This window comes from Bacillus fonticola (genome assembly GCF_012955605.1).
Lineage (GTDB): Bacteria > Bacillota > Bacilli > Bacillales > JC228 > Bacillus_CG > Bacillus_CG fonticola.
Map to the genome: position 1 here is coordinate 1,010,515 of NZ_CP052135.1, position 57,671 is coordinate 1,068,185.

Sequence of the window (57,671 nt, forward strand, 5' to 3'; positions counted from 1 at the left end):
AATGACGCTGTCGACGCCATTACATAAAGGCGAGCAAGTGACCTTTGCTTTTGTCGATATTGAAAAATGGATCGAAACGTCCGTTGTTCAACTTGAAACCCTCTCAGAAGGACATGTGGAATCGATTTTCATTTACAATTGTTTAGCACGTAGAAGGTATGTAAAAGAAATTACGTCTCAAGATGTTGCACATTTTCAACGGATTGCGCCAACAACCGGTTTCTTTGGGAACGGTCAGATTGTTAGTTTGTCAGGAGGAAAGCCAAAAGTATACGTTCATGCTCTAGCATACGTCACGATGGCGGAGGGACAAACTATACCGAGTAAAAAAGAAGCGCTAAAGGTTTCCTATCAAATCCCCCCTCAAGTCCGAACGATGATGCTCTTTACGCAACTAATGGAAGCGGCAGTATCCAATGCAGCCGAATTAGCCCAATCCGTTCAACGTTCGCAAGAAATCTACAAATCTTTGTTCGAGAACAATAGTGAACTCATTTATTCTACTGATTTAACAGGGAAGTTTACGAGTATTAATCCATCTTTTGAACAAGCGTTTAATGTGAAAAAGGAGGATTTGATCGGAAAAAGTGCGATTCCGTTTCTACAAAAGAAAGATGTCATTCGTGTGAAACGTCATTTTCTAAAATCATTGATCGGGCGTGAAGAGTTATTTCGTATTAATATTGAAACGAATGGTACGTGGAAGACGTTTGAAATGAAGCATGTGCCCATTATGGTGCAAGGCGAACGGATTGGTTTGTACGGCCTCGGACGTGACATCACAGACAAAATCCAAACAGAAGATCGTATTACACAATTAGCTTACTACGATCATGAAACACAGCTACCAAACCGTATTAAGTTTGCTGAGATCGTCAAGGGGATGCTGGACAAAGTGAAATCCAGTGATCAATCGATAGCCGTCATGTTTCTCGACATCGACCGGTTTAAGATTATTAATGATAGTCTCGGTCACGTTATTGGAGATCTATTACTGAAGCAAATCGCGTACAGAATAGAAAAAGTGTTACCCGCAGGTGCCTACATAGGGAGATTTGGCGGGGATAAATTTACGATTGCCTGTGCGCGCAATGTCTCTTATAAACAAGTAGAGTCCGTTGCCCAAATGATTTTAGATGAGGTCAAACAACCTCTTTTTCACGATGGACATGAGTTTTTCTTAACAGCTAGTATCGGTGTCAGTTTTTCCCCTCAGGACGGCGATCAGGTGGAAACGCTATTGCGCAATGCAGATGCTGCGATGAACCGTGCGAAACAAGTGGGTGGGGGAGCCTATATGAGTTTCTCTCACCATATGAACGACGATGCTTTATATCGACTAGAGCTTGAGCGCTTTTTACACAAAGCCATTGAAAAAGATGAATTGTTCTTAGCGTACCAACCGATTTTAGAGCTCTCAACTGGAAAGTGTACCGGATACGAGGCGCTCGTCCGTTGGCGGCACCCACACCAAGGCATTATACCGCCGACCCAATTCATTCCCATTGCAGAAGAAACAGGTCTTATTTTAGAGATCGGGAATTGGGTACTACAGGAAGCGTGTCAAAAAGCGGTCGAATGGCGTGAACAACTTCAACCAGACTTGAAAGTATCTGTAAATGTGTCAGCACCTCAATTTGCGCATCCGAAATTTGCCCAGTTTGTTCAGAAAGCGTGTGAGCAAGCAGGATTGCCTCCTGAAGCGCTTCACCTCGAGCTGACCGAGTCCATTATGGTCGGGAACATGGGGCATTGCATTGACGTGATGTACAATTTAAAGGATATTGGTGTCAATATATCCATTGATGATTTTGGAACAGGGTATTCATCATTTCAATATTTGCGTGAGCTGCCAATCGATACGTTGAAAATTGATCGGAGCTTCATTCATTCCTTGGAAAACACACCGAAGGAATTCGCTATTGTCCAAGCGCTCGTTACGATGGGAACAGGTCTTGGAATTCGTGTGATCGCTGAGGGTGTCGAAACGAAGGAGCAGCTTGATTTGCTACAACAAATTGGTTTGAACTATGCACAAGGGTTTTATTTTTCAAAACCGTTGGAGGAACAAGCTTTTCAGCGCGCTTTAGAAAAAAACACATTTGCCATTGAGATGGGATAGCATGTGGAAAACCCACTGTTTGTAACAGAACAAACAGTGGGTTTTTGCATTTTTGTCATTTTAGGAGATCCGTTCAATAACTAATCGCTTCCCTGTCGTACAAGTGAATTCAAAGCGATCCGTCATTTTTCGAAAGTAGCCAAAATGGTGCTGTACTCCGCAAATTTGTTCTCCGTTATCGAATATGAGCATGTTTACGCCGTGTGGACTTCGCTGCGACGACAAAAAGGACAAATGATTATGGCAATAGATACAATCATAAAGAGAGAAGCCAAGTGAGTTGAGCGTAGTCAAAAACTGTATAAACGCATCCTCATGAATGTCATCCAATAAGTGATCTAAGGAATGAATAAGCGGTTTGCGTATCCGCACTTTTTCCTCGCTAGATAAGGAAATGAGTGTGGATTGAAGGTTGAGCACCCCATCTTCTTGCACAATACCGGTACGCCATTTCCTTCCATCAAACCATTGTGCCTCTACACCAATCCATTCGTCTAATAAATGAGCATCCTCTGTTTCCTCATCAAAAAACACCCACTGGCCGTTCAAAAATTCTACAGTCCCTTCATTGAACGCACGAAGTTGGCTATTGAAAAGTTTTGCTCGATTTTGATTCAATGAAAAAACCTCCAGCCTAGCGTATGAAACGTCGTTTTGTTTTATCTCCGAAGAATCGAAAGCTCGTCTTTCTTTCGGTCTCGAGCATCGTTCGCATTCTACCCATTGTTAGCTTATTAGAGAGACGATGAAAAGGTGTATCTTTCTTTTTCACCATTTCCATGAAAGGGCACTAATAAACGTCATATACATGGTAAAAGCGCACACCTGTCTAGGCGACACATAAACTACATGTGAATTTGCTTTAACTCGGATGAAAGCGTCAAGTGGATTGAAGATTGACACTAAGGAGTGAAAGTCTATGTGTGGTATTACCGGATGGAGTCACTTTCAAAAAGATCTATCAGTAGAACAAAGTGTAGTCAATGAGATGGCGAACACCCTCTCGCGAAGGGGACCAGATGAAACGAATACATTTGTGCATCCTCGAGTGTTGTTTGGACATAAACGGTTGATCGTTGTCGATCCGAGTGGTGGACGACAGCCCATGACACGAACAAGTGAAGGCAAAGCGTTTACACTCTGCTACAACGGTGAATTGTACAATACGGAAGATTTGCGAGCTGAATTAAAAAGAAAAGGCTATACATTTCAAGGGCACTCGGACACCGAGGTTCTCTTAAACGCATACGTAGAATGGCGAGAGCAAGTAGTGGAGTTTCTAAATGGGATCTTTGCGTTTGCAATTTGGGATCCTGACAAAGAGCACGTATTTGTTGCGAGAGATCGTCTCGGTGTGAAACCACTTTTTTATGCGGAGAAAGAGGGGTTTGTGTTTGGATCTGAATTAAAGGCGCTCTTAAAGCATCCTTCTCTTCCGGCGAGGGTGGGTCATGACGGTCTTCGTGAGGTACTCGGGTTAGGGCCATCACGTACACCGGGTCACGGAATATTTGAAGATATTCACGAATTACGCCCAGCGCATGCTTGCACGTATTCAAAGGATGGGCTGAAAATTTGGCGTTACTGGGATGTGAAAAGTGCGCCACACGAAGATTCACTAGAGGAAACAGCAACGAACGTACGCACTCTCTTCGTCGACGCGGTAGAAAGACAACTAGTGAGTGACGTGCCCCTTTGTACATTTTTATCTGGAGGAGTCGATTCGAGTGCCATCACTGCTATTGCCTCCAATTACTATAAAAAACACGGTAAAGGAAGCCTTCATACGTACTCCATCGATTATGAAGAAAACGACCAATATTTCACAGCGAGTAAGTTTCAACCGAACGACGATGCCCCTTGGGTAAGGAAAATGGCGGAAGCGTTCGAAACGAATCATCACAACAGCATCATCACGCAAGAAACACTTGCAGAATACTTAACGGAAGCAGTGCACGTTCGGGATACACCTGGTATGGCCGATGTAGATTCTTCACTGCTCTGGTTCTGTAAGCAAATAAAGAAAGACTTTGTTGTCGGGTTGAGCGGAGAGTGTGCAGATGAGATCTTCGGCGGTTATCCTTGGTTCCATAACCCTGATGATCGAGATCGAAAACACTTTCCATGGATGCGCTCCACAGAGGCAAGACAGCAGTTGCTCCAATCGAAATGGCGCGATCGACTAGATTTAGAGACTTACGTACAAGAGCAATACGAAAAAACGATGAACGAAACCCCTTTACTAGATGGGGAAAACCAACTGGAAACGAAGCGCCGGCAAATGTTTTACTTGAATATGCACTGGTTTATGACCAATTTACTCGATCGTAAAGACCGCATGAGTATGGGCGCAAGTCTTGAGGTGCGCGTTCCGTTTGCAGATCATCGTCTCGTGGAATACGTTTGGAACATTCCATGGGAAATGAAAATGACTGGGAACCGCGAAAAGGGGATCTTACGGAAGGCACTCGAAGGGATCTTGCCAGACGAGGTTTTGTATCGAAAGAAGAGCCCGTACCCGAAAACTCATCATCCAGCGTACACAAAAGCCGTACAGGATTGGGTGAAAACACTCGTTGTCAAAGAAGACAGCATCCTTTTTGAACTCTTTGATAAGAAACAACTGAACGACCTGATCGAAACCGGAGGAGCAAGTTTTGACGTTCCGTGGTACGGTCAACTAATGAGTGGCCCACAATTGTTAGCCCATTTAGGCCAAATTCACGTTTGGTTCCGGGACTATCATATTGATTTAGTAGAGTCTTAGGCTAAATGTAGCTTCTATAAACTTTGGATGATAAGAAAACGTTGAATGGCTTGTGAGCAGGAGGCTATTCGGGCGTGAAACCAGATTAAACGAGCGTGAATCCAGACTAATGATGGTCCGTGCTAGCTCCTCACAAAACACAGAAAGCCACTCCTTTAGTAGAGTGGCTTTGTGTTGCTATGATGCGGTACTTTTCGTTTCGGAGTCTTTCTTTTTAACAAACACTTTCGACATCCATACTCGCGATCGCCAGCGTAGGAGCATGAGGATTCCGCGCAACCATTCGTCAGCAATGAAGGCGATCCAAATGCCGACGAGACCGAGACCGAATACAATGCCGAGAACGTACGAAAGCGTGACGCTCACACCCCACATCGACAAAATCCCCATATAAACAGGGAAACGGACGTCGCCAGCGGCCCGCAGCGCATTGATGACGATTAAATTAAAAGAGCGTCCAGGCTCTAGGATGACGGTCAGCCAAATTAGAACTGTACCCAACGCTATGATCTCTGGATTGTCTGTGAAAATTCCGAGTAATGATTTAGAAAAAATGGAGAAGAGTAGTGCCATTCCAAGAGATACGGCGATGGCAATTTTTAAGCTTCGCAAGCATCGCTTATAGGCTTCCTCCATTTGTCCGGCGCCGATTTTATGTCCGATTAAAATTTGCGTTCCTTGTGCAATCGCGATGGCGAATAGGAAGATGAACATCATCAAGTTTTGCGTGTACACTTTCGTCGTTAAAGCGAGAGTACCCATTTCAGATATGAAGCGCGTAATCACAACTTGCGATCCGTTATAAGCCAAATTCTCTCCAGCAGACGGAATACCGATTTTAAGCAAATTTTGCAGATGTTCTTTTGGCAACCGGAACAAGAATGCCCATGGAAGTGGAGTGGGCATTCGTTTCATGAGCACCACAACAGCCACCACCACCCCGATAGCGCGCGAGATGGTAGTCGAAAATGCGACGCCTTCTACACCAAGTACCGGGAAGCCAAACGGGCCAAATATCGCGAAATAGTTACCTATAACATTTAAGATATTCATACCGATCGTTATATACATGGCATCTTTTGTATATCCGTAACTCCGTAATATGGCACCGACTGTCATAATGAGAGCTTGCACAAAGGCAAATCCACCGACAATTCTTAAATAAGCATCGGCCTCTAAATATAAACCGTCAGGCAACCCCATCATTCCGAGGATGCCGTTTGTAAATACGAGCATCAGTACGCTTAAAATGAGACCAAAGATGAGGTTTGCCCCTAGAGAAACGACGGCAATTTCCTTCGCGGTTTGCTCGTTTTTAGCCCCTAGATTTTGAGCGATTAAAATAGTAGTACCTGTTGCGACAAAACCGAACATCACAATGATGAGCGAAACAATTTGGTTAGACACACCAACTGCAGCTACAGAGTTATCTGAGTAGAGACTTAGCATCAGTGTGTCTGCATTTCCCATTAGCATGTACAGCATCACTTCAATAAAAATCGGCCAAGTAAGGGCAAACAGCGTCATTTTCTTTTGGGAATCAATTTGATTTTTCATGGTAGTCACCTGTAATGAAGATGAGAGGCAGGATGGCTGCCTCTCATCTTCATTCCGTTCTTTCTAATTTAGCGTGAAACAAGCCGAAGCTCTTTGCAGGACAAATCAGTGTCCCTTGCGCAAGTGTCATCCCACCGTCTGGTCCTACCGCTGTGTAAGCGTCGTCTGGAAGCGTGAGTTCAAAAGAAGATGCTCCCGGATTGACAGCAACAAGTACAGACTGTGTCGCATTTGATTTCGTGAAGGCTACTATATTGCTGTCATACAACCAACGCAGTTCACCTTCGTTTGCGAAGAGAGGTTGTGAGTGTCGTAGTTGAATGAGTTGCTGAATGAGCGCTTTTAGTTCTGTATCTTGCTCCGCGTCATCCCAGGGCATACACTTGCGGCATCCTGGATCCATGCCACCGGTTAAGCCGATCTCGTCTCCATAATACAAACACGGTGAACCAGGAGACGTCAAGAGTAATGTGAAGATTGCCTTCACCATGTCTTTGTCCTCGTTACATTCCGTCAAAATACGTGGTGTATCGTGGCTACCGACAAGGTTGAAGAGCACATCGTTTACCGGTTGCGGGTAGTCTTTCCACACGCTCGTCATTTTCTCTTGGAACGTAAGTGGCGATAGACGTTTTCTACTAAATAAATCGAGCAAATTCGTTTGGAACGGGTAATTCATCACAGCGTCAAATTGTTCGCCACGTAACCAATTGATAGAGTTGTGCCAAATCTCTCCTAAAATATAAACATCTGGTTTAATAGATTTTACTTCGTTTCTGAATTCCCGCCAAAACGCATGATCCACTTCGTTAGCCACATCTAACCGCCATCCATCAATATCAAACTCTCGCACCCAGTAGCGACCGACTTCTAATAAGTACTCTTTCACCTCGGGATGTTCTGTGTTCAATTTCGGCATGTTAGGTGTAAAGGCGAACACGTCATAATTAGGACGTGGCTCAAATTGCAATGGAAACTCATGCACATAGAACCAATCTTTATAGCGGGAGCTTTCGCCATTTTCGACGACGTCTTGCCACTGTGGGAAATAGAAACCGCTATGATTAAATACGGCATCTAACATGACACGAATGCCACGCTTGTGACACGCTTTTACGAGATGCCGAAACGTTTCTTTATCGCCGAACTGCGGGTCGATATCCAAATAATCAATCGTGTCGTACTTATGATTGGACGTAGCAGTGAAAAGCGGTGTGAAATACAGACCGTTAATACCTAACTCTGCTAAGTAATCAAGATGGTCGATCACACCTTGCAGGTCACCACCGAAAAAGTTAGCAGGTGTTGGATCTGTACTGTTCCATTCAAGTGTATGTTTCGGATTTAAAGAATGGTCACCATTTGCAAAGCGTTCAGGAAATATTTGGTACCAAACAGTGTCCTTTACCCAAGCTGGAACGTTATACGAATCTACTGGATTTAAAAATGGAAAGCAGAAGAAGTAGCCGTTATCATCTAACACTTCATCGTAAAATCCTTTTTCGCAATAGAAAAGACTTTCAGTAGCGTCTTCCAGTAGAAAAGCATATCGCATTCGACGGAAGGGTGGAGCCACTTCTATGAGCCAATAATCAAATAAATCATCGTGTCCCACTTTACTCATCGCTTTTGTTGTAGATTGCCACCGCTCCTCTTGCCAATCGTACGGGTCACCGAAATGAAGGGTAACGGAAGTAACATCCTCCTTTTTTGTGCGCAAACGGATGTGCAATAATTCCTTGGTGCAAGCGTATGCATCAGGTTGTGTCGGATTGTGTAAAATTGCCTCTTTAAGCATAACGAACCCCCCTGTTAAATTAGTTCAAGCCTATGAAAAATGAAGGAGAAAGTCAATGAGAGATCTACAAAACGGGAAAACTAGTTCAATATGAAAAAAAGGTTGTCAAAACGAAATATCACGCTATAATGAAGTTGTGCAATCGTTTTCATTGAGGAAACGGTTTTTCTTACAGTGAATTTGTAAGGGCTACCAATAGTCGTGTTAACGTTTGCGAGGGAATTACAGAAAATTCATTTGGAGGGGTCAAAATGAAGAAATTTTTCTCGCTTTTTTTTATGATGATGCTTGTGGTTGTCGTCTTGGCGGCGTGTGGACCTAGCCGTGAAGAGGTTCAAGAAGAAGGCGGTACCGAAGAAGAAAACGAAAATGAAGGACTGGCTGAAGGGGAAGAACCTGAAAAGCCAGAGAGCTTAACTGTTTGGGTGAACGATCAAGATGTACAATTAGAAGCGCTCGGACAAATTTTTGACAAGTATGAAGAAGAAACTGGTATTACTATTGAAGAAACACCAATGAGTATGCTAGATCAAGTAGACGCGATTTCGTTAGACGGACCGAACGGCAATGGACCTGATTTATTCTACCAACCACATGACCGCATTGGTGATATTGTACAAAGAGGACTCGCAGCACCAGTTGATTTAAGTGATGTGGAAGATCAATATACGAGTGCAGCACTTGAAGCAATGCAAGTAGACGGAGAATACATGGGAATTCCAATGGTTGTTGAAACTTATGCAACGTTTTATAACAAAGATCTTGTCAGTGAAGCACCTGAAACGATGGAAGAGGTTATGACAATCGCTGCAGAACAGACGAGCGGTGAAAACTACGGGTTTTTAATGGAAGCAGCAAACTTTTATTACACATACCCGTTCTTAGCTAGCAACGGCGGTTACGTCTTCGGAGGCGAAGCAGGTAGCTACGATATAGAGGACATTGGATTAAATAACGAAGGCTCAGTTGCTGGTGCAGAAATGATTCAGTCTTGGTATGAAAATGGATACATCCCGACTGACCTCACAGCTGATATTTTGAACGGCTTGTTCCAAGAGGGCCAAGTAGGTGTCGTCATTAACGGACCTTGGATGGTGCGTGATTACAGTGCTGCTCTTGGAGATAGTTTAGGAACAACCATCTTGCCAGCACTTGATAATGGTGAAACACCAAAATCATTAGTCGGTGTAAAGGCTTGGTTAGTGTCTGACTACGCTGAAGAAAATCGTCAATATTGGGCAGCAGATTTAGCGAAATTTGTTTCAAACGAAGAGAACTCTCTCCTTTACTTTGATATTGCAGGAGAACTTCCAGCGAACAGCGTAGCACTTGAAAGTGAAGCGGTAACTAGTGACGAATTAATTAGTGCGTTTGCCGAACAAATTCAATATGGCGAACCAATGCCAAACAACCCTGAAGTACAACAAATTTGGGAACCGATTAATAACGCTTTGTCGTTCATTGCACAAGGTGAACCAGTAGAAGACGTATTAAACGAAGCTGTCGAGATCATAAAAACAAATATTGAGATTGCCAATCAGTAAGAAGTTTACGCTATTCAGAGTAGTTTTTTGCTAATGCGACTAGGTGGAGGGGAGCACTGTTTCCCTCCACCTCACTCTTTCGTAAAGGGGGATTTCCAATGCCAAGGGATCTAACAAAGAAAAAGAAGCTGACAGGATCCGTACTCACTGCAACCATTTTATCTGTCCTATTCGCAGGACTTGGTCAATTGTACAACCGTCGCTACATTAAAGGGGTCTTATTCATTATTCTTGAACTTTCCTTTCTTATCACGCTAGGAAACTTCATTACTACAGGACTATGGGGAATTCGTACATTAGGGGTGTATGCAGGAGAAGATCATTCGATTCTCTTACTCATTGAAGGGATCATTGCCCTCCTTATTCTGGTGTTTGCACTCGTCTTATACGTGTATAACATAGTAGACGCGAAGAAAAACGCCGAACGTCGAGTGGCTGGGGAACCGAACCCGTCTATTCGTAAATCTTTAAAGGATGGCTGGGACCTAGGCTTTCCGTATATTTTTGTGACACCGGGTCTCATTATGTTGACGTTTATCGTGATCTTGCCCATTCTGTTTACGTTAGCTCTTGCTTTTACTGATTATACGTTCAATAACCAACCCCCTCGTAACTTGCTCAGCTGGGTTGGGTTTGATAACTTTGCTAAATTGTTTGAACAAGACGGTATTTGGCGTAACACGTTTATTAGTGTGTTTGCATGGACAATTGTCTGGACTGTTGTCGCGACGACGTTACAAGTGGGACTCGGATTGTTCCTCGCTATTTTAGTCAACGATCCGCGCGTGAAATTTAAACGCCTTATTCGTACTATTCTTATTCTTCCGTGGGCAGTCCCAGCGTTCGTAACGATTCTCGTGTTTACGGCGATGTTTAACGGAAACTTTGGCGCCATTAACCAAGATATTATGGAACCGTTGTTCGGAGTCACAGTTCCATGGTTAGAAGATCCGTTGTACGCAAGAATGGCACTTATTATGATCCAAACTTGGTTGGGATTCCCGTTTGTATTTGCGTTATTTACGGGTGTTTTGCAAAGTATTTCAAAGGATTGGTACGAAGCTGCGGACGTCGATGGGGGATCACGGTGGCAAAAGTTCCGGTTTATTACGTTGCCGCACGTATTGTTCGCGACAGCACCGCTTCTTATTATGCAGTACGCAGGGAATTTTAATAACTTTAATATTATTTACCTCTTTAATGCAGGAGGACCACCTGTTCGAGGGCAAAATGCGGGTGGGACAGATATTTTAATTTCATGGGTATACAACTTAACGTTTGAATTGAATCAATACAACATGGCAGCAGCCATCTCGATTATTCTCGGTTTGCTAGTAAGTATCTTTGCATTCTTCCAATTTAGAAAAACACGCGCGTTCAAAGAGGAGGGTGAAATGTAATGACCAGGAAGCAAAAGTCAGCTATTGAAGTGACGATCATCTACCTCATTTTGGCACTGATGGCGATCATTATTGGTTACCCTCTTCTATGGACAGTTGGGGTTTCTTTAAATGAAGGAACAAGTATGTTTAGTGCAAGTGTGATTCCAGATAATCCTTCATTAGAGCACTACTTGTGGCTATTCACCGATCCGTCATCAGATTATTTGATCTGGTATAAAAACTCACTGATTGTCGCCGTTGTGAACTCTGTCGTGTCCGTTGCACTGACAGCATTTGTTGCGTATGCGTTTAGTCGGTATCGATTTGTTGGGCGCAAGTATGGTTTATATGCGTTTTTGCTCCTACAAATGTTTCCGTCACTAATGGCAATGGTCGCGATCTACGTGTTGTTGAATATGATCGGTTTGTTTGACTCATTGATCGGGCTTATGCTCGTTTATATCGGCGGGCAAATTCCCTTCAATGCGTGGCTCGTAAAAGGATATTTTGACACATTACCACGAGAATTAGACGAAGCTGCAAAAATGGATGGCGCAGGACACTTTGGAATCTTTTTCCGAATCATCTTACCATTGGCAAAACCTATTTTAGCGGTAGTTGCTCTATTTAACTTCATGGCACCGTTTATGGATTTCTTGCTACCACGAATTATATTACGAGACCCAGAAAATTTCACACTAGCTCTAGGTCTGTTTAATTTTATTAACCAACAATTTGGAAGTAATTTCACTCGATTCGCAGCCGGTGCCATTCTGATCGCCCTCCCAATCGCCTTAGTGTTCTTATTTCTTCAAAAATGGCTCATTGGAGGACTGACAGCAGGGGGGACAAAGGGGTAAGATGGAGAAGATGAAATGAAAAGGAGGGAAGCAGAGTGACTAAAAAAACCTTAGCTCTGTTTCTCATCTTGTGTCTCCTAATCCCTACAACGACATCGTATGTAGCTGCTGAAGAGGATCGACAATGGCAAGATGAGATGATTTATTTTTTAATGGTGGACCGCTTTGCAAATGGGGACCGTTCTAATGACTATGAAGCTGATGTAGGTGATCTGACGACTTACCAAGGTGGGGATTTTCAAGGAATCATTGATAATTTAGATCAAATCCAGTCAATGGGATTTACGACGATTTGGTTAACACCGGTAGTAAACAACGAAAAAGGTGGCTACCACGGCTATTGGACGGAAGACTTTTATGAAACGGAAGAAAACTTTGGAACGATGGAAGAGTTCAAAACGCTTGTCCAGGAAGCGCACGACCGAGGAATGAAAGTTATTTTGGATTTTGTTGTGAACCATACGGGACCGAATAACCCGTGGGTAAACGATCCTGAGAAAGCGGACTGGTTTAACGAAGATCAGCCTATTTATGATGAAGACGACATCGAACAGCGTGAAAATGGTTGGCTGTTCGGTTTGCCGGATTTGGCACAGGAAAATCCGGAAGTCGCGCAATATTTAATCGATGCCGCCAAGTTTTGGATTGAAGAAACAGACATTGACGGCATGCGGTTAGACACGGTGAAATATGTACCAAAGGATTTTTGGCGCCAATTTTCTAAAGAAGTGAAGTCTGTCAAAGAGGATTTCTATTTGCTCGGGGAAGTATGGGATCCAGATCCGCGTGGAATTGAGGAATATACAGGACTCGGTATCGATGGGTTTGTCAACTTTCCTTTAAACGATGATTTACGCCAAACGTTTGTTGAGCCAGACTATCCGATGAAACGATTACTCAACAATTGGGAGTTAGCGCAGGAATATTACGAAAATCCGTACCTCATGGGGAACTTTATCGACAACCATGATATGACTCGCTTTACGAGAGAAGTGGTGGAAAAAAAGCAATACCCTCCGACGCGATGGAAGCAGGCATTAGCATACATGTATAGCATTCCAGGTATTCCCATTGTGTATTATGGCAGTGAAATAGCACTCGATGGAGGAGAGGATCCTGACAATCGTCGTATGATGATGTTTGGTGGAGAAAACGAGGAACTCATCCAGTATATTGAAAAACTAGCTGAATTACGGACAGATCTCCCTTCTCTACGTCGGGGTGATATGAAGGTGCTGTATGAAGACGGCGGACTCGTCGCTTTTCAGCGGCAATACGAAGATGAAACAGTAGTGGTCGTTTCTAATAATACATCGGAAACGCAAAAAATAACGTTTCCAGTTGATCAATTTGAAGCAGGAAAAGAACTAAGTGGCTTGTTAATCGGCGATATTGTTCGGGAAAAAAACGGGGAATTTAATATCGTGTTGGATCGTGAAGAAACAGAAATTTATGCGTTGCGAGACGAGACAGGACTAAACCTACCATATATTTTATCTCTAGGAGCTGTCTACGCTTCGTTCATCACGTTTATCGTCCTAGCATGGAGACGCTCGAAGAAGAAAAAAACTTCGTAAGCATGGGGTTCGTTTAGACCCGTCTGACATTATCGCTGAAGGGGAGGTCTTTAAAACGTGGCAGTTACAATAAAAGACGTGGCAAAACTGGCTAACGTTGCACCGTCTACCGTTTCCCGTGTGATTGCCAATCATCCTCGTATTAGTGAGGCGACAAAGCAAAAAGTGCGAGAGGCGATGAAAGATCTAGGCTATCATCCCAATATGATTGCGCGAAGTCTAGCCAATCAATCGACAAAATCCATCGGGCTTGTGATGCCGTCATCAACTGATGTTGTGTTCCAAAATCCGTTTTTTCCGACGTTACTTCGCGGTCTGTCAGAAGGGGCACACGAGAAGCAATACGCACTCCATATGACGACAGGAAAAACGGAAGAGGAAATTTTTCAAGGTGTCGTCAATATGGTGCAAGGGCGCCAAGTCGACGGTGTCATTTTGTTATATTCTCGTATAGAGGATCGCGTTCTTACTTATTTGCAAGAGCAGCAGTTTCCATTCGTGGTGATTGGTAAGCCCTTCAAACAAGTAGAGGAAATTACGCATGTTGACAACGATAATTTCCGAGCGATGAAGGAAGTAACAGAATATCTGCTTTCTCTAGGGCATCAGCATATCGGTTTTGTCGGCGGGGATTTACATCTTGTTGTGACGATTGAGCGCTTGCTAGGTTACGAAAAAGCACTGCGAGACGCTGGGCTAGATCTTGTCGACGATTATGTAATACACGAAGAGTTTTTGCGCGAAGGTGGGCAAGAAGCTGTACTGGAATTAATGCAGCTTGACGTTCGACCGACAGCACTCGTTGTCGCAGATGATTTAATGGCGTTAGGTGTACTGAACACTGTTGAGGAATACGGATTACGTATTCCTGAGGATCTTTCTATTATCAGCTTTAATAACGTGCTATTTTCAGAAATGTCGCATCCACCGCTAACAACCGTGGATATTAATACGTTTGACCTTGGGTTTGAGGCAGCTAAAAGCTTAATATTGAAACTGGAATACCCGAAGGAGCCAATAAAGAGAATTATTGTACCGCACGTCCTTGTCAAGCGTTGTACGGAAAAAAGGATTGAGGTGTAAATATGTAAAGTGCAGAACTCATCGTACATAGTTCTGCACTTTTTCTTATAAGTGATCCGTTTTTTTCGAGTAAGTATTTTCCGGTTTCTTCGCTTGCTTTTGGGCGAGTTCCCGTTTTTGTTCCTGCTTTGCTTGGTTATCAAAAGGTTTTTTGTCGTTATCTGATGTTTTCATACTAGGAAGGCACCTCCTAGTGGGTAGCGTACCTCAAAATGAGAGGGTTATACTTTTCACGGCAACGAATCGCAACGAATCGTCCAACCAGTTCGCAGCTTTCTCCATTTAAACCATACTTTTCATTCAGCAAGTAGAGACGGTTTGTATTCATTTAAAAAGAAGACAGCTAGCGTGCCTGGGCCAGCGTGCGCGCCGATTGCTCCTCCAACCAGAGAAGTGACGAATGTTTTGCACCCGAACTGTGCCTGAATTGATTCTTTCATTTCTAGGGCAAGTTCTTCATGATCTCCGTGACTGATTCCAATCACTTGATCCTGCAACCTATCCCCACGCTCTGCCATTAACTCTAACATACGCTTTTTCCACTTTTTGTTACCACGAGTTTTTTCCAACGGGACGAGTGCTCCGTTTTCTACGTGCAACAATGGCTTTATATTGAGAAGTCCTCCTACAAACGCAGAAGCTTTAGAAACACGTCCACCTCTCATGAGTGTTTCTAATGAATCCACTGTGAATAAATGTTCCATGTGTGCCATGCGAAAGCGAATGTCATCTGCTGTTTCAGCGAGGGACGAACCGTTTTTAGCCCGAGCAACGGCTTCTTGGACGAGGATTCCGTAACCGAGTGATGCGCACTTCGTATCAATGAGCTCACAACGGAAGTCAGGATACTCATCCAGTACTTCTTGTAGCGCCAGTTGTGCAGATTGATGTGTGCCTGATAGTACAGATGACAAGGTTAAGCAAAGTACCTCTTCCTTCTTTAAGGCAGCTTTTCTAAAAGCCTCTGCAAATGTTGTCGGAGAAGGTTGGGATGTGCGCACAACTGCCCCTTGTCGTAGAGCATCATAAATTTCCTTCGGTTGAATATCGACTAAATCGGTGTAGCTTGCGTCATTGAACTCAATTTGTAACGGGATGAGCGTGACTCCTTCTTTTTGGAAGAAGTCTTGTGGAAGATCACAAGCACTATCGGAAAAAATAGAGAACATCCGTATATACCCCTTTTCTTAGATTATGTCAAGTGTATCGCAAACGGTTTGTAGATACTAGATACAAAATAGGCAAAACTCTTATTGACTTTCGTAGACGCGTGCATGACAATAGCCAGTGGTGTTTCCGTAACGGAGAAGTGAAAATGAAGGAAGGTGCCGGCACATGGTGTTAATGGAATCGAAAAAAATCATTGTCGTCCTCATCGGGGCATTTTTAAATGCTCTCTCGATGAACTATTTTTTAATTCCAGCAGACGTTTTTGCAAGTGGGTTTACTGGACTGGCTCAATTACTATCAAGTGTATTCGACCAATACACAAACTTTGCTATATCGACAGGAATTTTGTTGTTCCTGTTAAACATTCCGGTGATTATTTTAGGGTGGAAAAAGGTCGGAAAATCTTTCACGTTATATAGCTTAATATCTGTTGCCCTCACGACGTTTTTTTTAGAAATTATCCCCGTACAAGCGCAATCGACGGATATTTTATTAAATGCTGTTTTTGGTGGGGTCATCGCTGCGATCGGAGTTGGTTTTACGCTAAAATGGGGGGCCTCGACTGGAGGAATGGACATCATTGCCATGGTTCTTTCCAGAATGAAGGATAAACCTGTAGGGACGTACTTCTTCGCATTGAACGGATTAATTATTTTGTCTGCAGGTTTAGTGTTTGATGCGGAAAAGGCGTTGTATACGTTAGTGACGTTGTATGTGTCTACACGCGTTATAGATGCGATTCATACACGGCATGAAAAGCTAACCGCCTATATTATTACGAAGAAATCAGAGGAAATGAAACAAGCGATCCATGGAAAACTTGTACGCGGTATTACGACGATTCCTGCTAAAGGTGCCTTTACAAATGAACAAAAAGAAATGATGATGATCGTGATCACACGCTACGAGCTGTACGACCTTGAGCACATTATTAAAGAAGTCGATCCAAGTGCCTTTACGAACATTGTGCAAACTACAGGGATTTTTGGATTTTTCCGTAGAGAATAAAATGAATTTGAACGAATTGAACATACTAAGCATACGACACGCAACATGTGAGGAGTGAGGGCAACATGAAATACCTCTTCTGTGCGCTATTCGTATGCTTTTCTTTTATGCTACCAATCGAAACGTTAGCTTATCAGGATGAAGCAAAAGGAAACGAAACGTTGCAGTGGGACGTCTTTGTTGAAGCGAGACAGGAAGAAGCCATCTTCGAATTGCGTTTGTATAATGCTGGAGAAGAACGAGAGGAAATCAAATTTGAAACCGAGCAACTGTATGAATTACAAGTGTATACAAACTCTGGTGAATCTATTTATACATGCTCCGCGGATAAGCAATTCTCGGATAAACCAATGACAAAGACAGTAAAGCCTCTAGAAACACTCACCTTTAAAGAGGTATGGACCTATCCATCGGAAAAGGAGTTACAACCCGGCACGTATAAAGTAAAGGTCACCTTGTTAGCGAGTGAGCTGAATGGAGAAAAACTTGAGAAAAGCGTATGGATAGATGAAGAAAAATGGGAGTTACCCGAACGAAATGAATCTTTCCGTCGTATAAGAACGTATGGGGAGGAAGGGCATTATGTAGTCAAAGGGGAAGCCAACGTTAATTCTGGCGTGTTTTATTTTACAGTAGACGATGGTCATACCATGCTTGTAGATGAGAAAGTGCTCACCGTGCAAAAGAAAGAAGGATGGGTACCGTTTCGCGTAGAGATTACAGTTCCTCCATCATCCCTTCCCGATAATGGAGCAGTGTTAGCTACATTTTATGAGCGAAGCATAGATGACAATACGATTATTCATGCTTACCCGATCGTGTTAGAGACGTTTTATGAATAGAGACCTTTCGTCAACCCTTCATCGAAATTATGGTGGAGGGTTTGTTGTACTTTTTGGCTGACGAGTTAGCCTCTTGGGTCCCCGGTTCAAAGGATCAAATGTCGGTGCCAAAGGATCAAATCCCCGATTCAAAGGATCAAATTTTCAGTTCCCGTAAATAGAAAAAGTGTGAAGAAACATAAAGTTTCTCCACACTTTGGTAAAAAGTTTTATTGTTGGCTCTGGGCTTCCTGTAACTGCATTTGCATTTTGCGAAGCTGTTCTTGTTCTGCAGGCGTGCTATTGGCATATGCAGAGGACAGCGCATTTTTCGCCTCTTCGATTGTTCGATCACCAGCAGATTGATTTTGTAATGAGGCGATGGATTGGGTTACCTGTTCTTTAGCCTGTTGGAAAAGCTTGTTTCCCATCTGTTAATGTCCCCCTAGAGAACTGTTCTTTACATTTTGCATTTTTTCAGCTTCCGCCTCAGCATACGTTGAATGGTACGTAAACTGTTGATCATGCTGCTTCACCGCGTTTTTCCCTTGTTGAACAAAACGTCTGGAATGTTTTCCTTTACCCATCCGTATCCCCTCCAAATCGCTTTTGAAGACGTAATATGTCTTCTCACGTAGTATGTGCACAGGAGAGTGTAGCCACACTGGAAGGTTTTAGACCAGACTGCGTTTTCGCGATTTACTAAAGCGGGTGTGTGGAACTGAAAAAGTAGTCGTTTAAAAATGCGGCGACCCCGTTTTGTTCATTAGTCAATGTCACTTCATTCGCGACTTGTTTGACTTCAGGTGTAGCATTGCCCATGGCTACACCGATCCCTGCGTATTCAAGCATTTCTAAGTCGTTGTCCTCATCACCAAATGAGATGATACGTGACGATGGGATATCGAGTTCTTTCGCCACTTTTTGGATACCAACCGCTTTATGGATCCCTGCGTGAACTACTTCAATGACATGCCACGGAGCAGCCCAACGGCGATGATCAATGACTTCCGCATGAGCCTCAGACAAATGGTGACGAATCCCATGTACATATGACTCCGGTGCATGAATAAGCATGCTGGTCGGGTCCGTTGTCAAATACGAACGTAAGTCACCTGTCGTCATTTGCGGGTTACCCATCGTAAAAATGTCTAAAAGTCGTTCGTCATGATAGTGGAAGTAGACATCGTCAATCACCTCCGCAATAATATTATGGAAGTCAAATTGGTGACAAGCTTCTACAATGTCATGAGCCACTTGCATTGGTAAAGGTGTATGTGACAACTCATAGGAATTATCGAGCGGATGATGAATATATGCACCATTAAAATTGACGATGGGCGTTTGTAGTTGAAGTTCTTTATAGTATGGCTCACTGGAACGATAAGGTCGTCCAGTCGCAATCATGACAGCGTGTCCTTCCCGTTGAAGACGGTGAATCGCCTTTACAGTAGGTGTGTCGATCGTTTTCTTATCTGTAAGTGTCGTTCCGTCTAAATCAAGAACAATAAGATGACGTTTCAAAATATCGTACTCCTTTTATAAATCAATTTTTTTGTGGTTGATCACTCAAACTATCCTTAAGTAGAACATACTCACTAACTAAATTTCATTTCATTTTGTCCAAACAAACTGGTAAGGATATTTACTCTATTCATGATACACTTTCTATATGAAGAAAGAATAAAGAAAACTTTTTGGTTTGTAAATGGAAAGGAAGTTTTTAGTTTGATTCAAGTTGATGATCGGCTCATTAATGGGATTCCAGTTTTGGAGGTTGTTTCCTCATCTATAGCTGAGGAAATGTTACCGACGTTTGTGTTTTTTCATGGGGTGACAAGCGCTAGAGAACATAATTTGCACGTCGCTTATCACGCTGCCAATCAAGGTTATCGTGTCATACTCCCGGATGCACTAGCACACGGAGTTCGTGAGACCGAGACTTTAACGAATGAATACATCGGCAAACACTTCTGGAGAATTGTCCTTACTTCGATTGCAGAATTAAAGCAGTTACGAGCAGTCTACATAGACGAAGGGCGTTCAAAGGAAGATCATTGGTTAGTTGGCGGTACTTCTATGGGAGCCATTACTACACTGGGTGCGCTCACTCAGTACAAGTGGATTTCGGCTGCCGCAAGCTTTATGGGCTCACCTTCGTATGTAGATTTTGCAAACGGTCTTTTAAACTCTATTGGAAGAGAGAATATTGGGATCGCGCAAAAAGAAATTGACGCCATGTTGCAAAAATTGGACGGATATGATTTAACACGCCATCCTGAAAAACAAGAAGATCGCCCACTCTTCTTCTGGCACGGTTCGAACGATCAAGTTGTCCCAATTCAATATGCAAAGACGTATCACACATCTCATCCCGAACATACGGTGTGGATTGAGGAAGCTGATACCGGCCATAAAGTGTCGCGCACTGGATTAATGGCATTTTTACAATGGAATCAACAAGTGCTCCCCATATAAAAAGTCGAAAAATAAGGCCAACTTTGGTATGCTAATAACAGGTTTGAAAATAGAAAGCAGAGGTGTATAGTCATTGGAACTAAACGAAGAGATGAAAGAAAGTATCCTGGGCGCACTGGAAGAAGTCATTGACCCTGAGTTAGGGATCGACATCGTGAACCTAGGCTTAGTATACGAAGTAGATATAAGCGATGAAGGCAAAGTGATCGTAACTATGACTTTGACTTCAATGGGGTGCCCACTTGCCGGAACCATTGTTGAACAAGTAAAAACTGCCCTTGCAGATTTGCCTGAAGTAAAAGAGACGGAGGTAAATATCGTGTGGAGTCCGCCATGGACGAAAGACCGCATGAGCCGTTACGCTAAAATTGCACTTGGAATTCAATAAGAAAAAGGCTTCCTCGGGTAAGAGGAAGCCTTTGCTATTTGTTAGGAAAACAGCCAATACGATAATATGACTATTGGTCCGACGATAAAGCAATACATTGCAAAATATTTCAAGTTTCCTCGTGCCATAATATTCATAAACCATCGTAGAGAATAGTATGATGCGATAAATGAGGCTATAAAGGCAAGGGAGTATGGGATAAGTAGTTGCCCTAGCTGGTTGTCGTTTGCAAAGTCAGAAATACCAAGGACCATACCGCCTACGCTGACAGGAATATAGAGCAGAAATGAAAAGCGTAATGCCGTATCTTGCTTCATACCAAGAAACATCGACGCAACAATCGTCGCACCGGAACGGCTAATACCAGGGATGAGTGCGACAGCTTGTGCTAAACCGACGATAACTGCATCCTTCATAGATAAATCGCCCTCTTGTTTTCGTCCACGTAAATTCCGAATAAGCCACAAGAAGGTTCCTGTTATTAGCAATGTGATGCCAATCGTAACAACACTCGTTAAGTTGTCTGAAATCCAGTCATTAAACAATAAACCAAGTACCCCAGCGGGAATAGTCCCAATAATAAGGTAGACAATAAAATTAAAATCGCTCTTGACAGACGGATCCTTTGTACGTAAGTAATGAAGCCCATTTGTCGTTAGACTCCACAAAGTCTCTCTATAAATTAACAAAACAGCAAAAAGAGAGGCTGTATTCATTAGTAATTCGAAACTTAACCCAGTAATTTCAATTCCCAAAAAGTACTTCGCTAATAATAAATGCCCGCTAGATGAAATCGGGATCGGTTCTGTAAATCCTTGTATTAAGCCAAGAAACGTGTACTTCAAAAGTTCAAGAAATGCTTCCATTAAGTAATTCCTCCCTAAGCTAGGCCCTAATCCACCCGTTACTATTTAACACGAATAGGTAAAGTGTGTAAAGAGGTTTAAGCACTCTCTTTCCGCGTACAATAAGGGGAGCGGGTGTGTTTTCAACACAAACGTACATTTTTTAGCTCAACACTGTTGGGTGTCTAAAGAGGGGGACAATCATGGGACAGTCACATCAATTTAAAGCGGGGGACCATGCACCGAATAATGGCATTTACGTCGAAGTTGGCGAGACGAATAGCATGGTCCAAAGTCCACAGAAAATAAAGCTGAGAAAAGGTGACCGTTTTCCAGAAAACAAAAACCACAATCGTGTCTGGACATACAAGAGTAAATTTAAATAACAAAAAAGAGCCTGATTCCGCTAATAAGGAGTCGGCTCTTTTTTTGTTTTACTCGTGTACTTCGTTCTCGGGAAGAAGGCTAGGGACGATGGATATCAATAGCGTAAATCCAATAGATAAAATGAGTCCAAGTGTGAAGTTATACACTAGACCGTTCATTGAACTTACAACATATGTCACCATTTGTGCTAACAGAAATGACCAAATGAATGTCCAAATAAATTTCATGTTCGTTCCTCCAGTTTACAACCTATTACTGTAAGAGTACCATAATGGTTCCTCTTTGAAAACGTTTCAGTAGGATTTTGTCCAAACGTTTTTGACTCGTAGGACATACACTATGGGGAAAGAGGGATGCATATGACACATAAACAACAACTTGAATGGTTTGACGTCGAGGAGAGTTGGCATGTGCTTCTGTTTCCTGAAAAGCCGAATGGATTCCTCCTATTTGTGTTCGGGGATGCGGGGCATACTGTCGGCGACCACCAGGCAACCTGGCTAGAACATCCAACACGTTCACTATGGTTAGAATGGTTCGCCAAAATGGGCTATACCATTTGTTTAACGCAGCCACATCCGAAGCATTGGGGGAGTGAGCACGCGACGAAAACGATCAAACGGCTCATTCACGTCGTTACTAAAAAGGGAATTTTCAATCAACGTGTCCATTTATTCGCAGAAGGTATGGGGGCTTTGTTGGGATTTGATCTACTGAGAAATGGGTTCCCAGTAAGATCGGCATTTTTTGTCAACCCTATTCTTTCTTTAGAAGAAAAATTTCAGCGGGAACAAAGACACGTGTTTTTCTTTAAACAATGGAAAAAGGATGTAATGGAGGCCCATGACTTACACGATGATGAAACGTTCCAACAAGTAGTGGAGGCAAAAGAGGATGACATTCCACATCATGTGCCTATGCGTTGGTGGTTTTCCTCACATCAGCCAGTTTCACCCTATTTGCAAAAGCTTCAGGCAAAAGGACTTCCCCCTTCCATTACAGTCACGTTAGGGGTCCCGGAATTGTTTCCTCATGTTGGCGAAAGAGCAGCACGTTGGTTTGCTCTTTACGAAAAAGAATTGTAATCCTTCCTCACATGATACCGTATAGTGGAGTAATGGGACATAATTTGAGGAGGATTCCTTATGGACAAGGTGATGATCGTAGGGGCCTTTCACCCTTTAGGATTTGAGTGTGTAAGAAAGTGGATCGATGAGGGAATTCCCGTCTTGGCGCTTCCGCTTACAGAAGCAGAAGAGAGGGAGCGAGAACAAAAGCAACTTTATTTTGGAAGAAACGCTAATTTTCACACCATAAATCGGGAGGAATTCGTTGAGCAAATGAAAAATTCCTCCTTCCAAATAGAGTGGAGTGGTGCGGATGTGTTAGTAGTAGGCGACGTTGGGGAACTGCGAGAATGTGCGTTCTTGAAAAGTGATTGGACCGATCTAGCTATCAACAGGTGGTGCAGTATCATCAATTGTGCGGAACACCCCTTAACAGATCCAAGCGAGATGCTTACTTCATTACCTGGAGAAACGCACTTATTTTTAACACCCAATTTGTATACTTTGGATGGTACCTTTGTCAAAAGCGGGGAAAGAATAGATGGCATTTTGGAAGACGCGCTATCAGTTGAAGAAGTGGCAAATTACGTGTATGAGCAATTTGCGGTCAGTACGGCGAAACTGACTTTTTTACAAAGTAAAACAGGCAAACAAGCTCGAAAGTGGGTAGCAAGTGGAAATGAAGCAGACTGGAGTCAATGGCCTCCAGATCACGGTGATATAGAAGAACGTGGTGTTGTTGCCACTATAAACTCAAGCTCTTCTGAAGAAAAACGAAAAAACGCATTTTTGCAAGCTTATCAATCAATTCGATCACAGTGAGATGGATGAGTCCGGACCAGGGCCAGGAATCCACGTACTATAGCACCGGGAATTGCGGATAGACGCGCGAACCCGGCGGATAGAACCCGGAAAGTGAGAAGGGGCGGTTTCGCTGACCAACCGCCTTCCGCTTTTCGTTGTCTAGCTGCAGGCGGTAGCGAACCGCACGTCATTTCAGCCCCTCCGAGAAAGTTAAAGAGCAACTTTCCCTCCGGTTCTGAGATGAGTGGGTTTCGCTGACCAACCGCCTTCCGCTTTTCGTGAAAAAAAGTATCTTTTCAAGTATTCTAGTCGGCGGTACAATGGAATTATGTCGAAAAAAGGTGAAATTGGACGAAACGATCGATTGTAAGTCCTGCTATTGCCCTTCTCCTCTATGACGAGGGATGACAAAAGACGCGACCCAGATCAAAAGGGACTAGCGATCTTGGAGAGGAGGCGAACCGTTTTTGAGTTTGCTGAAAATTGGATTCCTCAGTCTTTTCGTGTTTGTTCTGGCAGGGTGTCAAGGCGGGCTACCAGCGGATCAAGAATCGCCGAAAGTAGGTCTGCTCGTGCCGGAAACCATTAATGACCAAGTTTGGGGGACAAAGGGGTACCGGGGACTATTGTCTATTCAATCCAAATATGATCTTGATGTGTACTACAAAGAAGACGTTGAATCTGAAGCCGCGATTAAACAAGCTGTTGTTGAATACGCTTCAAAGGGTGTGACGCTTCTCTTTGGACATGGAAACCAATATACAGAAGTTTTTAATGAAATTGCCAGTACATACCCTGATATACAATTTATCAGTTTTAACGGACAAGCTACGGAAGTCAATACGACATCACTTCAATTTGAAGGACGGGCGATGGGTTTCTTTGGAGGGATGGTGGCCGCTGCGGAAAGCGAGACACGTCGAATCGGTGTATTGGCCGCGTTTGATTGGCAACCAGAGGTGACTGGTTTTGTGGAGGGTGCTGCTTATGAAGCAGAGGATGTCGAAGTGTTTGTCGAGTACGTGGAGAATTGGGATGATGAAGAAAAGGCGCTTCAACAGCTGGACACTTTATTAGCCAAACAGGTGGACGTTGTGTACCCGGCAGGCGATGGGTTTAATGTACCCGTTATTGAAGAAGTGAAGGAACGTGGCTTATATGTTATTGGCTATGTATCCGATCAATCTGATTTAGGGGAAGCGACCGTTTTAACGAGCACGATACAGCAGGTTGATCAACTATACGAACTTGTAGCAGATAAGTATTTAGAAGGCGAGTTAGAGGGAGGGAACCCAACTTTTGATTTTCAAGATGGTGTGATTTCTCTTGGGGCGTTTAGTCCAAATGTAGGAGAAGAAGTGAGATCTCGTGTAGAGGAAGAAATTCAGAAATTTATTGATTCAGGCGAACTTCCAAAATGAGTAATGCTGTAAGAGGACACATGAGCAGTTGCGCTTTGTGTCCTCTCTTTTTTATGTGGAAAAAGGGGCGGAGTTACGCAGAACCTTAACATCATGTTCATTGTCCTATTAGAGAACAACTTCGGATACTTAATCCGGTAGTTATTTAAGGCTTCACTCGCACCTCCTTGATCACAACTAGACTGCTTTATGATGAGTTTCCACGCATGGCTGAGTGCTATGCTCATAAATGTTTTGTATTGATTTGTCATCTCACTTTTTTAAAAGACGTTGAATAAAAGGCTCAAGTTTTGTCATCATTGGCTTTAGATGGGATGCGCTGTTCATCAAGGAATCGATTGTACCCATCATTTCCTTTGAGTTTAATTTACTAAATAAAGAGTCTAAGTCCAGAGCTTGAGCCTCCAACTGCTTTTTTTCAGTATGAGATTCGTCTTCCTCATCCTCTTCTTTCGGTTCCTCTTCGGAAGTCTCTTCTTTTTCTGATCTATCCCCAAAGAGGAATTTTGCCATCTTCTCGTCCATTTGTTCATATCTTGAACGTTCTGCCATCTCCATCACCTCCTCTCTGTTTGTGTATGCATAAAGGATGGAAAAGGTTTAGACGATTCCCCAGTTTTCATAAAAAGTGTAGGACACTTGACGAAGAGGAAGAGTGTGAGTAGACTAAAATTAGTACCTAGTCATAGGATGAAGTTATAGCAAAGTTCAACACATAACTCGTAAATATGAAAAGTTACAAAGCGAAGTAAGGGAAGAGAACTTGGTAGTGAAAGAAATGCGGTGTTTATGACACATCACCGCGCTAGGCACATACCTTTGGGGTGAGCCACGGGCGGACCAAAAGGAGATGACTGAATTGATCAACGCGGGGATACATGGTGTAGGTCGCTACGTTCCGGAGCAAGTCTTAACAAACTACGATTTAGAAAAGCGGATGGATACGTCAGATGAATGGATTCGGACAAGAACGGGGATCGAAGAACGAAGAATTGCACCAGATGACATCGATACGTCACATATGGCGGAAAGAGCTGCCCGAATAGCTTTAGATAATGCTGGTGTCAGTGGGGAAGATGTGGATCTAATTATCGTCGCTACTGTTACACCGGATCAACCCTTTCCTTCCGTAAGTTGTCAGCTACAAGAACGATTAGGCGCAACAAAGGCAGCCGCTATGGACCTAAGTGCCGCTTGTTCTGGTTTTATGTACGGTATCGTAACAGCTAGTCAGTTCATCCAAACGGGTGCTTATCGACACATCCTCGTCATCGGTGTGGAGAAGCTATCTAAGATTACGAACTGGGAAGATCGAAATACGGCCGTTTTGTTTGGAGACGGAGCAGGAGCCGTCGTCATGGGACCTGTATCTGAAGGCAAAGGAATTTTATCCTACGACCTAGGATCAGATGGTTCAGGCGGAAAGCACCTGTACCAAGAGGGCGATTTATTGTACATGAATGGCCGCGAAGTATTTAAGTTTGCGGTTCGTCAAATGGGTGAATCATGTGTGAATGTGATTGATAAGGCTGGTCTTACGAAAGACGACATCGATTTTCTCGTTCCGCATCAAGCGAATATTCGTATTATGAATGCCGCTAGGGAACGACTTAATTTGTCAGAAGAAAAAATGTCTAAAACTATAAAAAAATATGGCAACACATCAGCAGCCTCTATCGGTATATCTCTCGCGGAAGAGGTAGAAGCTGGTAAGATAAAAGACGGAGACCATATTGTACTAGTTGGTTTTGGTGGTGGATTGACGTGGGGAGCAATTTGTCTAAAATGGGGCAAATAATGAACTTACAAAAGATTGTTGAAGGAGTGAAGAGCACATGACGAGACGGGTTGTTGTGACAGGCGTAGGAACCGTAAATCCGACTGGTCTAGATGTAGCAACGAGCTGGGACGCCATTCAAAATGGGCGTAACGGCATTGGACCACTAACTATGGTGAACCCAGACGACTTTCCTGCAAAGGTGGCAGGAGAAATAAGAGACTTTACTATTGAAGACTATATTGATCGAAAAGATGCGCGCAAAATGGACCGATTTACCCACTTTGCTCTCGTTGCCTCGTTTGAAGCAGTGAAGGATGCTAATTTAACAATTGATGATTCCAATGCAGAAAGAGTGGGCGTTTGGATAGGGTCTGGTATCGGGGGTATGCACACATTTGAGACGCAGCATGAGATGTTTCAAAAACGTGGCTACCGGCGAGTGAGCCCATTCATGATCCCGATGATGATTCCAGACATGGCAGCGGGACAAGTGTCTATTTCTCTTGGAGCAAAAGGAATCAATTCCTGTACGGTGACTGCGTGTGCTTCAGGGGCCAATTCGATCGGGGATGCGTTTAAAGTCATTCAACGTGGAGATGCGGATGTCATGATTACCGGAGGAGCAGAAGCCCCCATAACGAACATGGCGTTAGCCGGATTCTCAGCCAATACAGCATTGTCAAAAAATCCGGATCCACAAACAGCAAGCCGTCCATTTGATTTAGAGAGGGATGGATTTGTCATTAGTGAAGGGGCTGGGATCCTCGTCATAGAAGAACTTGAGCACGCTTTGAAGCGAAATGCACCGATCTATGCAGAGGTAGTCGGATATGGGGCAACGGGTGACGCTCACCATATTACGGCACCGGCTCCAGAGGGTGAAGGTGGTGCAAGGGCGATGCAACAAGCGCTCGATGATGCAGGGTTGCAGCCAACAGATATTCAGTATATTAATGCCCACGGCACGAGCACAGAGTACAATGATAAGTTCGAAACCGCAGCCGTTAAAACCGTATTTGGCGACCATGCGTACAAGCTGGCGATGAGCTCGACAAAATCTATGACAGGTCACCTACTAGGCGCTGCAGGTGGTATTGAAGCGATATTTACGATTTTAGCTATTCGTGACAGCATCATTCCCCCTACGATTAACTATGAAACACGTGACGAAGTGTGCGATTTGGACATCGTACCGAACGAAGCACGAAAGGCGAGCATTCAAGCAGCTATCTCCAACTCTCTTGGGTTCGGTGGACATAACGCGACACTTGCCTTCAAAAAGTATGAAGCATAAAAACTCATCACTTTCTTCCCGATGGAGGAAGGTGATGTTTTTTTTTTGCGTAATGAATGCCTAATCTGCCCATACAATAAAGAGGGGAGGGTTGAGCATGGGGATTGAACCAATGAATCAGCAAAAATTACTTGAATTTATGGAAGATAAAGAAGGAGTTCAACAAATTTTACAACGTAACGGAATGGATCCTAGACTATTACGATCTAAAGCATGGGAAACTTGGATTTCCGAAGAGAAACTGTACAACGTTCTACATCAATTTTGGACTACGTATCGAAAGGAGTGGGATGGTCCAGATGTCCCGATCTACATACTTCCCACACGCCCCCCATCACTGTTCCAAAGAAATGATCAGCCAGGAGCGGGTTTTGCAACGAGAAAAGAAATATTTTTGTTTGTGAAACAACAATGGAACAAGGACACGCTTCAAGCGCTGTTTGTCCATGAATATCATCATACCACTCGTATGCAAAAGCGTGGAGACCCTATCCACTTTACGTTACGAGATTCTCTCCTCATGGAAGGCCTTGCAGAATATGCAGTGAAGGAATATTGTGGGGAATCGTTTGTTTCACCGTGGTCTACGCAATATGACACGAAACAACTTGAAAAGTGGTGGGCGCAATGGATAAAGCCAAATTTAGATTTACCAAGGAAAGACTCCCTCCATCAATCATTACTTCAAGGAGGCGGGGGCTATCCGAAGTTTCTTGGCTATGCGATCGGATATGAGTGGGTGAGCCGTTACGCAAAAAAGGAAAAATGCCCTTCCAAACAAATCATATATCTTCCCTCAAATCAATTTCCCGACAAGCTTTTTGAAGATTGATAGAAAAGTGATATTCCAATCGAATAGATAGCTGAACAACCCATCGAATGTTTTGTGCGATGGGTTGTTCGCTGTTGAGAAAATGATGATGTTTTAGGTGAAGAGCTTAGCAAGGGAGTGACTCAACCCTACTTACTCTCACAGTTGCTAAAGACTTCAACCTCGTGTTAATGGGTGTACTCCCTCATGCGACCAGGTAAGAGCGGACACACCTCTCCATACAGCCGTGAATAAATTACCATTCTATCAATTGACAAAGAAGAGCCCCCTTAATACAAAGAATTTTGAACTGTTCTGGCATTTCCCCCGATTTCAAATTGCAAAAAAGTATTGCCGTCGTAATAATATTGTAATAGTATAGTAGTCAGATGAATCAATTACTTTAAAATTTAAAAAGGTTAGACGTATTCATCTTCGGAAACACGCCTGTACTCGTAGGTGAAAAGTCTAGAGAAGCATGAGGAAGTAACGGTAAATAGGATAACTCCGTTGATACGGTTTCCTTCCCGGAGGAGATTAGTCCATTCATACTAAAAGGATTCGTTTCCCCAAACGTACAAGCCTAGACAATTTGAGATAGGGGGATTAAATATGAGTGACACGTTATTAGAAATAAACAACTTAAAAACTTCGTTCCGAATTAAAGATGATTATTATGCAGCCGTTGATGATGTCTCGCTAAAAGTGAACAAAAATGAAGTTTTAGCGATTGTTGGGGAGTCGGGCTGTGGGAAGAGTGCCCTTGCATTTTCCTTAATGGGACTGCATAGTCGCGCGAAAATTGAAGGGGATATTAGCTATAAGGGTCAGAGTATTGCCAATGTTTCACCAAGTAAATTAAACAAGCTACGCGGAAACGATATGGCGATGATATTTCAGGATCCACTTACCGCGTTGAATCCTTTAATGAACATCGGTGACCAAATTGGCGAAGCGTTATTATTACACGATAAAAAACTTTCAAAAAATGCACGCAAGAAGAAAGTGATTGAGTTGCTCAATAAAGTGGGAATTCCTCGCGCGGAGCATACTTTCCATCAATTTCCCCATGAGCTATCAGGTGGAATGAGGCAACGGGTTGTGATTGCGATGGCAATTTCCAATGATCCGGAAATACTGATCGCAGATGAACCAACCACCGCACTTGATGCAACTATTCAAGCACAAGTTCTCGATTTATTAAATGAATTAAAAGAGGATATGAAGGCTGGAATTATTTTAATCACACATGATTTAGGTGTTGTGGCCGAGATGGCGGACAGAGTGGCAGTCATGTATGCAGGTCAAATAGTAGAGATTGCTGACGTTCATACTCTATTTGCAAGTCCGAAGCACCCGTATACAAGGTCGTTGTTGAATTCAGTCCCGAATTCAACGAAATCAAAAGCAAAGCTTCATGTGATTGAAGGAATCGTTCCGTCATTACAAAAATTACCTCGAAAAGGATGCCGCTTTAGTGCGAGAGTACCTTGGATAGACGAATCAGTACATGAGGAAAACCCTCAGTTACATGAAATCAGTCCAGGTCACTTCGTGCGTTGTACTTGTTATGAACATTTTTACTTCCCTGATGAGAGCAAGGAGGATCAGCGTCATGTCGTTTCTTGAAGTTGAAAATTTAAAAGTTCATTTCCCAGTTAAGGGAGGAATATTCGGTCGAACTGTTGGTCATATCAAAGCAGTTGATGGCGTTTCATTTTCCCTTGAAAGAGGTTCGACATATGGTCTAGTTGGAGAATCGGGATCTGGTAAAACGACAACAGGGAGAGCGATTATCGGCTTGAATAACATTACATCAGGCAAGGTCATGTTTGACGGGCACGATATTACGAATATTCGTCGATCTAAATTGGATGTGCGCAAAGATGTACAAATGATTTTCCAGGACCCGTACTCTTCCTTAAATCCTAAAAAAAGAGTCATCGATATTATTGCTGAACCACTTCGTAACTACGAAAAGTTATCGAGAAAAGAAGAGAGAAAGCGCGTGCAGGAATTGTTGGAACTAGTCGGATTGAGTCCTGAGAGTATTTTGAAATATCCACATGAGTTTTCCGGTGGTCAGCGTCAGCGGATCGGCGTTGCCCGTGCCATTGCCTTAAAACCAAAACTCATAATTGCCGATGAACCCGTATCCGCACTTGACGTATCTGTTCAAGCGCAGGTTCTAAACTTTATGCAAGAAATACAGGATGAATTAGGACTCACTTATCTCTTCATTGGTCACGACCTTGGTGTCATTCGCCATATGTGTGACCATATAGGGATTATGTATAAAGGTCGATATGTCGAACAAGGGACGACAGAAGAGATTTTTACCGATCCACAGCATATTTATACAAAACGTCTAGTCGCAGCAATTCCTGATATTGATCCGAAAAATCGCGATAAACAGTTACAATTCCGAAAAGAAGTGAAAAAGGAATACGAGCAGTCGTATAACGATTACTTTGATGGTGAGGGCTTAGCTTATCAATTACAACCGGTATCTAAAACACACTTAGTAGCTTTGCCTGAGAAAGGTTGATAATATGTGGAAATTCTCTTTACGTCGAATCTTAATTATGATTCCTCAAATAATATTGTTAAGCATTCTAGTATTTATGATGGCGAAAATGATGCCGGGAGACGCGCTGTCCGGAGCGATTGGTCCAGATATTGATCCAGCACAGGTTGAAGAAAGACGAGATAAGCTTGGATTGAATGACCCATGGTACGAACAGTATGGACGCTGGGCGATTAATGCCGTACAAGGTAAATTAGGAGAGTCGTTCCGTTTCAAAATGCCAGTAACCGAATTAATTTCACAACGAATAGCGAATACGTTTTGGCTTTCATTAGCTACGCTATTTTTCACCTACTTGATCGCCATCCCGCTTGGCATTACGAGTGGGCGCTATAACGACACGTGGGCTGATCGGTTCATTACAGGGTACACCTATGTAGGATTCGCAGCGCCATTGTTCATCTTTGCATTAGTGATGCTTTGGATCTTCGGTTTCCAATTAGGTTGGTTCCCAACAGGTGGAAGTGTGGAACCGGGGCTCACACCAGGTTCATTCGAGTATGTGATGAGCAAGATTTATAATTTATTGCTCCCATCATTAGCGTTCGCGTTAATTACCGTCACGGGGACTGTACAGTATTTACGTAGCGAAATTATTGATACGAAACAAAGAGACTTTATCATTACCGCCAGAGCAAAAGGGGCCCCTGAATCTAGAGTGTATAATCGTCATATTTTACGAAATTCTCTACTCCCAATTGCTGCGTTTTTCGGCTATGAAATTACCGGGTTAATCGGAGGAACGATCTTTATAGAACAAATCTTTAGTTATCCAGGAATGGGACAACTATTTTTAGAGTCCATTTCGTTACGTGACTATACTGTGGTCACTTCAACCGTTCTATTATTCGGGATTGCTGCTATTTTAGGAGCGCTCATTTCCGATATTATATTAAGTCTCGTAGACCCGCGCATACGTATTAAATAGTAACTCTGTAGACTTTGAGGTGATTTGAAATGGAACCAAGTAAAGCAAATGTAAGTGTGACCGAAAAGACGCACGAGCCGATAAAAAGTCCATCTGGCTTTAGCATCCTCTGGCGAGAAATTGTCAGAGATAAGGTAGCTTTAATATCGCTCATTTTTCTCGTATTAATTATTGTATTCGTATATGGGGTATCCTTATTTTTATCACAGGAAGAGATTGTTACAGTAGATCTGTTTGCGATTAACGAACCACCTTCTGAAGAATTTCTATTAGGTACTGATTACGGTGGACGTGATATTTTTGGACAACTCATTATCGGCACACGGAACTCACTATCTATTGGGTTACTGGTCACAGTCATGACCGGAGCCATCGGAATTATATTTGGTTTGGTAGCCGGTTACTACGGCGGTACTGTTGACAATATTATGATGCGTATTCTTGACTTTTTCATGATATTACCATTTTTAATGTTGATCATCGTGTTTGTAGCAATTGTTCCGAAATATAGTGTGGTCACATTCTCGCTCATGATGACGGCATTTTTATGGATGGGAATTGCCAGATTAATAAGGTCCAAAGCGTTACAAGAAAAAGAACTTGACTATGCACAAGCTTCTAAAACATTAGGGTCGTCTAATTTTAAAATTATGTTTACACAAGTTTTGCCGAATATCAGTTCGTTAATCATTGTTACGATGACATTGAACTTAGCTGGAAACATCGGGATAGAATCTGGCCTATCTTTCCTAGGTTTTGGTTTCCCTGAAAGTACGCCGAGTCTTGGAACTCTCATTAGCTATGCGACAAACCCAACCACACTTGAGTATAGATGGTGGATTTGGGTGCCGGCATCCGTCTTAATTTTGCTGTTGATGTTAAGTGTAAACAATGTCGGTCAAGCATTAAAACGAGCGACTGACGCTAGACAAAGAAGAGGGTAATTTACACAGGAGTTGAACAATTTTAAGGAGGTGATGTGTGAGGGCGAGTGCTAGTAAAGCTTTTGGTGCATGGTCACAGTAAAACACACTGACCCTTAACGACCCAATCTAGCTTTTTGGAATCTCGCAAACACGTTGCGCGCAAGATCATCAACTTCGTTACTTACATCATGATTACTTTTAAATTTTGATGTTGAGTATATATTTCGTCAGCCAACTAGTTAATGTGGCAAACGAAATGCTGTAGTGCATAAAAAAAGGAGGGTTAAAGAATGAAAAAGAATGCTTTTAAAAAGTGGCTATTCGCGTTAATGCTCGTATTAGTGCTTGCGCTCGTATCAGCATGTAGCAGTGAATCAGCAGAAGAGGACCCAGGTGAAGATCCAGGAACAGAAGATCCGGGTAGCACAGAAGGAGATGACGCTGCGGAAGAAGATGATGATCTTTATTCCATCGAAGATTTCTCCACTGATGCTTCGAATACTGGCGAACCCATTGACGGTGGAGAAATCACTTATGGTTTAGTTTCTGACACTGCGTTTGAGGGAACGCTGAGTCCGATCTTCTATGATGGAACCCCAGACGGAGAGATCCTCGGCTGGTTTGATGAATCATTAGTAACTTTTGATTCAAACTATACATTTACACAAGACGGTGCTGCAACGTTTGATGTAAGTGAAGATGGGCGTACATTCACATTTAAAATCCGTGATAATGTAAACTGGTCTGATGGTGAGCCTGTCAAAGCAGAGGACTTAGCGTTCGCTTATGAAGTCATCGGGGACCCTGAATATGACGGTTCACGTTATGGTTCCGACTTCACAAACGTTGAAGGTATGGTTGAATACAACAGCGGGGAAGCGGATTCAATTTCAGGGATTGAAGTAGTCGATGAAAAAACGTTAAAAATTACGTTTATTCAATCAACTCCTTCCTTATTAACGGGTGGTATTTGGACTTCCCCAATGCCGAAGCATATTTTTGAAAGCATTCCAGTTGCAGAGATGTCTGCTTCACCAGCAGTGCGTGAAAACCCAATCGGTTTCGGTCCGTACGTAGTGGAAAGCATTGTACCTGGTGAGTCTGTCGTGTTAACGAAGAATGAAGACTACTGGCGCGGCGAACCAAATCTTGATCAAGTAACGGTAAAAGTAATTAATCCAAACGTTGTCGTTCAAGAATTAGAATCTGGTGGAGTTGATTTAGTAAGTGACTTCCCTGTCGATCAGTATCCAGAAAATGCGGATATGTCAAACGTTGAATTTTTAGGGATGGTTGACCTTGCGTATACGTATATCGGTTTCAAGCTAGGTACTTGGGATGCTGAAAACGCTGTCGTGAAACCGAACCCAGATGCTAAAATGGCCAATAAGAGCTTACGTCAAGCGATGTGGTCTGCGGTCGATAACGATGCCGTTGGAAAACGATTCTACAATGGACTACGTTGGAATGCGACAACTTTAATTCCGCCGTCACATCCAGCTTACAATGATGAAACAAATCCAGGTCGCCCGTACGATCCTGAAGCAGCAAAAGCGCTTCTCGATGAAGCCGGCTATGTGGATACAGATGGCGATGGATTCCGTGAAGATCCAGATGGTGAGCAATTAGTAATTAACTTTGCGTCCATGTCAGGTGGAGACACAGCAGAACCATTAGCTCAGTACTACATCCAAGCATGGGAAGCCGTCGGGCTAAAAGTTGAGCTATTAGATGGTCGTTTACTTGAATTTAACACGTTTTATGATCGTGTAGGTAACGGTGGTAACGATGACCCTGCAGTTGATATTTATCAAGGTGCATGGAGTGTAGGTTACGACGTGAACCCTCAAGGACTATATGGTCGCGATGCTATGTTTAACTTCTCTCGTTATGCGAGTGAAGAAAACGACCGTTTGTTAGCGGAAGGTGTTTCTGCAGAAGCATTTGACCCAGAATACCGTCAAGAAGTGTACAACGAATGGCAAGCCTTAATGGTTGAAGAAGTACCTGTATTCCCAACACTTTGGCGTTCAAGTTTACAACCGGTCAATGAGCGTATAGTAAACTATTCAATGGCAGTTGGATCAGATATTTATCTTTATGAGCTTGGTGTAACACAAGAAGAACCAGTTGTACCAGAATAGTCGTTTGAGAAGAAGAAGCCCGCATTTTGGGCTTCTTTTTTTGGGGTTGTGTAATGGGTAGAACATTCAATTTTTGTTCTGAGTCAGTACGAAGTGTGTCTGTTACCGATTGGTTTGTCCATCACTTGGTTCCCCGTCTTCCGTGGATACAAGTGAATTGAAATCGCTAATCTTGTTCAAATCGTTATGAGTAAGGAATAATTTGCCTGCCTCGTGTCCATACTGTGGACAAACAGTTATGAAGCGAGGGGTCAGTGAATGTTGTATCTTCATGACGTATGGGTCAATTGGTTTGAAGGAGAAGAGAATGGGTACAATGTGTGCCATTTTCATGAGTGGCGAAAGGACGATCAAGTCGAGTTATTAGATCAAGTTCCGCTACTAAAAGTGTCTCCAGCGTTTTTTTCCTACATAGAAAATGATTTAATGGAGCTGCCGCAGTCGTTATTGGATGCTATTTATCAAAAGGCGTATTTACGGAAAAATCATGAACGTATTCAAATGGACTTTTGCTTTGTCGTATCTGATGGAATCGGAATTCTGGCAGTAGATACGATTGGGTATAAAGTACCGATTCGGAAAAGTCGTCTTATTCCAAGACAAGAGCAGCTCGTATACGATATGTTGGAAAACCAGGATGCAAAGTGGACCGAATACCCCATACGTAATCAAACAAAAGAGCATCACATTTTGTCACCTTCTCCAGAAAGTATGAAGGGGCTTACTCGAAAAGAAAGACAGTTAAAACAATTATTGTTTATGGCCCTTGACCAATTGCACAACACAGAAAATGTCGCTGAGGTGAGGTATTGGTTGACTGAGTGGTTCCCTGATGAGTATATGACAATTCAGGATATGAACTTTGCGCGTGCATGGGAGAGGCTGTTTCAAGAAGCATGCTCTGGATGGTCAGACAAACACGTGCACCTGTGCGAAACGATGATTAAAGGGCAACCATTTTTTGAGAAGTTGTGGGAAATGGAGCACGGTTCGAGGGTAAATTAAAAGAGCGCTTCCCTGCATGGGGAGCGATTTTTTAATGAGAGGGTTTCTACGGATTCGATATTATGTAAAGAAAAACAAGTAGAAGAAAGGCGGTTCACTTTAAAGATGAACAACCTTTCCTTTTTGTTATGAGTAAGATGTTTTGCGAATAAAGTTGGCCATCATTTTTTCTTTCGTCCTAATCCCATTGCATTCTCCATTTTCTTTAGCATCCTACCGGCGATTTTGTTCGCTTTTTCTGCGCCTTCATCTAGAATGCGGTCGAGTTCTTCAGACTTCATAAGTTCATAATAGCGTTTCTGAACCGGTTCTAGTGTTTGGACAAGAATCTCCGCGACACTCGCTTTAAACTCTCCGTAGCCTTTACCTTCGTATTTTGCTTCTAGGTCTTCAATGCTGTTTCCTGACAAAATACTTTCGATGGAAAGAAGGTTAGACACGCCAGGTTTTTGTTCTTTGTTAAAGCGGACGATTCCGTCAGAGTCTGTCACTGCGCTTTTGATTTTCTTTTCGATTTGTTTCGGCTCATCTAACATGGAAATGAACGCTTTTTGATTGGAATCAGATTTGCTCATTTTCTTTTTCGGGTCTTGCAGGGACATAACGCGAGCGCCGACTTTTGGAATGCGCACTTCTGGAACCGTTAACACATCGTTGTACTGCTTGTTAAATCGTTCAGCTAAATCACGAGTGAGCTCTAGGTGTTGTTTCTGGTCATCTCCTACGGGCACGAGATTCGTGTTATACAGGAGAATGTCTGCTGCCATTAATGGCGGATACGTTAGCAAACCTGCAGAAACAGACTCTTTGCCAGAGCTTTTATCTTTAAACTGTGTCATGCGTTCTAATTCGCCGATATGTGAAATGCACTGCAAAATCCATCCTGCTTGAGCGTGCGCAGGTACTTCCGACTGGATAAAAAGCGTAATTTTCTCTGGGTCCAGTCCTACTGCGAGATAGAGAGCAGCTAAGCTTCTTGTGTTTTCGCGAAGTTTGAGTCGATCTTGTGGGACGGTAATGGCGTGTTGATCTACAATACAAAAAAAGCAGTCATACTCGTCTTGCAACTCGACAAATTGCTTCATTGCCCCGATATAATTGCCGATGGTTAGTGTGCCACTCGGTTGAATACCTGAAAAAATTCGTTTCATCAAATAGCCCCTTTCTGAACGTAAAAAAACCATTCGTCTCCTAAAATAAAAGGGACGAATGGTTTCCGCGGTACCACCCTTATTACGAGTATGGAAGTTCGAAAAGTTTTGAACTCAACACAATTACTCGTCTCTCACTCCATAACGTGGAGGAACCCGCTCACGGATACTCACCTCTTGCAAGAAGCGTTCCACATGAGACTCCGAAGTCCATTCCTTTTCGTGTAATTGTTTGTTTTCAGCGCCCACAAACTCTCTAGAAATTACGTGTCGAAAAGTACTCTTCTTCTTCTACGTTCAATCATTTCTTTTTATTATACGAAAATTGACACAAACAAATCAAGTATTGTAATAAAAGAACAGCGAAACTAGAGAGACGAGCGCGAATAATCCTGCCTGAATAAGCAAACCTTTATAAGGAACGTTCAATGTTTCGCTCGGTGCACGCAGTGGTTCAGTATCACCAACCACTTTCTTGGGCATCACTTTTCGAAATGAGCTTGCCAAAGTGTCAAAAAACCCACCTTTCACAACAAACACGAGGAGCCCTAACAAAAGATATACTAATGCAGCTAAAAAAGTTACATCTATGTACCGCGTTAAAGTAAATACTTGATCTAAAATGAGTAATATTAGTACAATAATTATGTTTGTTGTTACAAAGGTTAAAAGGTGTCGCAAAGAAATTCCTCCGTGTGTTCAATTTTCTGTCACTTGTATATTTATACTAGCATAATATTTGGACTTCTGGTAGGATTGTAACGGTAACGCAAACATTTGAACATACCCGATAAAATACTATATTCAGAAAAGTAATTGCAGATTTTGTCGGATCGTGTCATAATGATTCTTGCAACGTTATTATACAAGATTACATGTGTGTTTTTTGATTATTTATTGTAAATAGTCAGTAAAAACAAAAATATTTACACTTATTTCGTATTCTGTATAATAACCTTTGAAAGTCTAAAAGAAAAAAGGGAGGTCTTTGACAAGTGAAGAAGTCAAAATTTTTACTACTGTTAGCCCTTTCATTAGTGCTCAGTGCATTTCTTGCTGGCTGCTACGGCGGTGAAGAAGAAAGCGGCGGAGCTACTGATGGTAGTGGGGATGACGGTGGAACTGAAGAAACTAAAGTAACACTTACTGAATCTGCGGAAGCACCTGGACTGGATACTGCACTTGAAGCAGATACGGTTTCCTTCTCCATTATGAACAACGTATTTGAAGGTCTATACCGTATTAGTGAAGATAATGAACCAGTCCCAGCGATGGCTGAAAGTGTTGACATCTCTGAAGATGAAATGACGTACACGTTCACACTTCGTGAAGGCGTTACATGGTCAAACGGAGAAGCAGTTACTGCAAACGATTTCGTTTACGCATGGCGAAAAGCTCTAGACCCTGCACTTGAAAATGACGCACAATATGGTGTTTACATGTTAGGTGGCGTTATTAAAAACGCTACTGAAGTAAATGCTGGAGAAGTTGGACTTGAAGAATTGGGAGTTACCGCACCAGATGACAAAACGTTAGTTGTTGAGCTCGTAAAGCCGACTCCTTACTTCTTGTATGTAACAGCTTTCCCAACTTTGTTCCCACAAAACAAAGCGTATAACGAAGAAGTTGGCACTGATTATGCAACAAACGCAGGTAGCATGATCTATAACGGACCATATGTTCTTGATACATGGAAAGGCCCAACTGGACAGGAATGGGTTTACACGAAGAACGAAGATTATTGGGATGCAGAAAATGTAGATGTTGAAGAAATTGAAGTTCGTGTTGTAAAAGAAGCAAGTACTGCTGCAAACCTTTGGGATGCTGGGGATGTTGATCTCATTACCTTAACTGGTAACAACGCTGATCTTTATGCGGATGCACCAGAAAAAATCATCTATGAAGAAGCAACAGTATTTTGGTTGAAGTTAAATCAACAAGACCCTGCACTACAAAATGTAAACATCCGTAAAGCATTGAATATGGCGATTAATAAAGAAGCGATGGTTAACGACATCATTAAAGATGGTTCAGTTGCTGCTAACTACTTTATCCCGTCTAACTTTGTAACAAACCCTGAAACAGGGGAAGATTTCCGTGAAGCATACGGTGATTTCTATGAGTACGATCCTGAACAAGCAGCTGAGTTGTTTGCAACAGGACTTGAAGAATTAGGTCAAGATGCAATCACACTCGAAATTCTTGGTGGAGACACAGAGAATGCGAAAAACATTGACCAATTCATTCAAGCACAGCTGGAATCTAACTTGGAAGGTCTTACAGTTGACCTCGCACCAGTAACATTCAAAACACGTCTTGACAGAGACCTTGCACTTGATTACCAAATGCAAAATGCAGGCTGGGGAGCTGACTTCCTAGATGCGAAATCATTTGCAAACCTTTGGATTACTGACGGATCTAACAACAGCATGGCGTATTCAAGTGAAAAGTATGACGCTCTAATTGAACAAGCGTCAAATGAGTTTGCTACTGATCCTGTAAAACGTTTTGAAGCGTTCCAAGAAGCTGAACGTGTATTCATGGAAGAGGATGCAGCGATTGTACCTCTTTACCAACGTTCAACATCTTACCTTATTAGAGAAAATATCGAAGGACTTGTACCACATCCAGCTGGAGCGCAGTGGGATTACAAATACATGTCTCTTAACTAACTAACTAACTAACACAAGGTTAACTGAACGTGGCGAAAGGAGAGAGTACCGTGTAATTACGGGCTCTCTTTTCCCTTGTATAGAAATTGTCGAACAATGTTGAAAATTAGATTGAATGCAAATAATGGGAGGTGTGAGAGTTGGCAAAGTATATTACAAAGCGTGCAATTTACATGCTGATTACGTTGTTTATCATTGCTTCTGCAACATTCTTCTTAATGAAATTCCTTCCGGGGACTCCGTTTGCCAACCAGGAGAAACTCTCTCCATCACAGATTGAGTTTCTTTATGAAAAATATGGGTTAGACGAACCATTACCTGTTCAATACCTCACGTATATGGGAAATTTAGTCCAAGGTGACTTAGGGGTATCTTTCCAATTTGACAATACATCAGTTACTGAATTGTTGTTGGATCGGATCGGTCCATCCTTCACAATCGGTTTCCAATCGATTATTCTCGGTACGCTTTTAGGGGTCATGTTGGGGATTATTGCAGCTATTTACCAAAATAGCTGGATTGATTATACGAGTACGTTTGTAGCGGTAATCGGAAAAGCGGTGCCATCGTTCGTTTTCGCTGCTTTTCTACAGTATTATTTTGCTGCACAATTGGGATGGTTTCCAGTTGCCTTTTGGGAAGGACCAGAGTACAGTATTTTACCGACAATCGCGCTCGCCATTTTCCCATTAGCGACGGCAGCCCGTTTCATGCGTACAGAAATGATCGAGGTGCTAGGAAGTGATTATATCCAACTAGCCCGAGCGAAAGGGGTATCTGGCTGGAATATCGCTGTGAACCACTCAATTCGAAATGCATTAATTCCATTAATTACGGTATTAGGTCCGTTAGCGGTAAGTATTATGACAGGTTCACTCGTTATTGAAAACATCTTTGCGATTCCTGGTATTGGTGATCAGTTTGTACGTAGTATTCAAGAAAATGATTATCCAGTCATTATGGGAACGACCATGTTCTTCTCATTTTTGTTTATTGTAATTATTTTTGTAGTGGATATTCTATATGGAATTATTGATCCACGTATTCGTGTTGCTGGGGGGAAAGGATAATGGCGAATAAACCAAAAATCACAAAAGTGCCTAAAGAACTTTTTCAACCCGCAAACGTTCACGATGATGTAAGTGAAAAAATTGTAAAGCCTAGTCTTAGCTTTTGGCAGGATGCATGGTTACGTATTCGGAAAAACTGGGGAGCGATCATCAGTTTGTTCCTTATTATAATCATTATCATTATGGCGTTTCTTGGGCCTGTAATTAGTGGATACGATTCAGAAAAACAAGATACATCCAGAGCTTACATGCCGTCTCGTATTCCTGTACTTGAAAATGTTAGCTGGCTCCCTTTTGACGGTGAAAATGATGACGGAGTGAATGAGTACGTGGAAAAGGGAAGGGAAGATGAGTACTATTATTTCGGTACCGACCGCTTCGGACGTGATTTGTTTACTCGTGTGTGGGAAGGAACGCAAATTTCTCTCTACATTGCCTTTTTAGCAGCATTTATTGACATGGTCATCGGGGTAACGTACGGAGCTGTTTCTGGTTATTACGGCGGTCGTACGGACAATATTATGCAACGGATTATCGAAATTCTGACAGGAATTCCTAACTTGATCGTTGTTATCTTGATGATTCTCATTTTGAAGCCGGGAATTCTCTCTATTACTATCGCTCTAACAATTACGGGGTGGACAGGTATGGCACGTGTTGTGAGGGCACAGGTAATGAAGCTAAAGAATCAAGAATTTGTCCTAGCATCAAGAACGTTAGGTGCGTCAGATCGTAGGATTATGGCGAAACACCTTTACCCGAATACTTTTGGGCTTATGATTATAAACACAATGTTCACCATCCCAAGTGCTATTTTCTTTGAAGCATTTTTAAGCTTTATCGGACTCGGATTAACGCCTCCGACAGCGTCTCTTGGTACGTTAATCGAGAGTGGATTTAGAACGATGCGTCAATACCCAGAAAATTTGTGGTTTCCAGCAATAGTCCTGATACTCATTATGATTTGCTTTAACTTGTTGGCAGATGGAATGCGCGATGCATTCGATCCGAAGATGCGAAAATAATGAATAAGGTAGGTGAATACCGTTGTCTACAAAGTTATTATCTGTAAATGATTTACATCTTTCTTTCCACACGTTTGCTGGGGAAGTAAAGGCTATTCGTGGGGTAAGTTTTGACTTACACAAAGGAGAGACGTTAGCGATAGTAGGTGAGTCAGGGTCAGGGAAATCTGTCACGACAAAATCTATCATGCGCCTTCTCCCAAAAGAGTCTTCCGAAATTAAGAAAGGTGAAATTGTGTTTGACGGAAAAGACTTAGCCAAAGCTTCGGAAAGAGAAATGCAAGGGATTCGTGGTAAAGAAATTTCGATGATATTCCAAGATCCGATGACGTCACTAAACCCGACGTTGACAATTGGCAAGCAAATTATGGAGCCATTGTTGAAACACCAAAACATGAGTCGTTCAGAAGCAAGAAAGCGTGTTATTGAACTTTTGAACCTTGTAGGAATTCCAAATGCAGAGGGTCGTTTCAAGCAATATCCACACCAATTTTCTGGTGGAATGCGTCAACGTGTAGTTGTGGCGATCGCACTAGCTTGCAATCCGAAAGTGCTAATCGCGGATGAACCGACAACGGCGCTTGACGTTACGATCCAAGCACAAATTTTGGAATTGATGAAGGATTTGCAAAAGAAAATTGACACGTCCATTATCTTCATCACCCATGACCTTGGTGTGGTGGCGAACGTTGCGGATCGTGTTGCCGTTATGTATGGTGGGCAAATTGTAGAAATTGGTACAGTGGATGAAATTTTCTACAATCCTCAGCATCCATACACGTGGGGACTACTCAGTTCCATGCCTAGCTTAGATGCTGACGAAGAAGAACTTTACGCTATTCCTGGTACTCCACCAGATCTTCTTAATCCGCCGAAGGGTGACGCGTTTGCACCGCGGAATCCGAATGCGATGCAAATCGACTTAGAAAAGGAGCCACCAATGTTCCAAGTGTCTGATACGCACTTTGCGAAAACATGGTTGCTCCATCCAGATGCACCAAAGGTAGAACCGCCTGCTACTATTCGTCAGCGCAGAACGAAACCTGAAGACAAACCTTCATTACAGAAGGAGGACTTCTAATGGCACAAGAAAAGTTAGTGGAAGTCAAACATTTAAAACAATACTTTAACGAAGGCAAACCGAATGAAGTCCGTGCGATTGACGACATCACTTTTGATATTTATAAAGGGGAGACGTTTGGGCTTGTAGGGGAATCCGGTTGCGGGAAATCAACAACTGGAAGAACTGTGATTCGTTTGTACGATGCGACAGATGGTCAGGTTATATTCAATGGTACAGACGTTCATGGGAAGAAGTCACAGAAAAAGCTTCGTGAATTCAACCGAAAAATGCAGATGATTTTCCAAGATCCCTATGCATCATTAAACCCTCGTATGAAAGTGATCGACTTGATTGCCGAGGGTATTGATATTCATGGGTTAGCGAAAAATGATAAAGAGCGTCGCGCCCGGGTTGTGGAGTTGTTAGAGACTGTTGGACTAAACGAAGAGCACGCCAATCGTTATCCGCATGAATTCTCTGGAGGTCAGCGTCAACGAATTGGGATTGCTCGTGCACTTGCCGTTGAACCAGAATTCATCATTGCCGATGAACCGATCTCAGCACTCGACGTTTCTATCCAGGCCCAAGTGGTAAATCTGCTAAAACAGTTACAGGCGGAAAAGGGACTCACATACTTGTTCATTGCCCATGACCTTTCGATGGTGAAGTACATTAGTGATCGTATTGGCGTCATGTATTTCGGTAAACTCGTGGAAGTGACGACGAGTGAACAATTGTACAAAAACCCTTTGCACCCGTATACGCAATCGCTTCTCTCAGCGATTCCGCTTCCGGATCCGGAAACAGAACGCACGCGCACAAGATTTTCTTACGATCCTTCCGTTCATAATTATGCAGAAGACGAAGAAGTAAAAATGCGTGAAGTTTCTCCAGAGCACTACGTATACTGTTCTGAGCGAGAGTTGAAGCAATATCAACAAAGTTTGAAATAAACAACAGGCTCGTCACATTAGGTGGCGAGTCTTTTTGAATGGCTGATTTGATAACAGAAATAGCAAACTCAAATTTTGTCAAATAATTTGCCTCGATAATTGGTGAAATGTATGAAAAGCTTCTGACTTTCTATGAAAATCTTGTTACAATAAAGTTAGAAAATGAGAGTTCATAGGATGGAGAGGGCAGCATGAACTGGAAATCATTACTTTGTGCAGGAATTGCATCGATAGCCTTATTAGGGAGCATGTCTTTACAAGGACGAGCAGAGGAAAATCAAGAAGTGTCCATTCACCAAACGAAGGAGTGGCAAGGTCAGCTAAAAGAATTACCAAAAGCGCCCCCTCGTTTTGTTTACGATTCTGGGTTGAACTTCAAGTACCCTGATGCGGTGAGAGGGGTGTATGTGACAGGGTATTCTGCTGGTGGAAGTCGGTATGAACAGCTTACGCGGCTGATGGCAGAGACGGACTTGAACGCAATGGTCATCGACATAAAAGATGATTTGGGGAATGTGACGTACGTACCTGAAGAAGACTCTCCGTATTATCGGATAGGAAAGCCTTACATTCAAGATCCACGTGCACTGCTAGAAGATATGGAAGAGAAACAAATCTATCCGATTGCCCGTATCGTCGTATTTAAGGATTCAGTTGTCTCTAAACAAACACCTGACTGGTCCTTTAAAGAGAACGGTGAAGTTTGGACAAACGGGGGTGGGGATTCGTTTGTCAATCCTTTTGTTAAAGAGGTTTGGGAGTACAATGTAGGCATTGCTATTGAGGCTGCGAAACTTGGCTTCCAGGAGATTCAGTTCGACTATGTGCGGTTTCCAGAAGGGTTTGAAACACGCGACGAAATTCTGGAGTACAGTCGAGGGGAGTACGATTCAATAGAGGGAACGAACGTAGACCGTCGTGTGCAAGCAGTCACAGATTTCGTTGCGTATGCAAAGGAGCAGCTCGAACCTTATGATGTAGATGTTTCCGTAGATATTTTTGGCTACACGGCTACCATCCCTGAAGCACCCGGTATTGGACAAAATTTCTCAGAGATCTCCGCCAATGTTGATGTCATTTCTAGCATGATTTATCCGAGTCACTGGACGAGTTACTTTGGTATTACGAAACCTGACCTGCAACCATATGACACGATTAATGAGTACGCAAAAGTGGAAAACGCGAAGCTAGCTGAACTAGAAAACGCGCCTACCTCACGTCCATGGCTACAAGATTTCACGGCGAGCTGGTTAGGGTCAGGAAACTATTTGCCGTACGGTGTAACAGAAATTGAAGCCCAGATTAGAGCGCTTCAAGACAATGGTATTAATGAATTTTTACTTTGGGACGCAGGAAACTCCTATACTGAGGGTGTAGATTATACACCTTAAATGAACAGCGTACGGTAGTGAATGAAGCTGCTGTACGTTTTTTTACCTGGGCAATCCAGGCACTTAATCAACCACGCCAGGCACGCGTGCCACGAACTACTAAGACAAAGTGGAAAATTCCATTTAAGGTAAAATTAATTACATTTTGATGTTTACCTCATGGAAAAACGGGTAGAGGAAGGAGAGCAAGCTAAAACCGTTCGCAATTGGTAGTCTTTCTATTTGATCTAACAAGGGCGCTTATTCGTACCTCTTGTATGTTTTTTCTCGTAAGGATGCATACTTTGAATAAGAAGGGCACTGTAAAACTTACAAAGGAGTAGGTCCATGCATTGGTATGAGAAATTAAATCAATATTTTCCTGTTGAAGAAATGAAGTCACGTGAGCACATGGAAACGTTACTGAAAGAACGCAGTGATATTTACCATAAAGATGAGGGGCAATACCATGTACTCATGTACGCAGAACTTCCTGAGTTTTTATTTATAGATTATTTGTTTGTTTCAAAAGAATCGCGTGGCAAAGGAATTGGGCACGAGATGATTCAGAAGATGAAAGAAAAAAACAAGCCGATCATACTTGAAGTAGAACCTGTTGATTATGAGGATACCGATAACGAGAAACGTCTAAAGTTTTATAAGCGCGAAGGATTTAAGCATGCACAATCAATCGGCTATAGTCGTCGTTCTTTAGCAACAAATGAAGTGAATCAGATGGAAATTCTGTACTGGTCACCGAATGACGAATCAGAAGAGATGATTTATAACGCTATGAAAAAGACGTACAACATGATTCATACGTACAAAGACACCGAGTTTTATGGAACCAAGTATCAACCGGTAGATGAAGTGTTGCATTATGATCAAGATCGACGGGAAGATACGCTCAATATGCTAGACGAGTTGGATTGAGGAAAAGCCTAGAGACCACCAATCTCTAGGCTTTTTTTTGACCCAAAAAGGTGATAGGGGGCCGATATCCGCGAACAGGAGCCGATATCCGCGGTCGGGGGCAGATATCCGCAGTCAGGGGAATATATCCGCGGTCAGGAGAATATATCCGCGGTCAGGAGCAGATATCCGCGGTGAGGGGCAGATATCCGCGGTCAGGGGCTGATATCCGCGAACAGGGGAATATATCCGCGGTTGGGGGCAGATATCCGCGGTCAGGGGAATATATCCGCGAACAGGAGAATATATCCGCGAACAGGAGCCGATATCCGCGGTCAGAGGAATATATCCGCGGTGAGGGGCAGATATCCGCGAACAGGAGCCGATATCCGCGAACAGGGGAATATATCCGCGGTCAGGGGAATATATCCGCGAACAGGAGAATATATCCGCGATCAGGAGCAGATATCCGCGGTCAGAGGAATATATCCGCGGTGAGGGGAATATATCCGCGGTCGGGGGAATATATCCGCGGTGAGGGGCAGATATCCGCGATCGGGGGAATATATCCGCGATCAGGAGAATATATCCGCGATCAGGAGCCGATATCCGCGAACAGGCAATCCTGGTCACTTCCGCCGGGTTCGCGCGTCTATCCACTCTCTATCTCCTTTCTCAAATAAACTTGCTTACTTGAGAAAAGAAGGACTTTAGGTAATCGAAGTCGAAACTATTTGTGTAAAGATCGTTTACGTACGCGTGTGCGGGGGTATAGCATACTAAAGATACTAAAGTTTAAATTTTAAACAGTATTCTTGCAAGAAACTGTCACATTTTTTCTTTGCAACGACTATTCATCGGGAATGGATTCGTGTATAATGAAGTTATTATCAATTTACAGTTTGTATTTATTATAAACTGATACTGATGATTGTTGACCTTCCTGCTGTTGTACCGATTATGACTAAATTGGTCTCAAGGAGCGTGTTGAAAAATGGTAACCCTTTATACATCACCAAGCTGTACATCATGCCGAAAAGCTCGTGCGTGGTTAGAAGAGCACGACATTCCATATCAAGAGCGGAACATTTTTTTAGAACCGCTTTCTATTAATGAAATTAAAGAGATTTTGCGCATGACCGAAGATGGTACCGATGAGATCGTGTCCACTCGATCTAAAACTTTTCAAAAGTTAGATGTTGATTTGGACAGTCTTCCGATGCAGAAGCTCTACGAATTGGTGAAAGATCACCCTGGTTTACTCAGACGTCCCATCATTTTAGATGAGAAACGTCTTCAGGTTGGGTACAACGAAGATGAAATTCGTCGCTTTTTGCCTCGAAAGGTTCGTACATTTCAATTACGCGAGGCACAAAGGCTGGTCAACGAATAAGTTAACTGTAAGCACCTTCATGTGTACACCATGAAGGTGCTTTTTGCGCCTTTAAAGGCAACTGTACTAAGGAAAATTAATTCTGCCGTACAATGTCAGAGTAGTGATCATTTCAGTTACGCTTTTTCATTCATGTACACGTATGGTACACTTTCTTTTGAGTTAGAGGAAAAAGTGCAAATGAACTAGGCGAATGCTGATTTTTTTTGTGGCAAACCTTTTCCGTTCCCTTTCGAGCGAAAGTATCATAAAATAGGAGTACAAGGTATACAATAGTCGATACCTACTTTACTATTTGAGATCGAGGAGAGTCTTGTTGAAGGCACTTTTGAATTTCTAACAAAGAGTAAATACAAGCGGTACTAAATACCCGAATGGGTGAGAGTCCCTTCCCCATCCATATAGAAGGGAGAGAGGCAGCATGGAAATCGAACGCATCAATGAGAATACGGTGAAGTTTTACATCTCTTACTTGGATATAGAGGAGCGCGGTTTTGACAAAGAAGAAATTTGGTACAATCGCGAACGGAGTGAAGAACTCTTTTGGGAAATGATGGATGAAGTTCATCAAGAAGAAGAATTTATGGTTGAAGGGCCTCTCTGGATTCAGGTGCAGGCGCTTGAAAAAGGACTAGAAGTACTCGTGACGAAAGCACAAGTTACTAAAGACGGACAAAAGTTCGAGTTGCCGATGCCAGATGATAAAAAGCAAAGTGGTATGAACGAGAATATCGAGGATTTGTTGGAAGCTGCTATGGAAGAGGAAGACAATGATACGTTAGAATTTCTCGTCGTGTTCGATGACTTTGAAGATGCTGTTTCGTTAGCAAAGCGTGATCTTCCTGATTTTTTCTCCCACAGCCTGTACGCGTATGAAGGGAAATACTACTTGTATACTCTATTCGAGGAAGAACAAGCAACAGAGGAAGAAATTGAAAACGTACTCAGCATTTTGCTTGAATACAGTGAAGAATCGCCTTTAACGGTTCATCGTCTAGAAGAATACGGAACAAGTGTGGCACAAGATAATGCCCTTGCTGTTTTACGTCAACACTTTACTTAAAAAGCCGATTCGATTGAATCGGCTTTTTAAGTAACCAGTTATAGGAAGTGGTGATTATGCGATGAAACATACTGTACGAATTGTTTTGTTTGTCTTGGGGCTGCTTTCAGTTATCTGGGTAACCAAAAGAACAATGCAGTTTGATTTTCGGCAATTTGATTTCCTAAGTACGTTTTCTATCTTGCTAACATTGTCGGTTATAGCAATCGGCTTTGTCATTTTCTTGGAGAATCGGCATCCTACGCAAACCCTGACGTGGCTTGTCGTTCTAGGAAGCTTTCCGATTGTCGGGTTCCTTTTTTATTTATTATTCGGTCGTAATTATCGCAGAGAGCGGATGTATCGAAAAAAGTACTTTCTTGACAAACAAGCCTTCCATCAATTTGATTGGAATCAAGAGCAGTTAGACGAACAGTTTGCCCATGTATCACCACATCAACGCAAATTGTTCATGCTTGCACAGAGATTAGGAAACAGTCCGATTTCATTTCTCACTGCTTCTCATATATTGACGAACGGTGAAGAAACATTTGATAAAATCTTTGAGTCTTTGAAAGCCGCAAAGCATCATATTCACTTGGAATACTATATTGTTCGCCATGATAGCATAGGCGAGCGTCTTAAGGATATTTTAATGGAGCGCGCTAAGGCCGGGGTGAAAGTTCGGTTTCTATTTGATGCGGTAGGGTCTTGGCGGTTGTCAAATCGTTACATACGAGAACTACGAGAGGCTGGGGTTGAAGTAATCGCATTCGGTCCGGTACAGCTCCCCTTTTTAAACAGTAAGCTGAACTTCCGAAACCACCGTAAGATTATCATTGTGGACGGGAAGGTTGGCTTTGTTGGTGGTTTAAATATAGGGGAGGAGTATATGGGTCTTAATAAGCATTTCGGTTTTTGGCGGGATACACACGTGTACGTAAAGGGAGAGGCTGTACGTACTTTGCAATTGATTTTTCTACAAGATTGGTATTACATGACGAATGATAATTTGTTGCTTCCAGAGTATTTAGATGCACCTTTAGACGTAGAAAGCAAACATGGCGGGGTGCAAATTCTCGCTAGTGGTCCAGATAACGAATGGAGTGTGATTAAAAATATCTTCTTTGCGATGATTACGTCAGCGAAGAAATCTGTCTACATCGCCTCACCGTATTTCATTCCAGATGAGGATATTTTCACGAGTTTGAAGATCGCTGCACTCAGTGGCATGGACGTACGATTATTGGTACCAAAAACCCCCGATAAATGGATTGTCTATTTTGCTTCAAGGTCCTACTTTCACGAGCTGTTAGAATCAGGTGTCAAAATTTATGAATATGAAAAAGGCTTTATGCACTCAAAAACGATTATGGTCGATGAGGAGCTTGCCTCTATTGGAACGTCAAATATGGACATGCGCAGCTTTCATTTGAATTTTGAAGTGAACGCATTTTTATATCGCACTCACAGTACATCGAAGCTCATTGAAGACTTTAAAAAAGATCTCCTCCATTCACGTCCTCTCCATGAAGACGAGTTTATAAAACGTCCTTTTTGGCGTCGTGTACTGGAGTCCACTTCACGACTTCTTTCGCCACTTTTATAGTTCTAAGGCAGGAAATGGTTACAATCTGTCGAATAATAAGAGAAAGGCTACAAAATGCGCGGAATCCTGACACTCCGAGCCGGTATTAGGCTAGAATCTGCGATCGAGATGTCGGAATCCGCTAGCAAGCCTTGGGATGCTAAACGACGATAGAAGAGAGGGGTACGACATTTGTTTGTTGCTGAAACGAAAACAGGACGTGCTATTTGGTTAGATCCTGCAATCCCACGTGATGAGGTGAAGAAATGGAGAAAGAGAGAAGCGTTTCGATGTCCAGCTTGCCAACAAGATGTTATTTTAAAAATTGGCTCAGAAACGTTACCGCATTTTGCACATAAACAAAGAGAGGCTTGTGTATCATTTTCGGAAGGAGAAACGGCCGTTCATTTGTCTGGAAAAGCACTATTATTCGAGGTACTTACTGGATGGCAGCACACGGAAGTGAAGATTGAAGCGATGTTGCCGAATTTAACACAACGACCAGATCTACTCGTTACCACGGCCAACAAGAGGTACGCCATCGAATTTCAACATTCACCATTATCTTCTGAAGCGTATCAGCAACGCACAAACGGATATGTAGCTGCCGGTTACACACCTGTATGGATTGTCTCGCAAGCAGCTGTAAATCGTGTGAAGCCATCGACTTTCCGTTTCCAAAGACTCGCCAAGTTCTCCTCATTACATCGCAATTTGCGCCTTCTCCATACGAATGAACGAATTTTATACACATTTCCGTTTTTGTACCCATATGCTCCTCATACCACCATTGCCATCACAAACGCTTTTCCACTTTCCAAAAACACTCACCGTCCATCTTTAACTACATCCATACAAGAGGCTATTTTATCTTGGAGGCTACTCGTTTCCACATGGACACTACGCCCGCTTCCGAAACGGCTGACGACCTATTACCTCCAACTAGGAATTACGTATCCCTCATTTCCTCTCGAAGTAGGAATTCCTGTTGTGAATGTTTCTCTCTCGTTACCTGCTGCTCCACATTGGCAGAGCGTGGTGTGGTTAGGGTTACGATCTGCACTTCCTTTTGCCCAAATTGTTCGTGAATTGCAACATGTGTTTCCTGGCGTTGTTTGTGATAAGGCATGGGAGTCGGCGATAGGGAAGTATAAAGAGGTGTTGCAAATGTGTGGACTTACTAGGTTTTATACACAAAGACCGTTTTTGACAAAGGCAGAGCTTACGAAAGCGTACACACAATTTTACACACAATTTGGCAACCAATTCTTTCGCCACTCGAAAAAATAAGATATGAGGCAGGAACATAGACTAGATTTGTCGAAAAAAAATAGGGTAGCAAAAAGTGTGGAATTCTCTTGTTCAAAGAGGTGACTGCTACTTTACACGATATTTTAGAGGGAGTGGTATGAATGGCGAATACAAGTGCGTTGCCGACACGTGATCAAGTTCAAGCAGATGATACGTGGAAGCTCGAAGATATTTTTGCAACAGACGAAGCATGGGATCAAGAGTATGAGCAGGTGAAAGAGTTATTAAACGAAGCGAAAAATTTTCAAGGGACATTCCAAAACGGGCCAGATGCAGTGTTTGAAGCGTTGACATACCAAGATGAAGTGACACAGCGAATGGGGAAACTTTATGTATACTCCCACATGCGCTACGATCAAGACACGACAAACGGTGCGTATCAACGAATGGACGATCGTGCGAAAGGATTGTATACACAAGTGGCTAGCAGTTTTTCCTACGTTGAGCCAGAGTTGCTATCTCTGTCCGAGGAAACGCTCAAAAGGTATACGAAGGAACACGCGGGACTACATTTGTATGCAAAGCAATTCGAGCGGTTGAACAAACAACGCCCACATATTTTGGATGCGGATAAAGAGGCGCTTCTCGCACAAGCGAATGAAATTTTTCAAGCGAGTGGAAACACGTTTAGCATGCTGAACAATGCGGACCTAGAATTTCCAACCATTAAAGATGAAAATGGTGAAGAGGTGAGTTTGACGCACGGACGTTACACCCGCTTTTTAGAAAGTAGTGACCGGCGTGTGCGCAAAGATGCGTTCGAGGCGATGTACAATACATACGGGGGATTCCGAAATACGTTTGCTAGTACGCTAAGCGGAAACGTGAAAAAGAATAATTTTTCAGCAAGTGTAAGAAGTTATTCGTCTGCGCGCCAGGCGGCCTTAAGCACAAACGAAATTCCCGAGACTGTATACGATAATTTAGTCAAGACCGTGAATGACAACCTTGATTTGTTACATCGTTACGTCAACCTTCGGAAAAAAGTGCTTGGTGTTGACGAACTCCACATGTACGATTTGTATACACCGCTTGTGAAAGACGTTGATATGAAAGTATCCTATGAGGAAGCGAAAGCTTATTTGCAAAAAGGGTTAGCGCCACTTGGAGAAGAATATTTAGGTGTTCTGAACGAAGGATTCCAAAATCGTTGGGTAGACGTTCATGAGAATAAAGGGAAGCGTTCTGGAGCTTACTCGTCAGGTACTTATGGAACAAACCCATATATCCTAATGAACTGGCAGGATAACGTAAATAATTTGTTTACGTTAGCACACGAATTCGGCCACTCCGTTCACAGCTACTACACACGAAAAACGCAGCCTTATCCGTACGGAAACTATTCCATTTTTGTTGCCGAGGTAGCTTCAACATGTAATGAGGCACTTTTGCAAGATTATATTCTGAAAAATATCGATGACGAGCGGAAGCAACTATATCTTGTGAACCATTACTTAGAAGGATTCCGCGGGACTGTTTTCCGTCAGACGATGTTTGCAGAATTTGAGCATATGATCCATCAAAAAGCGCAAGAAGGGGAAGCGCTCACAGCAGAGGCACTTACACATATGTATTACGCGCTAAACGAAAAATATTTTGGCAAAAACAATATGCACATTGATGAAAGCATTGGCTTAGAATGGGCGCGTATTCCTCATTTTTATATGGGGTATTATGTGTATCAATATGCAACAGGTTTTAGTGCTGCTGCTGCCCTTAGCCAACAAATTTTACAAGAAGGCGGGCCAGCTGTAGACCGTTACTTGAAGTTTCTACAAGCAGGTAGTTCAGAGGGTCCTATTGACGTGCTTCGTTCTGCAGGTGTAGATATGACTTCACAAAAGCCGATTGAACAGGCATGTGGCTTATTCCGCGAAAATCTAGAAAAAATGGAACAGCTGTTATCGTAATTGTTGCTGTCGATTAAAAGGCTGATGGGGAGTCTCCATCGGCCTTTTTTTCTTTCAGTAGCAATCAATGGTCGTCGTTCAATGGCGGCGGAACCTATTGCGGTTGTTAAGTATATGGAAAAAAACGATCCAGGAAACAAGTAGAACAGGGACGGTAATGAAGAGTGGGATAAGTCTCATCATGCCGAACACATTCAAAACAAAGGAACAGGCGAGAAGGACAACTAGTAAAATCCACTGAACCCGTTTCATACGATCCTCCTTTTGAAACGACAGGCGTCTCGATGAACACCTTTCATTTTTCGGCTTAGTACACTCTATGGGCTAGAGGACAAAGGTAGAACGGTCACATCAAATTGTAGAAGAGCAGTCACGTTTACTGCATGTGACCTTTCGATGCTTTGAAGACGGAGCAGTCAGTGCACAGCCTAAGACTGAAAAGAATACACCACCCCTTCACTACTGTTATTTATGAACATTACGTGAAACCCCTTTCAATTTGACGATATTGTGAAAAGAGTAACAATCTATTGCACGGTAATTTTATGGCGTGCTATAGTATAGATGTGAAGTTGATCACAAGCAAACACATACCCCTTTGTTTGACCGTGAAAAATTTCTCCCATCCCCTTTGTTCGTAGTCAAAGAGGCCTTGCTCCTAGTGAGCGAGGCCTCTTTGCGTAGTGTGAATATCCGCGATCAGGAGAATATATCCGCGATAGGGAGCCGATATCCGCGGTCAGGAGAATATATCCGCGGTCAGAGAAATATATCCGCGATCGGGAGCCGATATCCGCGATCGGAAGCCGATATCCGCGGTCAGGAGAATATATCCGCGATCAGGAGAATATATCCGCGGTCAGGAGAATATATCCGCGGTCGGAAGCCGATATCCGCGGTCAGGAGAATATATCCGCGATCAGAAGAATATATCCGCGATCGGGAGCCGATATCCGCGGTCAGAGAAATATATCCGCGGTCGGGAGCCGATATCCGCGGTCAGGAGAATATATCCGCGATCGGAAGCCGATATCCGCGGTCAGGGGAATATATCCGCGATCAGAAGAATATATCCGCGATCGGGAGCCGATATCCGCGGTCAGAGAAATATATCCGCGGTCGGGAGCCGATATCCGCGGTCAGGAGAATATATCCGCGATCGGAAGCCGATATCCGCGGTCAGGGGAATATATCCGCGGTCGGGAGCCAATATCCGCGGTCGGGGGAATATATCCGCGAACAGGAGCCGATATCCGCGATCGGGGGAATATATCCGCGATCAGAGAAATATATCCGCGGTCGGGAGCCGATATCCGCGATCGGGAGAATATATCCGCGAACAGGAGCCGATATCCGCGATCAGGGGAATATATCCGCGATCAGAAGCCGATATCCGCGGTCCATAAACAAAAACACCGAATCGACAGCGAAACTGTCATTCCGGTGTTTCTGTATAGCGCCAAAATGTCCCGAATTTAGCGGGGATGCGCTCCACTTTACGTTGTAGGAGTAATTTTTTCATTTCAAATTCTACTTCAGCGGCAGATAGATCATAGACGACGGCAAGTTCTTTTGTTGCCACGAAACGGTACCGTTCCACAAATTGTTCTATAGTAGGTGGCTCTTGACGTGTGAGCGTCTCTGAAACCATTGAGGAGAGAATGTCCTCGTAAACTTCGTACGTATACCATCCAGAGACTTTTAAACCTTCGTCCTCAATGTTTTCATTAAAGAAAACGAGGGTGGGGACTTCAGATACGTCCATTTCTGACGTGATTTGCAAGTCACACTGAAATGCTTTTGTAGCCCCTTGTCGAAACAGGTCTTCTCGAAATTCAAAGACATCTAGACCAGTTTGTTTGGCACAGTCTGTAAGGACAGTCTCGTGTGTAATGTTTTGACTTTGAAGAAACAAACACTCTTGTAATTTTCGTAAGTAGCGGATTCCTGCCTTTTTACCTTGCAGTTCTGCTGCTTTTACGGCGATTGAAGCAATCGATGGTGAGAAAATCGGATCATCAAACCATAGACTGCCGTCACAACTCATGCCGGATCGACTGGCGGTGCGCTCCCATGTTTCGGCAATTCGCTCAGGCTTTTTTCGACTTTGTTCGTGAAAAGAGGCGAGTTTTCCGCTCATTACGTGCCGGATTGTGAAATAGTCACCATATTCAACTTGTAACTTTTTTATAGTTGGTTCCATAGCCCAGCATTCGGGGCATAAAGGATCAAGGAAAAAATAAATTTCAACAGGCCTTTGATGGCAAGATGTCGTCCGTGACTGTCTGAAGTTCCCAACCTTCATTCGCCATCATCCTCTTCTGTGTTGATCATATGCTGTGCGGTTAATGCGAGTCGAGAAAAAAGAGCCTCGCGAACGGGCCCATCCAATTTCACTTCATCCATTGCTTCGTGCATACAGTGGAGCCAAGCTTTTGCTCGGGTTGGTGTAATTTCAAATGGCAAATGTCTTGCGCGCAACATGGGGTGCCCGTGTTCTTCGGAATAAAGAGGAGGTCCCCCTAAATATTGAGTCAGAAATTGCTCTTGCTTTCGAGCCGTTTCGGTCAAATCGTCTGGAAAAATAGGTTTCAATTGTGGGTGCTGGCTTACACGGGTATAAAACGCGTGGACGAGACGGTGCAATGTTTCTTTTCCAATCGCCTCATAAGGTGTCACCGCATTTCCTTTCATGTTGTACTCCCCCTCTACATCTAACAAGAACATAAGCTATGCAAGATGTATTGTCATTGTAAGCGAACGAGCAGGAAAAACTCAAATAAACCGCCTGCTCTGCGGAAGATAATAAGCGTTCGTGAAGAAATTTCGCTCTTATCAATAGGATTCTCATAGTGTTGTACGGTTAACAAAAAAAATCCCCACCATAAAATGGAAGGGGATGAATGGTTTAGACAACTGATGAAGGAACTCTTTGTAAAATAGAAGCAACATACTTTCGTGTCTCTTGAAACGGTGGGATCCCTCCGTATTTATCGACAGTACCCGGTCCTGCATTGTAAGCGGCTAGTGCCAGTGATAAATTGTCACCATAACGATCGAGCATTTGGCGTAAATATTTTGTTCCACCCATAATATTTTGCTTTGCATCAAAGGGATCCTCTACACCAAGTCCTCTAGCAGTCGCCGGCATGAGCTGCATGAAGCCTTGTGCCCCGGCGCTACTGACAGCTTCTTGTCTAAAGCCCGATTCTTTTTCGATTACGGTCCGAATGATGTCTTCGCGTACCCCAAATGTTTGACTAGCGTAAGAAATAATTTCATCTACATCGTTAGAAACTAATGATGCTGACTCATTGTCTATTGCTGGTAGAGTGGATAAGGTAGGATTCGTGATGCCATAAACAAGCGACTTATTGAAAGAGGTGAGTGGTGCGAATGGCGTTTGGGTCACCCTACCCGGTGTTTCGTTACTAGCGAAAAGGGAATCAAGGAAAGGGGCAAATGAACTACCGACTTGCGAGCTAGACGTCGCATTAGTTGAGCCCATTGTGCGAAGTACTTGAATTTCCTGGAGTAGCTTCGACTGTTGTTCTTGAATTTTCAAGCTTGTCCCTCTCCTCTCGATACTTCATACGCTCTTAGCGCACGAGCAATTTTTTTGTCTGCTGGGCGTTCCGGAATCTGATACAGTCGTAA

55 protein-coding genes and 1 other annotated feature (2 of these 56 only partly in view) are annotated in these 57,671 nt (G+C 43.0%); of the genes, 38 read left to right on the plus strand and 17 right to left on the minus strand.

Annotated elements, in window-relative coordinates:
* Positions 1–2,122, plus strand: partial view of a bifunctional diguanylate cyclase/phosphodiesterase gene (locus HHK01_RS04965; RefSeq protein WP_170006687.1) — the 3' portion only. It extends 800 nt beyond the left edge of the window; the window shows 2,122 of its 2,922 coding nt (coding positions 801–2,922); the start codon falls outside the window, past its left edge; it ends in the stop codon at positions 2,120–2,122.
* Positions 2,123–2,182: 60 nt separating this feature from the next.
* Here the strand turns inward: HHK01_RS04965 and HHK01_RS04970 are convergent, their stop codons facing one another.
* Positions 2,183–2,740, minus strand: coding sequence for a DUF2777 family protein (locus tag HHK01_RS04970; RefSeq protein WP_170006688.1), 558 nt, complete (start codon positions 2,738–2,740; stop codon positions 2,183–2,185).
* A gap of 301 nt (positions 2,741–3,041) precedes the next feature.
* Here HHK01_RS04970 and asnB point away from each other — a divergent pair, with 301 nt between their 5' ends.
* Positions 3,042–4,889 carry an asparagine synthase (glutamine-hydrolyzing) gene (asnB, locus tag HHK01_RS04975; protein ID WP_170006689.1) on the plus strand — a complete coding sequence of 616 codons (1,848 nt, stop codon included), beginning with the start codon at positions 3,042–3,044 and terminating at the stop codon, positions 4,887–4,889.
* Positions 4,890–5,066: 177 nt separating this feature from the next.
* On the opposite strand, the gene HHK01_RS04980 is transcribed toward asnB, so the two are convergent.
* A complete protein-coding gene (locus tag HHK01_RS04980) occupies positions 5,067–6,446 on the minus strand; it encodes an MATE family efflux transporter (protein WP_170006690.1) in 1,380 nt (459 codons plus the stop codon).
* 49 nt (positions 6,447–6,495) lie between these two features.
* Positions 6,496–8,244 carry a glycoside hydrolase family 13 protein gene (locus HHK01_RS04985; protein WP_170006691.1) on the minus strand — a complete coding sequence of 583 codons (1,749 nt, stop codon included), beginning with the start codon at positions 8,242–8,244 and terminating at the stop codon, positions 6,496–6,498.
* A gap of 251 nt (positions 8,245–8,495) precedes the next feature.
* Here HHK01_RS04985 and HHK01_RS04990 point away from each other — a divergent pair, with 251 nt between their 5' ends.
* The 5 genes from HHK01_RS04990 to HHK01_RS05010 all read left to right on the plus strand — a co-directional run bounded on the left by HHK01_RS04990 (position 8,496) and on the right by HHK01_RS05010 (position 14,690).
* Positions 8,496–9,788, plus strand: a complete 1,293-nt coding sequence (locus HHK01_RS04990) for a sugar ABC transporter substrate-binding protein (protein ID WP_170006692.1) — start codon at positions 8,496–8,498, stop codon at positions 9,786–9,788.
* A gap of 98 nt (positions 9,789–9,886) precedes the next feature.
* Positions 9,887–11,188: a carbohydrate ABC transporter permease gene (locus HHK01_RS04995; RefSeq protein ID WP_170006693.1), complete on the plus strand. Its 1,302-nt coding sequence runs from the start codon at positions 9,887–9,889 to the stop codon at positions 11,186–11,188.
* Positions 11,188–12,030, plus strand: a complete 843-nt coding sequence (locus HHK01_RS05000) for a sugar ABC transporter permease (RefSeq protein ID WP_170006694.1) — start codon at positions 11,188–11,190, stop codon at positions 12,028–12,030. The genes HHK01_RS04995 and HHK01_RS05000 overlap by 1 nt, the downstream gene beginning before the upstream one ends.
* Before the next feature lie 35 nt (positions 12,031–12,065).
* Positions 12,066–13,607, plus strand: coding sequence for an alpha-amylase family glycosyl hydrolase (locus HHK01_RS05005; protein WP_228027663.1), 1,542 nt, complete (start codon positions 12,066–12,068; stop codon positions 13,605–13,607).
* A 57-nt stretch (positions 13,608–13,664) separates the two neighbouring features.
* A complete protein-coding gene (locus HHK01_RS05010) occupies positions 13,665–14,690 on the plus strand; it encodes a LacI family DNA-binding transcriptional regulator (RefSeq protein WP_170006695.1) in 1,026 nt (341 codons plus the stop codon).
* Between the two features lie 45 nt (positions 14,691–14,735).
* Here HHK01_RS05010 and HHK01_RS05015 read toward each other — a convergent pair whose 3' ends face one another.
* Together HHK01_RS05015 and HHK01_RS05020 are read right to left on the minus strand one after the other, a co-directional pair.
* Positions 14,736–14,864, minus strand: coding sequence for a DUF3941 domain-containing protein (locus HHK01_RS05015; protein ID WP_170006696.1), 129 nt, complete (start codon positions 14,862–14,864; stop codon positions 14,736–14,738).
* Between the two features lie 122 nt (positions 14,865–14,986).
* A complete protein-coding gene (locus tag HHK01_RS05020; protein WP_170006697.1) occupies positions 14,987–15,859 on the minus strand; it encodes a DegV family protein in 873 nt (290 codons plus the stop codon).
* A 166-nt stretch (positions 15,860–16,025) separates the two neighbouring features.
* Between HHK01_RS05020 and HHK01_RS05025 the strand changes: the two genes are divergently transcribed.
* Together HHK01_RS05025 and HHK01_RS05030 are read left to right on the plus strand one after the other, a co-directional pair.
* A complete protein-coding gene (locus HHK01_RS05025; RefSeq protein WP_170006698.1) occupies positions 16,026–16,868 on the plus strand; it encodes a YitT family protein in 843 nt (280 codons plus the stop codon).
* A 65-nt stretch (positions 16,869–16,933) separates the two neighbouring features.
* Complete coding sequence (locus tag HHK01_RS05030) at positions 16,934–17,710, plus strand: BsuPI-related putative proteinase inhibitor (protein ID WP_170006699.1); 777 nt, start codon at positions 16,934–16,936, stop codon at positions 17,708–17,710.
* Between the two features lie 209 nt (positions 17,711–17,919).
* Here HHK01_RS05030 and HHK01_RS05035 read toward each other — a convergent pair whose 3' ends face one another.
* The 3 genes from HHK01_RS05035 to HHK01_RS05045 all read right to left on the minus strand — a co-directional run bounded on the left by HHK01_RS05035 (position 17,920) and on the right by HHK01_RS05045 (position 19,216).
* Positions 17,920–18,120, minus strand: a complete 201-nt coding sequence (locus HHK01_RS05035) for a DUF3813 domain-containing protein (RefSeq protein WP_170006700.1) — start codon at positions 18,118–18,120, stop codon at positions 17,920–17,922.
* Positions 18,121–18,123: 3 nt separating this feature from the next.
* On the minus strand, positions 18,124–18,276 hold the full coding sequence (locus tag HHK01_RS05040) for a hypothetical protein (RefSeq protein ID WP_170006701.1): 153 nt from the start codon (positions 18,274–18,276) through the stop codon (positions 18,124–18,126).
* A 115-nt stretch (positions 18,277–18,391) separates the two neighbouring features.
* Complete coding sequence (locus HHK01_RS05045) at positions 18,392–19,216, minus strand: Cof-type HAD-IIB family hydrolase (RefSeq protein WP_170008664.1); 825 nt, start codon at positions 19,214–19,216, stop codon at positions 18,392–18,394.
* A 201-nt stretch (positions 19,217–19,417) separates the two neighbouring features.
* Here HHK01_RS05045 and HHK01_RS05050 point away from each other — a divergent pair, with 201 nt between their 5' ends.
* Positions 19,418–20,167 (plus strand): alpha/beta hydrolase family protein, encoded by a 750-nt coding sequence (locus tag HHK01_RS05050; protein ID WP_170006702.1) that lies wholly within the window; start codon positions 19,418–19,420, stop codon positions 20,165–20,167.
* 91 nt (positions 20,168–20,258) lie between these two features.
* A complete protein-coding gene (locus HHK01_RS05055) occupies positions 20,259–20,555 on the plus strand; it encodes a metal-sulfur cluster assembly factor (protein WP_170008665.1) in 297 nt (98 codons plus the stop codon).
* 41 nt (positions 20,556–20,596) lie between these two features.
* Here HHK01_RS05055 and HHK01_RS05060 read toward each other — a convergent pair whose 3' ends face one another.
* Positions 20,597–21,421 carry an undecaprenyl-diphosphate phosphatase gene (locus HHK01_RS05060; protein ID WP_170006703.1) on the minus strand — a complete coding sequence of 275 codons (825 nt, stop codon included), beginning with the start codon at positions 21,419–21,421 and terminating at the stop codon, positions 20,597–20,599.
* Between the two features lie 182 nt (positions 21,422–21,603).
* On the opposite strand from HHK01_RS05060, the gene HHK01_RS05065 reads away from it, so the two are divergent.
* The gene (locus HHK01_RS05065; protein WP_170006704.1) at positions 21,604–21,786 is read left to right on the plus strand and encodes a YjzC family protein; all 183 of its coding nucleotides are present in this window, start codon (positions 21,604–21,606) and stop codon (positions 21,784–21,786) included.
* 48 nt (positions 21,787–21,834) lie between these two features.
* Here HHK01_RS05065 and HHK01_RS05070 read toward each other — a convergent pair whose 3' ends face one another.
* The gene (locus tag HHK01_RS05070; protein ID WP_170006705.1) at positions 21,835–22,014 is read right to left on the minus strand and encodes a YjzD family protein; all 180 of its coding nucleotides are present in this window, start codon (positions 22,012–22,014) and stop codon (positions 21,835–21,837) included.
* 132 nt (positions 22,015–22,146) lie between these two features.
* On the opposite strand from HHK01_RS05070, the gene HHK01_RS05075 reads away from it, so the two are divergent.
* The 3 genes from HHK01_RS05075 to HHK01_RS05085 all read left to right on the plus strand — a co-directional run bounded on the left by HHK01_RS05075 (position 22,147) and on the right by HHK01_RS05085 (position 25,079).
* Entirely contained in the window at positions 22,147–22,872 is a 726-nt protein-coding gene (locus HHK01_RS05075; protein ID WP_170006706.1) for a hypothetical protein, read from the plus strand.
* A gap of 60 nt (positions 22,873–22,932) precedes the next feature.
* Entirely contained in the window at positions 22,933–23,676 is a 744-nt protein-coding gene (locus tag HHK01_RS05080; protein ID WP_170006707.1) for a hypothetical protein, read from the plus strand.
* Between the two features lie 449 nt (positions 23,677–24,125).
* On the plus strand, positions 24,126–25,079 hold the full coding sequence (locus HHK01_RS05085) for a BMP family ABC transporter substrate-binding protein (RefSeq protein ID WP_170006708.1): 954 nt from the start codon (positions 24,126–24,128) through the stop codon (positions 25,077–25,079).
* 252 nt (positions 25,080–25,331) lie between these two features.
* Here HHK01_RS05085 and HHK01_RS05090 read toward each other — a convergent pair whose 3' ends face one another.
* Positions 25,332–25,631 carry a hypothetical protein gene (locus HHK01_RS05090; protein WP_170006709.1) on the minus strand — a complete coding sequence of 100 codons (300 nt, stop codon included), beginning with the start codon at positions 25,629–25,631 and terminating at the stop codon, positions 25,332–25,334.
* 310 nt (positions 25,632–25,941) lie between these two features.
* Here HHK01_RS05090 and HHK01_RS05095 point away from each other — a divergent pair, with 310 nt between their 5' ends.
* From HHK01_RS05095 to HHK01_RS05135, 9 genes are all read left to right on the plus strand, one after another.
* Positions 25,942–26,877 (plus strand): beta-ketoacyl-ACP synthase III, encoded by a 936-nt coding sequence (locus HHK01_RS05095; RefSeq protein ID WP_170008666.1) that lies wholly within the window; start codon positions 25,942–25,944, stop codon positions 26,875–26,877.
* A gap of 37 nt (positions 26,878–26,914) precedes the next feature.
* Positions 26,915–28,153, plus strand: coding sequence for a beta-ketoacyl-ACP synthase II (gene fabF, locus HHK01_RS05100; RefSeq protein ID WP_170006710.1), 1,239 nt, complete (start codon positions 26,915–26,917; stop codon positions 28,151–28,153).
* A gap of 97 nt (positions 28,154–28,250) precedes the next feature.
* The gene (locus tag HHK01_RS05105) at positions 28,251–28,985 is read left to right on the plus strand and encodes a DUF2268 domain-containing putative Zn-dependent protease (protein WP_170006711.1); all 735 of its coding nucleotides are present in this window, start codon (positions 28,251–28,253) and stop codon (positions 28,983–28,985) included.
* 591 nt (positions 28,986–29,576) lie between these two features.
* Positions 29,577–30,593, plus strand: a complete 1,017-nt coding sequence (locus HHK01_RS05110) for an ABC transporter ATP-binding protein (protein ID WP_170006712.1) — start codon at positions 29,577–29,579, stop codon at positions 30,591–30,593.
* The gene (locus HHK01_RS05115) at positions 30,580–31,512 is read left to right on the plus strand and encodes an ABC transporter ATP-binding protein (protein WP_170006713.1); all 933 of its coding nucleotides are present in this window, start codon (positions 30,580–30,582) and stop codon (positions 31,510–31,512) included. The genes HHK01_RS05110 and HHK01_RS05115 overlap by 14 nt, the downstream gene beginning before the upstream one ends.
* A 4-nt stretch (positions 31,513–31,516) precedes the next feature.
* Positions 31,517–32,479 carry an oligopeptide ABC transporter permease gene (gene opp4B, locus HHK01_RS05120; RefSeq protein WP_170006714.1) on the plus strand — a complete coding sequence of 321 codons (963 nt, stop codon included), beginning with the start codon at positions 31,517–31,519 and terminating at the stop codon, positions 32,477–32,479.
* Positions 32,480–32,508: 29 nt separating this feature from the next.
* Entirely contained in the window at positions 32,509–33,423 is a 915-nt protein-coding gene (locus tag HHK01_RS05125) for an ABC transporter permease (protein WP_170006715.1), read from the plus strand.
* A gap of 272 nt (positions 33,424–33,695) precedes the next feature.
* The gene (opp4A, locus tag HHK01_RS05130) at positions 33,696–35,549 is read left to right on the plus strand and encodes an oligopeptide ABC transporter substrate-binding protein (RefSeq protein WP_170006716.1); all 1,854 of its coding nucleotides are present in this window, start codon (positions 33,696–33,698) and stop codon (positions 35,547–35,549) included.
* 258 nt (positions 35,550–35,807) lie between these two features.
* Complete coding sequence (locus HHK01_RS05135; protein ID WP_170006717.1) at positions 35,808–36,554, plus strand: YjbA family protein; 747 nt, start codon at positions 35,808–35,810, stop codon at positions 36,552–36,554.
* Positions 36,555–36,715: 161 nt separating this feature from the next.
* On the opposite strand, the gene trpS is transcribed toward HHK01_RS05135, so the two are convergent.
* Together trpS and HHK01_RS05145 are read right to left on the minus strand one after the other, a co-directional pair.
* Entirely contained in the window at positions 36,716–37,708 is a 993-nt protein-coding gene (gene trpS, locus HHK01_RS05140; protein WP_170006718.1) for a tryptophan--tRNA ligase, read from the minus strand.
* 44 nt (positions 37,709–37,752) lie between these two features.
* Positions 37,753–38,008, minus strand: a binding site (T-box leader).
* Between the two features lie 36 nt (positions 38,009–38,044).
* The gene (locus HHK01_RS05145; protein WP_170006719.1) at positions 38,045–38,386 is read right to left on the minus strand and encodes a DUF3899 domain-containing protein; all 342 of its coding nucleotides are present in this window, start codon (positions 38,384–38,386) and stop codon (positions 38,045–38,047) included.
* A gap of 314 nt (positions 38,387–38,700) precedes the next feature.
* Here HHK01_RS05145 and HHK01_RS05150 point away from each other — a divergent pair, with 314 nt between their 5' ends.
* From HHK01_RS05150 to HHK01_RS05215, 14 genes are all read left to right on the plus strand, one after another.
* Complete coding sequence (locus tag HHK01_RS05150; RefSeq protein ID WP_170006720.1) at positions 38,701–40,377, plus strand: peptide ABC transporter substrate-binding protein; 1,677 nt, start codon at positions 38,701–38,703, stop codon at positions 40,375–40,377.
* Positions 40,378–40,517: 140 nt separating this feature from the next.
* Complete coding sequence (gene opp3b, locus HHK01_RS05155) at positions 40,518–41,447, plus strand: oligopeptide ABC transporter permease (RefSeq protein WP_170006721.1); 930 nt, start codon at positions 40,518–40,520, stop codon at positions 41,445–41,447.
* Positions 41,447–42,472 carry an oligopeptide ABC transporter permease gene (gene opp3C / locus HHK01_RS05160; RefSeq protein WP_170006722.1) on the plus strand — a complete coding sequence of 342 codons (1,026 nt, stop codon included), beginning with the start codon at positions 41,447–41,449 and terminating at the stop codon, positions 42,470–42,472. The genes opp3b and opp3C overlap by 1 nt, the downstream gene beginning before the upstream one ends.
* 22 nt (positions 42,473–42,494) lie before the next feature.
* Positions 42,495–43,553 (plus strand): ABC transporter ATP-binding protein, encoded by a 1,059-nt coding sequence (locus HHK01_RS05165; protein ID WP_170006723.1) that lies wholly within the window; start codon positions 42,495–42,497, stop codon positions 43,551–43,553.
* The gene (locus HHK01_RS05170; protein ID WP_170006724.1) at positions 43,553–44,488 is read left to right on the plus strand and encodes an ABC transporter ATP-binding protein; all 936 of its coding nucleotides are present in this window, start codon (positions 43,553–43,555) and stop codon (positions 44,486–44,488) included. The genes HHK01_RS05165 and HHK01_RS05170 overlap by 1 nt, the downstream gene beginning before the upstream one ends.
* 191 nt (positions 44,489–44,679) lie before the next feature.
* Positions 44,680–45,879, plus strand: a complete 1,200-nt coding sequence (locus HHK01_RS05175) for a putative glycoside hydrolase (RefSeq protein ID WP_170006725.1) — start codon at positions 44,680–44,682, stop codon at positions 45,877–45,879.
* 327 nt (positions 45,880–46,206) lie between these two features.
* A complete protein-coding gene (locus HHK01_RS05180) occupies positions 46,207–46,791 on the plus strand; it encodes a GNAT family N-acetyltransferase (RefSeq protein WP_170006726.1) in 585 nt (194 codons plus the stop codon).
* 50 nt (positions 46,792–46,841) lie between these two features.
* Positions 46,842–47,453, plus strand: coding sequence for a hypothetical protein (locus tag HHK01_RS05185; protein ID WP_170006727.1), 612 nt, complete (start codon positions 46,842–46,844; stop codon positions 47,451–47,453).
* 311 nt (positions 47,454–47,764) lie between these two features.
* Positions 47,765–48,163, plus strand: coding sequence for a transcriptional regulator SpxA (gene spxA / locus HHK01_RS05190; RefSeq protein WP_170006728.1), 399 nt, complete (start codon positions 47,765–47,767; stop codon positions 48,161–48,163).
* Between the two features lie 421 nt (positions 48,164–48,584).
* Positions 48,585–49,226: an adaptor protein MecA gene (gene mecA / locus HHK01_RS05195; protein ID WP_170006729.1), complete on the plus strand. Its 642-nt coding sequence runs from the start codon at positions 48,585–48,587 to the stop codon at positions 49,224–49,226.
* A 61-nt stretch (positions 49,227–49,287) separates the two neighbouring features.
* Positions 49,288–50,814 carry a cardiolipin synthase gene (cls, locus tag HHK01_RS05200; protein WP_170006730.1) on the plus strand — a complete coding sequence of 509 codons (1,527 nt, stop codon included), beginning with the start codon at positions 49,288–49,290 and terminating at the stop codon, positions 50,812–50,814.
* Positions 50,815–50,985: 171 nt separating this feature from the next.
* Positions 50,986–52,083, plus strand: a complete 1,098-nt coding sequence (locus HHK01_RS05205) for a competence protein CoiA (RefSeq protein WP_170006731.1) — start codon at positions 50,986–50,988, stop codon at positions 52,081–52,083.
* A gap of 122 nt (positions 52,084–52,205) precedes the next feature.
* Positions 52,206–54,014, plus strand: a complete 1,809-nt coding sequence (gene pepF / locus HHK01_RS05210; RefSeq protein WP_170006732.1) for an oligoendopeptidase F — start codon at positions 52,206–52,208, stop codon at positions 54,012–54,014.
* Positions 54,015–54,645: 631 nt separating this feature from the next.
* Positions 54,646–55,521 carry a hypothetical protein gene (locus HHK01_RS05215; RefSeq protein ID WP_228027664.1) on the plus strand — a complete coding sequence of 292 codons (876 nt, stop codon included), beginning with the start codon at positions 54,646–54,648 and terminating at the stop codon, positions 55,519–55,521.
* Here HHK01_RS05215 and HHK01_RS05220 read toward each other — a convergent pair.
* The 4 genes from HHK01_RS05220 to HHK01_RS05235 form a co-directional block, all read right to left on the minus strand.
* Positions 55,450–56,319: a ClpXP adapter SpxH family protein gene (locus tag HHK01_RS05220; protein ID WP_170006734.1), complete on the minus strand. Its 870-nt coding sequence runs from the start codon at positions 56,317–56,319 to the stop codon at positions 55,450–55,452. The two genes, HHK01_RS05215 and HHK01_RS05220, sit on opposite strands and share 72 nt — an antisense overlap.
* A complete protein-coding gene (locus HHK01_RS05225; RefSeq protein WP_170006735.1) occupies positions 56,316–56,708 on the minus strand; it encodes a globin domain-containing protein in 393 nt (130 codons plus the stop codon). The genes HHK01_RS05220 and HHK01_RS05225 overlap by 4 nt, the downstream gene beginning before the upstream one ends.
* Before the next feature lie 214 nt (positions 56,709–56,922).
* Positions 56,923–57,579 (minus strand): lytic transglycosylase domain-containing protein, encoded by a 657-nt coding sequence (locus HHK01_RS15815; protein ID WP_322619381.1) that lies wholly within the window; start codon positions 57,577–57,579, stop codon positions 56,923–56,925.
* Positions 57,576–57,671, minus strand: the 3' end of a protein-coding gene (locus HHK01_RS05235; RefSeq protein ID WP_228027722.1) for a CYTH domain-containing protein. The gene runs 492 nt beyond the window's last position; the window shows 96 of its 588 coding nt (coding positions 493–588); its start codon lies off the right edge, out of view; it ends in the stop codon at positions 57,576–57,578. Before HHK01_RS05235 ends, HHK01_RS15815 begins: the two co-directional genes overlap by 4 nt.

Bases quoted from the DNA above. Each gene is read 5' to 3' on its own strand.
- HHK01_RS05060 (WP_170006703.1), bottom strand. From the start codon at position 21,421: ATGGAAGCATTTCTTGAACTTTTGAAGTACACGTTTCTTGGCTTAATA.
- HHK01_RS05075 (WP_170006706.1), top strand. From the start codon at position 22,147: ATGACACATAAACAACAACTTGAATGGTTTGACGTCGAGGAGAGTTGG.
- HHK01_RS05220 (WP_170006734.1), bottom strand. From the start codon at position 56,319: ATGAAGGTTGGGAACTTCAGACAGTCACGGACGACATCTTGCCATCAA.
- HHK01_RS05090 (WP_170006709.1), bottom strand. From the start codon at position 25,631: ATGGCAGAACGTTCAAGATATGAACAAATGGACGAGAAGATGGCAAAA.
- HHK01_RS05030 (WP_170006699.1), top strand. From the start codon at position 16,934: ATGAAATACCTCTTCTGTGCGCTATTCGTATGCTTTTCTTTTATGCTA.
- HHK01_RS05105 (WP_170006711.1), top strand. From the start codon at position 28,251: ATGGGGATTGAACCAATGAATCAGCAAAAATTACTTGAATTTATGGAA.
- HHK01_RS05225 (WP_170006735.1), bottom strand. From the start codon at position 56,708: ATGAAAGGAAATGCGGTGACACCTTATGAGGCGATTGGAAAAGAAACA.
- spxA (WP_170006728.1), top strand. From the start codon at position 47,765: ATGGTAACCCTTTATACATCACCAAGCTGTACATCATGCCGAAAAGCT.
- HHK01_RS05015 (WP_170006696.1), bottom strand. From the start codon at position 14,864: ATGAAAACATCAGATAACGACAAAAAACCTTTTGATAACCAAGCAAAG.
- HHK01_RS05025 (WP_170006698.1), top strand. From the start codon at position 16,026: ATGGTGTTAATGGAATCGAAAAAAATCATTGTCGTCCTCATCGGGGCA.
- HHK01_RS05110 (WP_170006712.1), top strand. From the start codon at position 29,577: ATGAGTGACACGTTATTAGAAATAAACAACTTAAAAACTTCGTTCCGA.
- cls (WP_170006730.1), top strand. From the start codon at position 49,288: ATGAAACATACTGTACGAATTGTTTTGTTTGTCTTGGGGCTGCTTTCA.
- mecA (WP_170006729.1), top strand. From the start codon at position 48,585: ATGGAAATCGAACGCATCAATGAGAATACGGTGAAGTTTTACATCTCT.
- HHK01_RS05170 (WP_170006724.1), top strand. From the start codon at position 43,553: ATGGCACAAGAAAAGTTAGTGGAAGTCAAACATTTAAAACAATACTTT.
- HHK01_RS04985 (WP_170006691.1), bottom strand. From the start codon at position 8,244: ATGCTTAAAGAGGCAATTTTACACAATCCGACACAACCTGATGCATAC.
- opp4B (WP_170006714.1), top strand. From the start codon at position 31,517: ATGTGGAAATTCTCTTTACGTCGAATCTTAATTATGATTCCTCAAATA.
- HHK01_RS05065 (WP_170006704.1), top strand. From the start codon at position 21,604: ATGGGACAGTCACATCAATTTAAAGCGGGGGACCATGCACCGAATAAT.
- opp3C (WP_170006722.1), top strand. From the start codon at position 41,447: ATGGCGAATAAACCAAAAATCACAAAAGTGCCTAAAGAACTTTTTCAA.
- fabF (WP_170006710.1), top strand. From the start codon at position 26,915: ATGACGAGACGGGTTGTTGTGACAGGCGTAGGAACCGTAAATCCGACT.
- HHK01_RS05020 (WP_170006697.1), bottom strand. From the start codon at position 15,859: ATGTTCTCTATTTTTTCCGATAGTGCTTGTGATCTTCCACAAGACTTC.
- HHK01_RS04990 (WP_170006692.1), top strand. From the start codon at position 8,496: ATGAAGAAATTTTTCTCGCTTTTTTTTATGATGATGCTTGTGGTTGTC.
- HHK01_RS05055 (WP_170008665.1), top strand. From the start codon at position 20,259: ATGAAAGAAAGTATCCTGGGCGCACTGGAAGAAGTCATTGACCCTGAG.
- pepF (WP_170006732.1), top strand. From the start codon at position 52,206: ATGGCGAATACAAGTGCGTTGCCGACACGTGATCAAGTTCAAGCAGAT.
- HHK01_RS05080 (WP_170006707.1), top strand. From the start codon at position 22,933: ATGGACAAGGTGATGATCGTAGGGGCCTTTCACCCTTTAGGATTTGAG.
- asnB (WP_170006689.1), top strand. From the start codon at position 3,042: ATGTGTGGTATTACCGGATGGAGTCACTTTCAAAAAGATCTATCAGTA.
- HHK01_RS05125 (WP_170006715.1), top strand. From the start codon at position 32,509: ATGGAACCAAGTAAAGCAAATGTAAGTGTGACCGAAAAGACGCACGAG.
- HHK01_RS04995 (WP_170006693.1), top strand. From the start codon at position 9,887: ATGCCAAGGGATCTAACAAAGAAAAAGAAGCTGACAGGATCCGTACTC.
- HHK01_RS05035 (WP_170006700.1), bottom strand. From the start codon at position 18,120: ATGGGAAACAAGCTTTTCCAACAGGCTAAAGAACAGGTAACCCAATCC.
- HHK01_RS05135 (WP_170006717.1), top strand. From the start codon at position 35,808: ATGTTGTATCTTCATGACGTATGGGTCAATTGGTTTGAAGGAGAAGAG.
- HHK01_RS04980 (WP_170006690.1), bottom strand. From the start codon at position 6,446: ATGAAAAATCAAATTGATTCCCAAAAGAAAATGACGCTGTTTGCCCTT.
- HHK01_RS05115 (WP_170006713.1), top strand. From the start codon at position 30,580: ATGTCGTTTCTTGAAGTTGAAAATTTAAAAGTTCATTTCCCAGTTAAG.
- HHK01_RS05175 (WP_170006725.1), top strand. From the start codon at position 44,680: ATGAACTGGAAATCATTACTTTGTGCAGGAATTGCATCGATAGCCTTA.
- HHK01_RS05070 (WP_170006705.1), bottom strand. From the start codon at position 22,014: ATGAAATTTATTTGGACATTCATTTGGTCATTTCTGTTAGCACAAATG.
- HHK01_RS05000 (WP_170006694.1), top strand. From the start codon at position 11,188: ATGACCAGGAAGCAAAAGTCAGCTATTGAAGTGACGATCATCTACCTC.
- HHK01_RS05180 (WP_170006726.1), top strand. From the start codon at position 46,207: ATGCATTGGTATGAGAAATTAAATCAATATTTTCCTGTTGAAGAAATG.
- HHK01_RS05040 (WP_170006701.1), bottom strand. From the start codon at position 18,276: ATGGGTAAAGGAAAACATTCCAGACGTTTTGTTCAACAAGGGAAAAAC.
- opp4A (WP_170006716.1), top strand. From the start codon at position 33,696: ATGAAAAAGAATGCTTTTAAAAAGTGGCTATTCGCGTTAATGCTCGTA.